The following is a 57,671-nucleotide window of genomic DNA, read 5'->3' as shown; positions in this document are numbered from 1 at the left end:
CCGACGCTCGTCGTGTGCCCGGCCTCCCTCCTGGGCAACTGGCAGCGGGAGATCGAGAAGTTCGCCCCCGGTACCCGCGTGCGCCGCTTCCACGGCGGCGGACGCAGTGCCGACGACCTGACGTCCTGCGAGGGCGGGTTCGTGCTCACCACCTACGGGACGATGCGCGCCAGCGCCGCCCAGCTGGCCGAGCAGCGCTGGGGCATGGTCGTCGCCGACGAGGCGCAGCACGTCAAGAACCCCCACTCGGCGACCGCGAAGGCCCTGCGCACGATCCCGGCGCCGGCCCGGGTGGCGCTGACCGGCACTCCGGTGGAGAACAACCTCTCCGAGCTGTGGGCGCTGCTCGACTGGACCACGCCGGGCCTGCTGGGGCCACTGACCGCCTTCCGGGCCCGCCACGCCCGCCCGGTGGAGCACCAGCAGGAGGAGGACGGCGGCAACGAGGCCGCGGTGGCCCGCCTGTCCGCGCTGGTACGGCCGTTCCTGCTGCGGCGCAAGAAGTCCGACCCCGGTATCGCGCCCGAGCTGCCGCCGAAGACGGAGACCGACCATCCGGTGTCCCTCACCCGCGAGCAGGTGTCCCTCTACCAGGCCGCGGTGGACGAGGCGATGGCCGTGATCGGGTCCAGCGAGGGCATCGAGAGACGCGGCATGATCATGAAGCTGCTGGCCTCGCTCAAGCAGATCTGCAACCACCCCGCGCAGTACCTGAAGGAGGAGCACCCGCGGCTGCCGCACCGCTCGGGCAAGCTCGCCCTGCTGGACGAGCTGCTGGACACGATCGTCGCCGAGGGCGGTTCGGTGCTGGTCTTCACCCAGTACGTGACGATGGCCCGGCTCATCGAGCGGCACCTGTCGGCCCGCGGGATCGCCTCCCAGCTCCTGCACGGCGGCACCCCGGTCGCCCGCCGCGAGGAACTCGTGGACCGCTTCCAGGCCGGCGAGGTCCCCGTCTTCCTGCTGTCCCTCAAGGCCGCCGGCACCGGCCTGAACCTCACCCGCGCCGGACACGTCGTCCACTTCGACCGCTGGTGGAACCCGGCCGTCGAGGAACAGGCCACCGACCGCGCCTACCGCATCGGCCAGACCCAGCCCGTACAAGTCCACCGCATCATCGCCGAGGGCACCGTCGAAGACCGCATCGCCGAGATGCTGGAGGCGAAGCGGGCCCTGGCCGAGGCCGTCCTCGGGTCGGGCGAGGCGGCGCTGACCGAGCTGACCGACCGCGAGCTCGCCGACCTGGTCTCCCTGCGGAGGCCCGCATGATCACCGCGCGGGACGACCGCCGCCGCACCTTCGAGACCGTGCCCGCCGGGGCGGAGGCGGTGAGCTGGTGGGGCCGGGCCTGGGTGGCCGCGCTGGAGGGGGCCTCCGGCGACCCGGCCCGCCTGGCCCGGGGCCGTACCTATGCCGAGTCCGGGCACGTCGACGCGGTGACCGTCACCCCCGGCCGGATCGTCGCGTACGTCCGGGGCAGCAGGCCCCGCCCGTACCGCACCGAGCTGACCCTGCCCGCCTTCGCGGACCCGGAGTGGAGCGAGCTGCTGGAGGAGGTCGCGGCCGACCCGGCGGCGCTGGGCGCCCTCCTGGAGCGCGAGGTCCCGCAGTCGCTGGCGGGGACCGTCCTGCCCGGGGCGGGCGAGCTCGTCCCGCACTGCTCCTGCCCGGACTTCGGGCGTCCGCCGTGCAAGCACGCCGCCGCCCTCTGCTACCGCGCGGCCCGCCTCCTCGACGAGGACCCCTTCGTCCTGCTGCTCCTGCGCGGCCGCGGCGAGCGGGAGCTCCTGGAGGACCTCACCCGCCGCAATGCCGCCCACGCCGCACGCGAAAAGCCCCCTACGGCGCCGGACTTCCCCGCAGTCGCGGCCCGGGAGGCCCTCGTCCGCACCGTGCTGCCGCCGCTGCCCGCGCCGCTCGCCCCGCCCGCCGCGGCCGGCCTCCCGCCCGCCTACCCGGCCGACCCGGCGGCACCGGACCCGCTGGCCCTCGACCAGCTCGCCTCCGACGCGGCCGCCCGCGCCCTCGCCCTGCTCACCACCGGCGAGGACCCGATCGCCGGGCTCTCCCTCTGGCAGGACGCCGTACGGCTGGCCTCCGCGGAACCCACGGCCGGCCTGACGGGTGCGGCCCGCACCCTCTACCGGGACCTGGCCCGCGCCACCGGGCGCACCACCACCGACCTCGCACGCGCCGCGGCGGCCTGGCGCCAGGGCGGCCGCCCCGCCCTCGCCGCCCTCGAAGAGCCCTGGGATCCGCCGGCCGGCCCCTTCGACCGGGCCCGCCCCGCGCTCCTCGCCGCGTCGCAGGGCGCCTTCCGCCCGGAGCGCAACCGCCTGACGGCCCGCACCCGCCAGCTCCGGCTCGGCCGCGACGCCCTCTGGTACGCCTACGAGTCCCGCCCGGACGACGACGACTGGTGGCCCACGGGCCGCCCCTCCCCGGACCCGGTCGCCGCTCTCACCCGGCGCGCAGACTCATCAGGGTGACCTGGTCCCCTGTCTGCCGTTCGAGGTGGTCGAGCAGTTGGGTGAACAGCTCGGCGAGCTGCCGGACCGCAGCGGGCTCCGGGCGGCCGCCGTTCTGCCCTCCTGCGGGCGTGCGGGTCGGTCGTCCTGATCCGTGAGATCTGGGCGTCCCGCCTGGCGGTGTGTGATTGGGTGATCCGGAACGTGATGCGGACCGGCCCGTTCTGCCTGGTCGTGTCGATTTCTGCCCCGGAGGTACCCCCATATGCACGGCCGAACGGCGCATGCCGATCCTTCTGACGCAAGTGCCGACCCGGGTCTGATGCGTTTGAGGGCCGTGCTGGGCGGTTGGCGCGAGTCGCTCATCGACATGGGCGGCCGCAACAGGCTGCTGAACTTCCGCCACACCAGGTCCTCCACCCTGGAGATCACCTCACCCGGTGCCGGCAGCCTGCTGGAACAGCTGGCCCGAGGCTGGGACTTCGCGCCCGTCGAAGAGGCCGAGGAAGAGCAGTCCGGCGTCAGCCTGGACAAGGCGCCGCGTGGGGTGGACCCCGCTCGGGCGGCCAACGGGATCCTCACGCAGAAGCAGACCCAGCAGGCCCTCGACAGTGCCCTGCGGCAGCTGCGGCAGAAGTCGAACCAGACCTTCAACGACTTCGGCCTGTGGGTGCTCTGGGTTGGCGTCGGCATGCTCGACTGGTGCGAGGAGGGAGCCCATGAGAGCAGCTCGGCGCCCCTCGTACTGGTCCCGGTCCAGCTCGTTCGCGACCGGACGGGCAGGATCCGACTGCAGGAGGCCGAGGAGCAGGACGCACTGCACAATCCGGCGCTCGCGGTGAAGCTCGCCCAGCTCGGCGTCGACTGGACGCCCGTCGCCGACACCGACTGCCTCGACGCGGCCGCCGTACTGGCGCGGGCCCGGGCGGCTGCCGCGGGCCAGGTGGGCTGGGTGGTCCGAGACAGCGTCGTCCTGGCCATGTTCGCCGCCCACAAGGAGGCCATGTACCAGGACCTCAAGGAGAACGAGGCGGCGATCCTCGCCAGCCCCCTCATCCGGGCGATCGGGCTGGGACCGGACGCGGGTCTCCCGGACGACGTGATCGGATTCGAGCCGCCCGCGATCGAGCGTATCGACGAGGTCCAGGTGCCCGAGCGGACCCCGCTGGTCCTGGACGCCGACGCCTCGCAGCGCCAGTGCATCGCAGCCGCCTTGGCGAACCGGTCGTTCGTGATGAGCGGCCCGCCCGGTACCGGAAAGAGCCAGACGATCACGAACATGATCGCGGCCCTGATGCACTCCGGCCGCAGCGTCCTGTTCGTCAGTGAGAAGGCCGCGGCGCTGGACGTCGTGCGCAACCGACTGACGGACGTCGGTCTCGGGGACTTCGTCCTGGCCCTGCACAGCAGCGACACCAGCAAGAAGGCCGTCGCCCAGGAGCTGGACCGTGCGCTGACGACGGAAGTACGGGCCTCCGGGGCCGCCCAGCACGAGCTCGATGAGGCCCGGAAGCTGCGCGAGGAACTGTCCGCCTACGCAGCGGCGATGAACGAGGAACGGCAGCCACTCGGCCGCACGCTGCACGACGTACTCGGCCGGCTCGCCCTGCTCGGCCGGAGAGAGGTTCCGCAGCTGACGCTCACCTCCGGGGCCGCAGCCGTCACCGACACGCTCAGCGCCGCCGCACTGCACGAGGTGCTCACGGCCGCCCGCTCGGTCGCCCGGTCCTGGCGGCCCGTCGCGGAAGGCGACTCCTTCGCCTGGTGGGGGCTGCGTGACCCCGAAGCCATGGGCGGAGGATCGGCGACCACGGCGCTCGCCGACGCAGTCGACGCCTTGCAGTCGCTCCGGGCTGCCGCGGAACGCAGGCCCCTGGCGGCCGACACGCCCCTTCCGAGAAACGTCCGCGACCTGCGTCGGATCGCGGACGACCTCCGTGCGGGATTGCCCGTACGCACCGCAGCTCCGACGAGCGCGCCGTTCGAGGACCACTCACCCGCCATCGCGCAGCTCGCCGAGGGCTTCGGCCTGGGCAAACCACTGGACATCGTGTCCGTGCTCGCGCTGTTCGAGCTCGTCGATCTGGAGGATGCCGGGAATCGGCCCCCGGCGCACTGGTTCGACATCGGGCACTTGCGTCAGGCGCAGGCCGCGGCTGAGCAGCTCAAGGAGGCTTTCGGCGAGGAGAACGCGGCGCGCGGCGCGGCGCAGGACGTGTTCGGGCCGCAGGTTCTGAACCACGGGTCCCTCACCGATCTCGTGCGCCGGTTCGCCGAGGACCACCATGGGATCACTGCCCGCTTCAAGGGTCAGTACCGTGCTGACCGGGAGGCGGTGACCGCCCTCACCGTGACCGGGGCCTGGGACAAGCACCTGCCGGGCAGACTGGCGCAAGCACTCACCTGGCAGCAGGCCCATACCCGGGTGCTGCGGCTGACCGAGGAGCACCGGGCGCTACTGGGCCCCTACGTGCCCGGCGGCGTCGACGGATTCGCGGCGCTCGACGAGGCCCTGGCCAACGCTGCCCGGATCGCGGAGCTCACCGCGGAAAGCAATGAGCCCGGCGCCGTGGCCGACCGGCTCGCCCATGGTGCGGACCGGGACCACGGTTACGCCGGGCTGCAGGTCCAGGCCGTCCGCGGTTCTCTCGCCGACTGGTGCGATGCCGTGGACCTGCGGGTCGCGCGATGGACCGAGACCTCGTCGCGGCTCGCCTCGATGTTCGAGGACGCGCGTCGGCTGAAGCTGTTGCCGGCCATCGGCGGCACGCTGGAGGAGGCCGAGCGTGCTCTGACGGTCCTGGCAGCGGATCCGTCGGGCCCCGGGGAATGGCAGACCTACCGCAGCGCACTCTCGGTGCTGACGGGCCGCGGGCTCGACGACCTCGTCTCCCGGGCCGCGGAGCGGGGCATCGGCGCAGAGTCCTTCCCGGAGGTCGTGGAGCGCGCCTTGTTGCAGCTCTGGGCCGACACGCTGCTCGCCGCCGACGGAAGATTGCGTACGGGGCGTTCCGCGGAGCTCGACGCCCGGGTACGGAGCTTCCGCGAGGCCGACCGGATGCTGGTGGATGCGGCGAGCGGCGCCGTCATCGAGTCGTGCAACAGTCGTAAGCCCAAGGCCTTTGGCGCGGGTGGAGCCTCGCTGATTCGCCGCGAGGCGGAGAAGAAGACCCGGCACATGGCCGTACGGGAGCTCCTCGGCAAGGCGCGAGAGGTGGTCCAGGCGGTCAAGCCCTGCTTCATGATGAACCCGCTCTCGGTGAGCCAGTACCTTCCGGCGGACTACCGCTTCGACGTAGTGATCTTCGATGAGGCTTCGCAGGTCAGACCTGGTGACGCGGTCAACTGTGTCTACCGGGGCCGTTCCTTGGTCGTCGCAGGCGACGAGAAGCAGCTCCCGCCCACGTCGTTCTTCGACTCGGCCGTCGGGGACGAGAGCGATGAGTACGACGAAGAAGTGCCCGACGCCTTCGAGTCGCTGCTGCATGCGTGCAAAGCGGGAGCGATGCGTGAGCTGCCGCTGCGCTGGCACTACCGGAGCCGCCACGAGGACCTCATCACCTTCAGCAACCGCTCCTTCTACGGCAACGGCATGGTGACCTTCCCGGGGGCGGTGGAGCGCGGCCCCGACATCGGGGTGGGGTTCTTCAAGGCGGACGGTTGCTACGACAAGGGGCGCCGCCGGGACAATCGGGGTGAGGCGGAGGCCGTGGCGCAGCGCGTGCTGCACCACTTCGACACCAGGCCGGGCCGCAGCCTCGGCGTGGTGGCGCTGTCGCAGGCCCAGGCGACCGCGATCGACGAATGCGTACAGCAGGCCCGACTGGCCCGCCCGGACCTGGACCACTGCTTCACCGAAGACCGTCTCGACGGGTTCTTCGTGAAGAACCTGGAGTCGGTCCAGGGCGACGAGCGGGACGTCATGATCATGTCGCTCGGTTACGGACCGGACGAGCGGGGCGTCCTGGGGCTCAACTTCGGTCCCATCAACAGGGAAGGCGGATGGCGACGCCTCAACGTCGCCGTCACCCGAGCTCGGTTCCGCGTGGAGGTGGTCGCCTCGTTCCACGGATCCCAGCTCAAGGACGGCACCAACGAGAGCGTGCAGCACCTCAAGCGCTACCTCGAATACGCGGAGAACGGACCTGCGGTCCTTGCCAGGGACACCATGGTGGCGGACGCCGAGCCGGACAGCCCGTTCGAGGAGTCGGTGCTCGCCGTACTGCGCGACTGGGGCTACGAGGTGCAGCCGCAGGTGGGCGTCGCGGGCTACCGGGTCGACCTCGGCATTCGGCACCCCGCGGCACAGGGCTCGTTCGCGCTCGGCATCGAATGCGACGGGGCGATGTACCACTCGTCGCGCGCGGCCCGCGACCGTGACCGGCTGCGTCAGCAGGTCCTGGAAGGTCTCGGCTGGACCTTGCACCGAATTTGGGGCACGGACTGGTACCGCAACCGTCCGGAGGCGGAGCGCCGGCTGAAGGAGGCCGTGGAGGCGGCGGTGGCCACCGACCCCTTCGCGAGGCCGGAGGCGGTACGGCTGTCCGATGGCGGCGCGGTGACCAGGCATGTGGCGCCCGCCGAGACTCGGATCCCGACACCCCGTCCCGAACCGGAGCGGGTTCTCCTGGTGGACCGTGCGCCGGTGCGCGACTGGAGCACGCGGTACGTCCTCGCGGAGGTCGCCGTCGACACCTGGGCGGTACCGGAATTCCATACCCCGGAGGCGCGTCCCGTACTGCGAAGGCTGCTGGCGCAGATCATCGAGGCCGAGGGGCCGGTCCATCAGGACCTCTTGGTCCAGCGCGCGCGGGAGGCCTGGGGGCTCGGCAAGTCGGGCAGGCGGATGGTGGAGAACGCCCAGTACGTGGTGGACGCCCTGGTGCGTGCCGGTGTCGCGGAATGCGAGAGCGGCTTCGTCGACGTCGCCGGTCGGCGCCTGCGGGGTGTCCGCACACCACTGGACGACCAGCCCCGCAGGATCGCCCACGTTTCGCCGGCCGAGCGGCAGCTGGCCATGCGGGAGCTGACCTTGGAGTGCCCTGGGATGAGCACAGAGGAACTGCTGCAGCAGACCCGGGAGCTCTTCGGGTGGAAGCGCATGGGGTCCGACATCCGGAGCGCGCTCGAAGCGGACGTCAGGGACCTCCTCGCCCGGGGCGGGCTCACAGGGACGCCGGACCGGCTGGTCGCCACTCGCTGAGACCCTCCGCCCAGCGGGTCAGGGCGGTGAAGTCGCGGTCCCGCAGGCCGTGGCGGGGGTGGATGCGCAGCAGGAGGGCCGGGGCCGGGTGGTGGGCGGCGACCCAGGCCCGGTCCTGCGGGGTGATCATGTCGTCGACCCAGGCGAAGGGCCGGCCGGCCGCCCAGTCCCTCAGGTGGCGGGTCTTCCAGGAGAGGCCGTCGGGGTCCTCGGCGAACAGTTCGGGCCATTCGACGACGGACAGGTCGCCGGGGAGCCCGATGTGCGGGGAGATCAGGGTGTTGGCCTGGTGCGTCCAGGCGGTGGCCCAGGTGATCTCGAAGGGCAGGGCCAGCAGCCGGGCGCCGTGGGACGGGTGGAGGCGGACCCGCGCGCCGCGCCGGGCCCTGCGGGTCTCCGGGTCGCGGTAGGAGAGCCAGACGTCCGGCCACATGCGGTGGCTCCGGTACCCGCGCAGTCCGGCGGAGAGGGAACGGAAGGGGTTGAGCGGGCCGTCCACGTCGAGGAGCAGCAGTGGGCGATCAGTCATGAAGTACCCAGTACCCAGTACACGATTGAGTGAAATCCCTACCACCTCTATAACCCGTACGGGTTTGGGGGCGTTGTTTCCGGTGCGGGGCTGGGCCCCGAAATCCACCGGAAGGCAGGAAAGTGATGCGTCACAGTCGTCGAAGTGGCTTGATCGCGGCGGTCGTTGCAGGCGGCGGCCTGGCCGTCGCGGGTGTGAGCGGGCTCGCCCACGCCGACGCGGACGCCGGCGGCAAGGCCGAGCGATCGCCGGGTCTGCTGTCCGGGAACCTGGTGCAGCTGCCGGTGAACGTGCCGGTGAACCTCTGCGGGAACACGGTGAACGTCGTCGGCGTGCTGAACCCCGCGGCCGGGAACCGCTGTGCGAACGACTCGCGGGGAGGCGGCGGGTCGCCCACGTCGCAGCAGGGCGGCGGGAACGGCGGGGGAGCCGTGGCAGAGGGGCGCGGAAAGGATTCTCCAGGCGTATTGTCAGGCAATGGGATCCAGCTCCCCGTCGACCTCCCGCTGAACGTCAGCGGCAATTCCGTCAACGTGGTCGGCATCGGCAACCCCGCGCACGGCAACACGTCCGTCAACGTGGAGAAGCCGACCCCCGGCAAGCCCGTCCAGCCTCCCGTCGTCGAGAAGCCGGTCACCCCCGTCAAGCCGGTCACTCCCGCCACGCCGGTCGTCCCGGTCACCGAGGCCACGCCGCCGCGGCACACCGAGGCCCTCGCCCACACCGGGGCCGACGGCGCCGGGTACCTGCTGCCCGCGGGCGGAGGCCTGCTGCTCGGCGGTGTCCTCCTCTACCGCCGCTTCCGGCTCAACTAGCCGCGCTCCGCGGGGCGGCGCGCCATCCGTCCAGGATGGCGTCGATCCGCGGAGCCAGCCGGGCGCGGGCCGCGAAGCGGGGGACACCCGCCATCAGCAGGGCGTCGTATTCGGTGTCGGTGTGCCGCACCGCCGCCCGCACCGCCACCGAGACCGCCGCTTCGTCCAGGGCCCGCCCCGCTGCGGTGCGGCCCACCCGGCCGCTGCCGCGCACCGAGGCATGGGTGGCGATCGCCACGGCCCGGTCGGCCGGGCAGCCGGGGAACAGCCGGACGATCTCGGCGGCGAAGGCCGCCGTGAAGCGGACGTCCTCCGCCGCACGGCGCAGCCGGTCGCGCTCCCGGCGGCGCGCCCGCGCCTCGGAGTCCGCGAGACAGGCGCGTTCCGCGCCGGCCAGGGCGGCGTCCTCGACGAGGAGCCCGAGGCGCTCGTACCGGCGGCGGCGCCTGTGGAAGCGGACCACGACGGCGGAGAGCGAACTGGCCTCGCGTGAGCGGCGGGTGAGCGCGGCATCGCCACGCGGAAGGTAGACGAGGTGCCCCAGATCCGCACAGTCCAGGCACCGGGGCACACCGGCCTCGCGGACCAGGTGCCGGAGGGGACCCTGCCGGCACTCCGCGCAGTGGATCTGCTTCGCAGACTCGAACACGACCAGGCTCATACAGGTGTGATACCGCCCTGTGCCCCTCATATCACCTGGTGAAGAAGGGAGGTTGAGGTTTCGCCGACTCTTCCGGGATCGGCCTGATCCCTCCTACGGTGGGCCCTGGACCGCTGACCACGGGGGTCGGTCCACGGAGGAGGAACACATGGGCGCACGGCGGACGACGACGGCACGGCCGCCGGTGATCGGCTTCGGCATGAGCACCGGAAAGGCATGCGTCACCACGATCCCGGCGGGCCATGAGATCGTCATCCCGCCGGGCGGCTGCACCGGCTGGCACTACCACCGGATGCGGCTCGAAGCCGTCGTCCTGGCGGGCACCCTGACGCGGGTCCTGCACGACCTCACCGTCGAGGTGCACCGGCCCGGAACCGCCTTCGTGGAACCCGCGGGCACAGGCCACATACACCTGGGCCACAACCTCGGCACCGAGCCGGTCGTGCTCCACGTGACCCCCCGGCTGCCCGAGGGAACCGCCTTCTCCATACCCACGCCGGCCCCCTCCGGTGCCACACCGGAGGTCTGCCGGCAGCACCCCCACTGAGCCGCCGCCCGAGCGGGCCGGCCGCGCTCACACCAGTCGGCGGATCTCCCCGCGGACGCGGTAGAAGCCCCCGGACGCAGCGTGCAGGTCGTCGACCACGTACCGGGCGCCGACCTCCCTGATCCCGCGCGGGAACTGCACGTTCCAGGAGGACTCGAAGCCGCTCGACACCACCTGCACCCGCATCCGGCCGCCCTGCTGGACGCACTCGACCACCACGCCGACCGCCGGGTCCGAGGCCACCGCGGCCATCGAGACCGTCGCCACCGCCGAGGCCGACGCGGCCGGGGTGAACACCGGCAGCGCGGCCGCGGACTTCACGTCCATCGGCGCGGGCACCGACCCCTGCTGGGCCGCCGCGATCGCCTGCTCGCTCGCGTCCACGCAGACCAGGGAGCCGTCCGTGGTGACGAGGTAGAGCCGCCCGTCCAGGTACTGCATCGACAGCGCCGATCCGCCGCCGGTCCCCAGCTTCCACAGCCGGTTCCCGTCCGCGTCGAAGCAGTAGACCGAGGAGGAGGAGTCGCCCGCGAAGACGTGGCGGCCGTCCGGCGAGGTCGCGCACGAATACACCGCCGCGTCGCACCGGTAGGTGGCCTCCGTCGCCCCCGAGGCCTTCGACAGCCGCTGCACGGTGTTGCGGACCGTGCCCGCGTACACCGAGTGCTCCTCCTGCCAGCCGAACAGGACGCCGCCCGGGGTGGCGCTGTGCCACAACTGGCCCGTGCCGTCGGCCGCGTAGGCCGTCACGCCGGCGCTGTGCCCGTGGTAGACCGCCCGCTCGTCGGCCCGGACCATCCACGCGCCGGTACCCGAGGACTTCCGCGACCACTGGTGCTCGTCCTCGTGGTCGATGACGGTCAGGCCGCCGTTCGCGTCGGAGACGTTCAGCACGCCCTCGTGGATGTCCAGCCAGTAGATGTCCACGTCCGCCGCGATGGCGTAGGCGCCGAAGGGGACCTTCGACGACAGGTCGTACACCGTGCCGTCGTCGCAGCCCGCGTAGATCCAGAACTCGTCCGCCACCAGGCACTTCACCCCGTCCGGCAGCGAATAGCGGGCCAGCACCTCACCGCCGTGGCTCAGCGTGTACACGTCGCCTGCCTGGTTGCCGACCCAGCAGCGGTCCTCGTCGACGTGGATCCCGAAGGCCGCGGAGCCGGTACGGAAACGCCACAGCACCGGGGCGACGGCACGCGCCGTCGAGGGCGCCGACGTCACCTGGCGGCGCGTCACCGCCCGGGCGGCGCGCTGTCCCTGCACGGCCGGGGCGTACCCCTTGCGGACCTTCTCGCCGATCTTCTTGGCGGCGGCCGCGCGGGCCTTCTCGGTCGTCGGGAACGAGGAGCTCTGCAACTGGCCGGGCGCGCCGATGCGTCCGTAGCGCACGGAGACCGCCGTGCCGTCCACGGTCACCTCGTAGAACTTGTGCGCCCCGCCGCCGTCCTGCGACAGCTCCAGATACGTCGTCTCCCGAGCCATGACAGACCCCTCCCCGAAAGCCGGGCCACCGGCGCCCTTTCCGCGGTGATCCCTCGTGGGAAAAGCTAGGGCCGACCACTGACAATGGGCCGGTGCAGTGGGAAGCGATCACATGGCAGCGGATGGCCGAGCGGCTCGCCGGCCACCTCGACGACCCCGGCAACGCCCCCGGGCCGGACAGCCGGCAGCGCGTGGGCATCGACGGAGCGCCCGCGGCGGACACCGGCACCCTCGCCGGGCGGCTCGCGGAGGAGCTGCGGCTGCGCGGACGCCCCGTCCTGGTGGTGCCGACCGACGGGTTCCTGCGGCCCGCCTCCCTCCGCTTCGAGTTCGGCCGGCAGGACGTGGACGCGTACCTGGACGGCTGGTACGACACGGCCGCGCTGTGGCGGGAGGTGTTCGGGCCGACGGATCCCGGCGGGACGGGCCGGGTGCTGCCGGACCTGTGGGACCCGGTGACCGACCGGGCGACCCGCAGCCCCTACGTCGAACTCCCGGCCGGCGGTGTGCTGCTGGTGCACGGGCCGCTGCTGCTGGGGCGGTGGTTCCCCTTCGACCTGAGCGTCCACGTGCGGCTGTCGCCGGGGGCGCTGGCGCGGCGGACCGAGGAGTCGCAGCGGTGGACGGGGGCGGCGTTCGCGCGGTACGAGGCCGAGGCGGATCCGGCGTCCGCCGCCGACGTGGTGGTGCGGGCCGATGACCCCAGGCACCCCGCCTGGACGGGGATCCGGGGGCGGTGACCCTGCCGGTCCCGCCGCGCGGAGCCTCTCTCCTCCCAGCCCCGCCCCTTGCGCCGTCTCCCGGGCGCCGCCCCGGCCCGCGCCCCCAACGCGGGCGGGGGCTGGTTCGGGCGCTGCCCGGGCCCAGGTCCGAAGCGGCGAGTGAGGGGGGCTCGGCGGCGCGGGCCTACGGGCGGCCGCCCGGGCGGGTTATGGCTCGTGCGGCCGCGCGGCAGCCCGCGCGGGCCGATTCCGGCGGGTCCGCGCCTTCCAGGCGGGCCGCCAGGAAGGCGCCCGTGAAGGCGTCGCCGGCTCCCGTGGAGTCCACCACCGCCTCGGCCGGGTCCGCGGCCGCCACCTCGGCCGTGATCCGGCCCCGCTCGGCGACCAGCGCCCCCGCCGGGCCCAGGGTCACCACCACCAGCGGCACCCGCCGGCTCAGCGCCGTCGCCGCCCGGGCCACGCCGGCCCCCTCCGGCAGCCCGGCCAGCAGCCGGGCCTCGTCCTCGTTCGGCAGCAGCACCCCCGCGCCCGCCACGGCGTCCAGGAAGCGCTGCGGGCCCAGTGCCGCCAGGAACCCCGCCGACGCGGGGTCCACGCTCACCGGCACCCCCCGGGTCCGTGCCGCCCGCAGCGCGACCGCGGCCAGTTCCCGGCTGCTGTCGGCGAAGAACAGATAACCCGACAGGTGGAGGTGCGCCGCCCCGTCCAGCAGGGACGGGGCCCAGTCGGCCGGGCACAGCCGCAGCGAGGCCCCGCTGTCGGTCAGGAAGGTCCGCTCCGCGTCCTTGCCGACCAGGGCCACCACCGTCCCGGTCGGCTCCTCCTGGTCGACCACCAGCCGAGGCCGCACCCCCGCGTCCACCAGGGCCCGCTCGTGCCACCGCGCCGATTCCGTGCCCACCCGCGCGAGGAGGCGTACCTCCGCGCTCCCCGTACGGGCGGCCCAGCACGCCGCGTTGGCCCCCGCACCGCCCGGCAGGGTGCGGATGCGGGCCGCGGTGTCGGTGGCCGGAGTCAGCGGCTCCGGATGTATGGCCACCACATCCGTCACCACGTCGCCGACGACGAGCAGCGCCCCCGCGGCGGTCATGCCCGCGCCACCCAGGCCCCGGCGATGCGGGCACCGAGCCGCACGTTCCCGCGTACCGCCGCGAGGTTCGCCTCCAGCGAGGCCCCGTCCGTCGCCCGTACGAGGAACCCCAGCAGGAACGGGGTGACCGCCTGGCCCGTGATCCCCTGCTCGCGGCAGGCGGCGAGGGCCTCGGCCAGGACCCGGTCGTGCAGCTCAGGGTCCAGCTGTTCGCCGGCCGCCACCGGATTGGCCACCAGCAGCGCCGACTCCGTCCCGCCCAGCGCGTCCTGAGCGGCCATCACCGCCGCCACCTCCTCGGGCCGGTGCACGGTCCAGTCCACCGGCTCACCCGAATCGGCCAGGTAGAACCCGGGGAACCGGTCCGTGCCGTACCCGAGCACGCCCACCCCCAGCGTCTCCAGCCGCTGCAGCGTCGCCGGCACGTCCAGGATCGACTTCACGCCCGCGCACACCACCGTGATCCGGGTCCGCGCCAGCAGGGAGAGGTCCGCCGACTCGTCCTGCGTCTGCGCCCATTCGCGGTGCACGCCCCCCAGCCCGCCCGTAGCGAAGACCCGCAGTCCCGCCCTGGCCGCGAGGAAGGCCGTCGCGGACACCGTCGTCGCCCCGGTCGCTCCCGTCGCCAGCGCGGGCGCCAGGTCCCGGTGGCCGAGCTTGCGCACGCCGTCACCGGCCGCGATCCGCTCCAGCTGGATCTTGTCGAGGCCCGCGCGGGCCACGCCGTCGACGACCGCGACCGTCGCCGGAACCGCACCCTCCGCGCGGACCAGTTCCTCCAGTTCGAGGCCCACCTCCAGGTTGCGGGGGCGGGGCAGGCCGTGCGCGATGATCGTCGACTCCAGGGCCACCACGGGCCTGCCCTGCGCGAGCGCCTCGCGTACCTCTTCCGACAGGACCGGTCCACCGGGCAGGGATGCAGTTGCTCTGTGCTGTGACATGTCCCCATCCATGGCACGGGACCGGCGCCTCCAAACGCACTCCTGCCACACCCGTCACAAAGCTGTCCGAGTAGCGTTCCTCCATGGACACGCGTCGCTTCTACGACGGGCTCGCCGACCGCTACGACCTCATCTACGCGGACTGGGAGGCGTCCGTCACCCGGCAGGGCCGGGCCCTCGACGCCCTGCTCACCTCGGCGCTGGGCCCGGGACCGCACACGGTGCTCGACAACGCCTGCGGCATCGGCACACAGTCCCTCGGCCTGTCCGCACGGGGCCACCGGGTCACCGGGACCGACCTGAGCCCCCTCTCCGCGGCCCGCGCGGCGGGCGAGGCCGCCCGCCGCGGACTCGACCTGCCCGTCGCCGCGGCCGACATGCGGGCCCTGCCCTTCGCGGACGCCTCCTTCGACGCCGTGGTCTGCGCCGACAACGCGCTGCCCCACCTGCTGACCGCACCGGACGTGCGCGCCGCCCTGGCCGAAACCCTGCGGGTCCTGCGGCCGGGCGGACTGCTCCTGCTGTCCACCCGCCCCTACGCCGACCTGCTCCGGGCCCGGCCGCAGAGCGAGGCCCCGCACGTCCACACCGGCCCGGACGGGCAGCGGACGATCACCTTCCAGCTGTGGCACTGGCACGCCGACGCGGAGCGCTACGACCTGGAGCTGTTCCAGCTGCTTCCGGCCGGCGACACCTGGACGCCCCGGACCTCGCGCGCCACGTACTGGGCGCTCACGCAGGAGCGGACCGCGGAGTTCGCCCGGGAGGCGGGCCTGCGCGAGACCGCCTGGCACGCACCGGCCGACACCGGGTTCCACCAGCCGGTCCTCACCGCCCGGCGGCCCGGTCCCACTGGACAGGGTGACGCGTAGGCCGGTCCGCCGCTGGACGCTGTGGTCACCGCGCCGTGCGGACGGGCCGCACTAGGCTGGCGCGCCATGAGCACCAGTGATCACTCCGCCGCACCCGCGCCCTCACCCTCACCCGCCTCCTTCGCCGTCGATGTGGCGGACGTGGAGTTGGAGCCCGACGACCTCGACCCCGCACAGATCGTCTCCGGCGATCCGGTCGTCACCGGCAAGGTCCTGTGGGAGTCGGCCGACGGCCGTCAGGTGCGCGGGATCTGGCAGATCACGCCGGGCGTGGTCACCGACACCGAGGCGAACGAGCTGTTCGTGGTGGTCAGCGGACGCGCCACCGTCGAGGTCGAGGGCGGCGGGACCCTGGAGGTGGGACCCGGCTCCGCCTGCGTCCTGCGGGAGGGCGACAAGACCGTCTGGACCGTCCACGAGACGCTCCGCAAGGCCTACCACATCAGCTACTGACCTCCTTGGAGCCCGCGGGGTGGCGGCGCGCGGTGAACAGCGCGAGCGCCGCCATCGGCAGCAGCAGCGAGGCCCCGACGGCGTTGAGCCAGCCGTAGCTCGCCTGGGACATGATCACGCCGGCGGCGGCCCCGCCCACGCCCGCGGCCGTGTTCATCGTGAGGTCGCTCAGGCCCTGTACGGCGGCCCGCGCGGGCTGCGGCACCGAGTCGGTCAGCAGCGCCGAGCCGGAGACCATCCCGGCGGACCAGCCGAGGCCGAGCAGGAAGAGGCCGAGGGCGCTCTGGCCGTGGCTGGGCCCGGCCGTCCCGGCGAGCAGCGCGGCGACGGAGAGCAGTCCCGCGGCGAGGCCGATCACGGAGAGCCGTCCGAGCCGATCCGCGAGCCAGCCCATGAGCGGGGAGAAGGCGAACATCCCGGCGATGTGACCGCTGATCACCAGCCCGACGAGTTCCAGACCTGCGCCGTGGTGGCCCAGGTCCATCGGAGTCATGACCATGATCGAGACCATGGTGGTGTGGGAGACGGCGACGGTGAGCAGGGCGAGGCGGGCCCGCGGCGAGGCCTTCACGGCGGCGATCCCGGCGCGGATCGAGCGGCCCTCGCGGGTCTGCTCCTCGGGTGCGGCCAGCGCCCGGGCCGTCAGCAGCGGGTCCGGGCGCAGGAGTACGGCGATCAGCGCGCCGGTCAGCACGAAGACGACGGCGGCCCACACGAAGGGGCCGGCCGTCTCGGGTATGGAGGTCCCCGCGAAGCTGCGGCTCGCCGGGGCGGACAGGTTGGGGCCGAGCACCGCGCCGAGGGTGGACGCCCACACGACGACCGAGATGGCCCGGGCCCGGTGGTCCGGGGCGGCGAGGTCCGCGGCGGCGAACCGGGCCTGGAGGTTGGCGGAGGAGGCGGCGCCGAAGGCGGCCATGCCGAGCAGCAGCAGCGGGAAGCTCTTGATCGTGGCGGCGAGCACCACGAGGCCCGCCCCGACGGCGCCGATCCCGTACGCCAGGACCAGCCCGGGGCGCCGGCCGCGCGCGGTCATCAGCGCGGCCAGCGGCAGCGAGACCAGGGCGGTGCCGATCACCGAGGCGGTCGAGGCGAAGCCGGACAGCGCCTCGGTGCCGCTGACCTCGGTGGCGAGGACGGGGGCCAGGGCGATGCTGATGGGCACGCCGAGGCCGCCGAGTATCTGGCCGGCGATGAGTACCCGGGAGGTGCGCTTCTGGAGCCGCGCCGGGTCCGGGAGTCCGAGTGGCGGGGCGGGCCGGTCCGTGCCGGGCGAGGCGGTCACGCCGTACACCGCCCTCGCGGGTGCGCGGCACGGGGTGCGGGGGTCGCGGCGGGGCCGGGTGCGGCGGCAGCAGTAGTCACCGCCGCAGTGTGCCACCCCTTACCGTCCGGCGGAACCGGGCCGTCACCGCGGGCCGGGCCCGCAGGGCACAGGCGTCGCACCGGGCTCAGAACAGGGGCTGCGGGAGCACCCCCTCCAGGGCGAGGAGCTGCCGCTTGGTCTCCACACCGCCGCCGAACCCCCCGATGCCGCCGTCGTTCTCCACGACCCGGTGGCAGGGCACCACCAGCGGCAGCGGGTTCGACCCCATGGCATTGCCCACGGCCTGGGCGGCGCCGGGCTGTCCGACGCGGGCCGCCAGCTCCCCGTAGCCGACGACCGATCCGTAGGACACGGAACGGTCCAGCTCCTGGAGCACCTGGCGGTTGAAGCCGGAGCTGAGGCGCCAGTCCAGCGGCAGGTCGAAGCGCCGCAGCGAACCGGCGAAGTACGCGGCGAGCTGGCGCACCGGCTCGGCCAGCAGCTCCTCCTCGCCCGGCGCGGTCCGCCGGGCGTCGGCGCCGAGCCGGGAGACCAGCGGGCCGACCATCCGGTCGAGCCGGTCCGGCCCGGCGTGGAACTCGACCCGGACCAGCCCCTCGGGGGTGGCGGCCAGGAGCAGGGGGCCGATGTCGCTGGCGACGACGGTCCATTCGAGGTGCGGCCCGCGGGGCCGCTCGGTGCTGTCCACGCCTCCACGGTACGGCTCGCCGCCGACAGGCCCCGGCCGCGCGGGCCCGTCACCGCGCGGGCGCTCAGAAGCCGCCGACCGCCTCCCGGACCACGTCCGGGGCGTTCGTGATGATCCCGTCCACGCCCATGTCCTGCACCTTCCGGGCGGTCGCGGCGTCGTCCACGATCCAGGTGTCCACCTCCATCGCCCTGCCGTGGGCCCCGAGCAGACCGTGCACGGCCGAGACCCAGTCGGCCGTGATGGTGGTGTGCCACGGGTTGATCCGGTCGGTGAACTCCGCGTACCGCGGCAGGTCCGCCACGGGCGGGGTGCCCAGGAAGGCCGTCACCAGGTCGGGGCGCAGCCCGTGCACGATGCGCACGGAGTCGGCGCTGAAGCTCTGCACCACCAGCCGCTGCGCGACGTGGCGCGCGTCGAGCCAGCCCGCCTCGCCCAGCACCTGCAGGGTCTGCTCCTCGATCCCCGGGTAGAGCTCCGGCTTCTTGATCTCCAGCAGCAGCCGCTGCCGGTTGCGCTGCACCCGGTCGAGGTACTGCCGCAGGGTCGGCACGGAGGCGCCCGCGTACTCCTCGCCGAACCAGCTGCCCGCGTCGAGCCGGGCGATCTCGGCCGCCGTGAAGTCCTTGACCTTCCAGGGCTTGCGGTCGGGGAAGAGCTGTTCGACGTCCGTGGTCCGGGCCAGGGTGTCGTCGTGGATCACCACCAGCTCGCCGTCCTTGGTGCGCTGCACGTCGTTCTCGACCCAGTCGAAGCCCAGCCGCATCGCCAGGTCGACCGCGGCGAGGGTGTTCTCCGGGGCGTACGCCGAGGCGCCCCGGTGGGCGTACACGACGGGACCTCCCAGGCCCAGCGGTCCGGGGGCGGATCCGGGACCGGTGGCGGCGTACGATGCCGTCCCGCCCAGCAGGGTGAGGGTGAAGCCAAGGAATGCGGCGGCGGCCGCGGCGGCGGGTCGGACGTACATGTGCGTTCTCCTCGGGTCGTGAGCCCTGTTCCTGCGTCAGACGGGTGCGGAGCGGCAGACGTTGTGGCGATGCACTTCACCGCGATCATGGGGTTGAAGATCACAGACCCGCCACCGAACTAGGACAAACGGACCAGAACGGATGACGGTGGTCCGCCCGGGCGCGGCCGCCCGGAGCGCGCCGGGGCCGGGCGGGGGGACGTGAGTGTCAGTGGGGGGTCGTACGGTGGAGTCATGCGGCCCGTATCGAAGATCGAACGCACGGTGGCGCCTTTCGAGGTCGTCAGCCCCTACCAGCCCAGCGGCGACCAGCCGGCGGCCATCGCCGAGCTGGAGAAGCGCGTCCGTGCAGGTGAGAAGGATGTCGTCCTGCTGGGTGCGACCGGCACCGGCAAGTCGGCCACCACCGCCTGGATGATCGAGAAGCTCCAGCGCCCCACCCTGGTCATGGCGCCGAACAAGACGCTGGCCGCCCAGCTGGCGAACGAGTTCCGCGAGCTCCTGCCGAACAACGCCGTCGAGTACTTCGTGTCGTATTACGACTACTACCAGCCCGAGGCCTACGTACCGCAGTCGGACACGTACATCGAGAAGGACTCCTCGATCAACGAGGAGGTGGAGCGGCTGCGCCACTCCGCCACCAACTCGCTGCTGACCCGGCGGGACGTGATCGTCGTCGCCTCCGTGTCCTGCATCTACGGCCTCGGCACCCCCCAGGAGTACGTCGACCGGATGGTCTCGCTCAAGGTGGGCGAGGAGATCGACCGGGACCAGCTGCTGCGCCGCTTCGTCGACATCCAGTACACGCGCAACGACGTCGCCTTCACCCGCGGCACCTTCCGGGTGCGCGGTGACACCATCGAGATCTTCCCGGTCTACGAGGAACTGGCCGTCCGCATCGAGATGTTCGGCGACGAGATCGAGGCCCTCTCCACCCTGCACCCGCTGACCGGCGAGGTCATCAGCGAGGACCGCGAGCTCTACGTCTTCCCCGCCAGCCACTACGTCGCCGGCCCCGAGCGCATGGAGAAGGCGATCGCCGGCATCGAGACCGAGCTGGCCGAGCGCCTCGCCGAGCTGGAGAAGCAGGGCAAGATGCTGGAGGCGCAGCGCCTGCGCATGCGCACCACCTACGACCTGGAGATGATGCGCCAGATCGGGTCCTGCTCCGGCATCGAGAACTACTCGCTGCACATGGACGACCGCGAGCGGGGATCGGCGCCCAACACCCTCATCGACTACTTCCCGGAGGACTTCCTCCTGGTCATCGACGAGTCGCACGTCACGGTCCCGCAGATCGGCGCCATGTACGAGGGCGACGCCTCCCGCAAGCGGACCCTGGTCGACCACGGCTTCCGGCTGCCCTCCGCACTGGACAACCGGCCGCTGAAGTGGGAGGAGTTCCAGGAGCGCATCGGCCAGACCGTCTACCTCTCGGCGACCCCCGGCAAGTACGAGCTCTCGCGCGGCGACGGCTTCGTCGAGCAGATCATCCGCCCCACCGGCCTCATCGACCCCGAGGTCGTGGTCAAACCCACCGAGGGCCAGATCGACGACCTGGTGCACGAGATCCGCAAGCGCGTGGAGAAGGACGAGCGGGTCCTGGTCACCACCCTCACCAAGAAGATGGCCGAGGACCTCACGGACTACTTCCTGGAGCTCGGCATCCAGGTCCGCTACCTGCACAGCGACGTCGACACCCTGCGCCGCATCGAGCTGCTGCGCGAGCTGCGGGCCGGCGAGTACGACGTCCTGGTCGGCATCAACCTGCTGCGCGAGGGCCTCGACCTGCCCGAGGTGTCCCTGGTGGCGATCCTCGACGCCGACAAGGAGGGCTTCCTGCGGTCGGGCACCTCCCTGATCCAGACCATCGGCCGCGCCGCGCGCAACGTGTCCGGCCAGGTCCACATGTACGCGGACAAGGTCACGCCGGGCATGGAGAAGGCGATCGAGGAGACCAACCGGCGCCGCGAGAAGCAGATCGCCTACAACACGGCGAACGGGATCGACCCGCAGCCGCTCCGCAAGAAGATCAACGACATCGTCGCCACCATCGCCCGCGAGGAGCTGGACACCGAGCAGCTCCTCGGCACCGGATACCGGCAGGGCAAGGAGGGCAAGGGCGCCAAGGCGCCGGTGCCGGCGCTCGGCGGTCTCGCGGCCCACGCCCCGGCGGGCGCCAAGGGTGGCAAGGGCGGCAAGGGGACGAAACCGGCCAAGGGCGCCAAGGGTGCCGAGGTGCTCACCGACCGCCCGGCCGCCGAACTGGCCTCGCTCATCGAGCAGATGACCGAACGCATGCGCGCCGCCGCGGCGGAGCTCCAGTTCGAGGTCGCGGCCCGGATCCGGGACGAGGTCGGCGAGCTGAAGAAGGAGCTTCGGCAGATGAAGGAAGCGGGCCTCGCCTGAGCCGGGGGCTGTCAGTAGGGTTGGGTCACAGCCGCAGGAACACGCTGCGCACCAGTCAACTGGGGCGGGCTATGGAGAGGGGACGCGCGTGACGGTCAACATGACCAAGGGTCAGGCCATCAGTCTGCAGAAGGCGGACGGAGGGACGCTGACCGCGGTCCGGATGGGCCTGGGCTGGCAGGCGGCGAAGCGCCGCGGACTGTTCGGCTCGCGGACGCGGGAGATCGACCTCGACGCCTCGGCGGTGCTCTTCGCCGACAAGCAGCCGGTCGACGTGGTCTTCTTCCGCCACCTGCAGAGCGACGACGGCTCGGTGCGCCACACCGGCGACAACCTCGTCGGCGGCGTCGGCCAGGGCGGGGACGACGAGGCGATCCTCGTCGACCTCCAGCGCGTGCCGGTCCACATCGACCAGATCGTCTTCACGGTGAACTCCTTCACCGGCCAGACGTTCCAGGAGGTGCAGAACGCCTTCTGCCGCATCGTCGACGAGACCAACGGCCAGGAACTGGCCCGTTACACCCTCGACGGCGGCGGCGCCTACACCGCGCAGATCATGGCCAAGGTGTCCCGCGCGGGCTCCGGCTGGCAGATGACGGCCCTGGGCAACCCGGCCAACGGCCGCACCTTCCAGGACCTGATGCCGGCGATCCTGCCGCACCTGTAGCAGTACCGGAAGAAGAGCAGAGAAGGCACGGGGGAGGGGCTGCACGATGACGGCCGAACTGGTCCGGGGGCAGAACCACCCCGTGTCCCAGAGCCGGGTGGAGATCAGGGTCTCGGCGGGCACGCCCGTGCTCGCCCTGGCCTCGCTCGCCGACGAACAGGGCCGGCTCACCGGCACCGAGGTCCTGGCCCACCCGGGCGCCAGGTCCCTCCCCGGCGTGCACGCGCCGGCGGACCTCGCCGACCGGCACGAATTCGCCGTGGACCTCGACGCCGTCGCGGCGGACGTCCACCGCGTCGGCGTGCTGCTCGTCCTGCCGCCCGGCGGCCCGGTCCGCTTCGGCGCGGTCCCGGCCTCCTACGTGGCCGTGGCCGCGGCCGACGGCGGCGCCGAGATCGCCGGCTACACCCTCACCGGGCTGGACGCCGAGACCGCCGTGATCGCCCTGGAGCTCTACCGGCGCCAGGGCGCCTGGAAGGTCCGCGCCGTCGGCCAGGGCTACGCCGACGGCCTCGGCGCCCTCCTCACCGACGGCGGGATGCCCGCACCGGCCGCCCGGGAGCTCGCCGCCACCGCGCTGCGCACCGTCGCCCCGGCGAAGGAGGCCGACGTGACCCTCGCGGCCATGCCCACCCTCGTCGGCGACCTGCGCGCCCCGCAGACCCCGGCCCAGGCCCCCGCGCCCGCCCCGGAGCCCCCGGACCCGATCCCGGTCTCCGGCGGCCCGTACACCGGTACGCCCGGTACCGCGCCCGCCGGCGACGGCTCCCCGCCCACGATCAGCTACACCCACCCGCGCCGCCGCCGCACCAGCACCGAGCCGCCCGAGCCGGCCCCCCGCGCCGCCGCGGCGGCCGCGCCCGGGCAGCCCCCGCGGCCGGTCGCCGGCGACGCCAGCGGCTGGTCCATGGACGAACGGCTCTACAACCAGGTCTGGGGCATGTTCGAGGACCTGGCGCGCACGGTCGCCGCCTACCGCAGCGCCGTGGAGTTCGCCGACAACCGCATGGACCGCGAGCTCGACGACGCCCTTTCGGACCCGCGCCACCGCATCGGCGGCTCCGGGAACGCCGCCCGCGACACCGCGCGGGCCCGCCGCGAGGAACTGGTCGCCCAGGCCCAGGCCGTCCTCGACCGCGACCTCGTCCAGCTCATCGCCGAGGCCGAGGTCGTCGAGCCCGCGCTGCCCGCCTCGTACGCCCGCTGGGACAACCCCGTCTGGCACGGCCACCGCACACCGGAGGAGGGCCCCCTCGCGCTGCGCCTGGGCGACCTGCACCTGCCCGAGCGGCCCGACCTGCGCATCCCCATGCTGGTCCGGGTCCCGCTGGAGCGCGGACTGTGGATCGACAACGGCCGCACCGGTTCCGAGGCCGCCATGGCCATGGACACCGACCGGCTGCGCCGCGCCGCCATGGACATGGCCGTCGCCCACGCGGTACGGCTGCTCGCGGTCCACCCCGCCGACCGGTTCTCCGTCCACGTCATCGACGCGGCCGGGGCGGGTGCCGCCTCCCTGGCGCCACTGGTACGGGCCGGGGTGCTGGCCGCGCCGCCCGCCGCCGGGGCCGCGGGGGTGACCCGGACGCTGGCCGAGCTGACCCGCCGGGTGGACCTCGTACAGATGGCGCTGAAGGCCGGCGCCCCCGAGGACCTGCCGCCGGACGTGGACACGGCCGACCAGCTGCTCATCGTGCACGACTTCCCGCACGGCTTCGACGACCGGGCCGTCACCCAGCTGCGCTACCTCGCGGACGAGGGCGCGGCGGTCGGCGTGCACCTGCTGATGGTCGCCGACCGCGACGAGGCGTCCGCCTACGGGCCGCTGCTGGACCCGCTGTGGCGCTCCCTGATGCGGCTCTCGCCGGTACCGGACAACCACCTCGCGGACCCCTGGGTGCACCACGCCTGGACCTTCGAGCCGGACCTTCCGCCGCAGGGCAGCCGGGTCCTCGACCAGGCCCTCGACCGGGTGGCGGAGGCCCGGCGCACTACCCGTCCGTGACCATCCTTTGGCATTCCCTTTACCTTTTCCGCCTTCGGCGGGTAAGCTCGTCTCCGCGGAGGGGAGTATTCCTGCTTTCCTGCTACGGCGTACCCGTCAATACGGATCATTGCGTTTGAATGAGCGCAAGTCGGTCCCGGGGCGTCGGCCCACGGCCTCCAGGCCGCCCGGGTGGAAGAGACCTCCGGCAGCGATGACGCTGACGAAGTGCTGAGCCATCCGCCGGAGGCGTATTCACCATGGAAGTTTCCTGGGCCCTGTGGGTCGCGACCATCCTCGGTCTGTCCCTGCTCATCGGCGCCGATTTCTTCATCGGCCGCAAGCCCCACGACGTATCGATCAAGGAAGCCGGCACCTGGACGGTCGTCTGGATCGTCCTCGCCGCACTCTTCGGCCTCGGCCTCTGGTTCTTCGGGACCCCGCAGGCCTCGCAGGAGTTCTTCGCGGGCTTCATCACCGAGAAGTCCCTGAGCGTCGACAACCTGTTCGTCTTCGTCCTGATCATGGCGAAGTTCGCGGTGCCGTCCCACCTCCAGCAGCGCGTGCTGCTCGTCGGCGTGCTGATCGCACTGGTCCTGCGCGCGATCTTCATCGCCGCCGGCGCCGCGATCATCGCCAGCTTCAGCTGGGTCTTCTACATCTTCGGCGCGTTCCTGATCTACACCGCCTGGAAGCTGATCCAGGAGGCCCGCAAGGACGAGGACGAGGAGGAGTTCGAGGAGAACCGCCTCCTGAAGTCCGTCGAGAAGAAGTTCGGCGTCGCCGACCAGTACCACGGCACCAAGCTCTTCATCGTCAACAACGGCAAGCGCATCATGACGCCGCTGATGATCGTCATGCTGGCCATCGGCACCACCGACGTGCTGTTCGCGCTGGACTCGATCCCCGCCATCTTCGGCCTCACCCAGGACCCGTACATCGTCTTCACGGCCAACGCCTTCGCGCTGATGGGTCTGCGCCAGCTCTACTTCCTCATCGGCGGCCTGCTCAAGAAGCTGGTCCACCTCAGCTACGGCCTGTCGATCATCCTCGGATTCATCGGCATCAAGCTGGTGCTGCACGCCCTGCACGAGTCCGGGGTGCACGTCCCGGTCATCTCGATCCCGGTCTCCCTGGGCGTCATCTGCGGTGTCCTGGTCATCACCACGATCACCAGCCTGATCGCATCGAAGAAGCAGGCGGCGGCCGAGGCCGCCGCCCGCACCGAGAGCATCGACGCCTGACCCGGTTCCCGGACCTACACGGGGGCGGCCGCTTCGGCCGCCCCCGTTTCCGTTTCCCTCTCCTTGCCGGGCGCGCCCGACCGCTTCCCCACCACCAGGGGGCTGGTCTCCGGCAGGAGCGCGAAGCACGCCAGGCTGACCAGGGCGATCGCGGTGAGGTACGCCGCGACGCCCCACGGCGGACCGGAGCCGTCCGCCAGCGCCGTCGCCACGATCGGGGTCAGCGCCCCGCCCAGTACACCGCCCAGGTTGTAGCCGACGGCCGCCCCCGTGCAGCGGATCCGCGGGGCGTACAGCTCGGGCAGGTACGCGCCCACCACCGAGAACATCGTCACCATGCCCAGCAGCGCCACCGCGAAGCCCAGCGTCATCAGCAGCGGGTCGGCCGTCCGCAACAGCGCCACCAGCGGGAACATCCACACGGCGCTGGCCGCGCACCCGGCCAGGCACAGCGGCCGGCGCCCGTAGCGGTCGCCGAGCATCGCGAGCAGCGGGGTCATCAGGCCCTTGAACGCGACGGCCGCCATGATGCAGGCGAGCATCGTCGTGCGGCCCACCGCGAGGTGCTCGGTGGCGTAGGCCAGGGACCAGGTGGTGACCGCGTAGAAGACGGCGTAGCCCACGGCGAGGGCCCCGCCGGTCAGCAGGAGCAGCCGCCAGTGGCCCCGGAACACCTCGGCGAGCGGGGCGTCGGCCCGCCGCCCGGTCGCCGCGAGCGCGCGGAACTGCGGGGTCTCCTCCACCGAGCGGCGCAGCCACAGCCCGGCCAGGGCCAGCAGTCCGGCCGCCCAGAACGGCACGCGCCACCCCCAGGAGGTGAACTGGGCGTCGCTCAGCGATGCGGACAGCCCCAGCATCAGGCCGTTGGCCAGCAGGAACCCCACCGCCGGGCCGATCTGCGGGAAGCTCGCCCACAGCCCGCGCCGGTGTTCCGGCGCGTGCTCGGCGGTCAGCAGCACCGCACCGCCCCACTCCCCGCCGAGCCCCAGGCCCTGGAGGAAGCGCAGCAGGAGCAGCAGCACGGGCGCGGCCATGCCGATCGTCCCGTACGTCGGCACGCAGCCCACGGCGACCGTGGCGAGCCCGGTGAGCAGCAGGGAGGCCAGCAGGACGGGGCGCCGGCCGTAGCGGTCGCCGATGTGGCCGAAGACGGCGGAGCCGAGGGGGCGGGCGAGGAAGCCCACGCCGAAGGTGCCGAAGGCGGCGAGGGTCCCGGCGAGCGGGGAGAAGGAGGGGAAGAAGAGCGGGCCGAGCACGAGTGCGGCGGCCGTCCCGTACACGAAGAAGTCGTAGAACTCGATGGCGGTCCCGGCGAGCGCCGCGGAGGCGAGCCGCAGCATGCCGGGCCGGGCGGGGCCGTCGTCCTCAGCGGCCCGCGGGGCCGGAGCGGGGCAGGCGGCAGGGGCGGGGGGCGGGGAGGCGTCCTGTTGCATGCCGCACCAAATACCGCCTCCCCGTCCTCCGGGACATGCGTTCGGCCGTCAACGACCGGAAGGAGTGCTCCGCGTGGCCAAGTTGACGCGTTGCCGTCCCTACCAGCCGCGCTCGCGCCACTCCGCCAGGTGCGGGCGCTCCGCGCCGAGCGTGGTGTCGTTGCCGTGGCCCGGGTAGACCCAGGTCTCGTCGGGCAGCTGCTCGAAGAGCTTGTGCTGCACGTCGTCGAGGAGGCTCTTGAAGGCCTCCGGGTCGTCGTGGGTGTTGCCGACGCCGCCCGGGAAGAGGCAGTCGCCGGTGAACACGTGCGCGTGGCCGTGCGGGTCGTCGTAGACCAGGGCGATCGAGCCGGGGGTGTGCCCGACCAGGTGCCGTGCGGTCAGCTCGACCCGCCCGACGCGCACAGTGTCGCCGTCCGCGACCGCGACGTCGGTCGCGACCGGGATGCCCTCGGCGTCGAGGGTGCCCGCGTAGGTCCGCGCCCCCGTGGCCGCGACGACCTCGGCGAGCGCGCCCCAGTGGTCGCCGTGCCGGTGGGTGGTGACGACGGAGGCGATGCCATCGTCCCCGATCAGGTTCAGCAGGGTCTGCGGCTCGGCCGCCGCGTCGATGAGCAGCTGCTCGTCGGTGGCCCGACAGCGCAGCAGGTACGCGTTGTTGTTCATCGAACCCACGGCGACCTTGGAAATCATCAGGTCCGCGAGCTCGTGCACGTCGGCCGGACCGCCGACCTTGACCTCTCCGGTGTACGTCATGTGTTGATCCTAGAGGTGTCTTCCTACAGCGGCGGGAGCTCGGGCAGGGAGCCGCCCGTGGTGGTCAGGGAGGCGCCCTTGTCGCCGCGGCCGGCGAGCCAGGCGAGCAGGCCGGCGGGGGAGCCGGACACGGTCACGGCCGGGTCCCCGGCGGAGCCGGTGCGCCAGGTGCGCCCGTCGGCGGTGGCCAGGGCCGTCGCGGGCACCTCCGGGCGGCCGGACCAGCGGTCGGCGAGGAAGGTGATCTCGCGGTCGGTGAACTCCTCCGGGAGGTCGGAGAGCTCGTAGCCGATGTTCAGGTCGACGTGGTGCAGATCCACCTCGACCCAGCGGCGGAAGGGCACGTTCGAGGCGAGGTCCGTGACGCCGTTGCGCAGCTCGACGGTGCGGGACCAGTCCTGGTCGTGCTCGGTGGTGCCGAGGAAGCGGGCCCCGGAATCACGGAGGTCCGTCAGGTGTTCTTCCAGAGGCCGGCCGGCGTCGCGTGCGATGTCCGCGTCGCGCGCCTCGCCGCTCTCGTACATCGGGCGGCCCTCGAGGACGTTCAGGAGGGCGTCGGCGTTGCGTGCCAGGTGGGCCAGGATGTGGCCCCGGGTCCAGCCCGGGAGGTGTGACTCCTCGGACAGGGCGGCGTTGTCCAGTTTCGCGACCGCGGTCAGCAGTCGCTCCGTGGCTTCACGTACAGATCGCAGGTCGTGCACATGATCAGTCATGGCTTCGAGCCTAGTGCTCGGAGCCGGCGGCCACACGATCGGGTGAAGAGGTCTGCGGAGTGCCGTAAATCGAATGTGCGTGCTATACGCTCGAAGTCCAGACTCCATCTCCACCGCAGAGGCGCCCCCCATACCCTGGGACGGGGGCCGTGCCCCCCGCTCTCTCAAGAAAGGTGCGGACCGGCGTGACCGACCGTCTCATCGTTCGTGGCGCTCGCGAGCACAACCTCAAGAACGTCTCGCTCGACCTGCCCCGCGACTCGCTCATCGTCTTCACCGGACTCTCCGGGTCGGGCAAGTCCTCCCTGGCCTTCGACACGATCTTCGCCGAGGGCCAGCGCCGCTACGTCGAGTCGCTCTCGTCGTACGCCCGTCAGTTCCTCGGCCAGATGGACAAGCCCGACGTCGACTTCATCGAGGGCCTCTCCCCGGCCGTCTCGATCGACCAGAAGTCCACCTCGCGCAACCCGCGCTCCACCGTCGGCACCATCACCGAGGTCTACGACTACCTCCGCCTGCTCTTCGCCCGCATCGGCAAGCCGCACTGCCCCGAGTGCCGCCGGCCCATCTCGCGACAGTCGCCGCAGGCGATCGTCGACAAGGTGCTCGCGCTCCCCGAGGGCAGCCGCTTCCAGGTGCTCTCGCCGCTCGTGCGCGAGCGCAAGGGCGAGTTCGTCGACCTCTTCGCCGACCTCCAGACCAAGGGCTACAGCCGGGCTCGGGTGGACGGGGAGACCATCCAGCTCTCCGAGCCGCCGACGCTGAAGAAGCAGGAGAAGCACACGATCGAGGTGGTCATCGACCGCCTCACCGTGAAGGACAGCGCCAAGCGCCGGCTGACCGACTCCGTGGAGACGGCCCTCGGCCTCTCCGGCGGCATGGTGATCCTCGACTTCGTCGACCTCGCCGAGGACGACCCCGACCGTGAGCGGATGTATTCCGAGCACCTCTACTGCCCGTACGACGACCTGTCCTTCGAGGAGCTGGAGCCGCGCTCCTTCTCCTTCAACTCGCCCTTCGGCGCCTGCCCCGAGTGCACCGGCATCGGTACGCGCATGGAGGTGGACCCGGAGCTGATCGTTCCGGACGAGGACAAGTCCCTCGACGAGGGCGCCGTCTCCCCGTGGTCGCTCGGCCACACCAAGGACTACTTCCAGCGGCTGATCGGCGCGCTCGCCGGGGAGCTCGGATTCCGCACGGACATCCCGTGGGCGGGGCTGCCGGTGCGCGCGAAGAAGGCGCTGCTCCACGGCCACCGGACGCAGATCGAGGTCCGCTACCGCAACCGCTACGGGCGCGAGCGGGCCTACACGACGGCCTTCGAGGGCGCCGTGCCGTTCGTGAAGCGGCGGCACGCGGAGTCGGAGAGCGACGCCAGCCGCGAGCGCTTCGAGGGCTACATGCGCGAGGTGCCCTGCCCCACCTGTGAGGGCACCCGCCTCAAGCCGATCGTGCTCGCGGTGACGGTGATGGAGAAGTCCATCGCCGAGGTCGCCGCCATGTCGATCAGCGAGTGTGCGGACTTCCTGGGGCGGATGCGCCTCGACGCACGCGACAAGAAGATCGCCGAGAGGGTCCTGAAGGAGGTCAACGAGCGGCTCCGCTTCCTCGTGGACGTCGGTCTGGACTACCTCTCCCTCAACCGCGCCGCCGGCACCCTGTCGGGCGGCGAGGCCCAGCGCATCCGGCTCGCCACGCAGATCGGCTCCGGCCTCGTCGGCGTCCTCTACGTGCTGGACGAGCCGTCCATCGGCCTGCACCAGCGCGACAACCACCGGCTGATCGAGACGCTGGTGCGGCTGCGGGACATGGGCAACACCCTCATCGTCGTCGAGCACGACGAGGACACCATCAAGGTGGCCGACTGGGTCGTGGACATCGGTCCGGGCGCGGGCGAGCACGGAGGCAAGGTGGTCCACAGCGGCTCGCTGAAGGAGCTGCTGAAGAACACCGAGTCGATGACCGGTCAGTACCTCTCGGGCAAGAAGTCCATCGAGATCCCGGACATCCGCCGGCCCGTGAACGGCGAGCGCAGGCTGACCGTCCACGGCGCCAAGGAGAACAACCTCCGGGACATCGACGTGTCCTTCCCGCTGGGCGTGCTCACGGCCGTGACCGGTGTCTCCGGCTCCGGAAAGTCGACCCTGGTCAACGACATCCTTTACACGCACCTGGCGCGGGAGCTGAACGGCGCCCGTTCGGTGCCGGGGCGCCACACCCGCGTGGAGGGCGACGACCTCGTCGACAAGGTGGTCCACGTCGACCAGTCGCCCATCGGCCGGACGCCCCGGTCCAACCCGGCGACGTACACCGGCGTCTTCGACCACGTGCGCAAGCTCTTCGCCGAGACGATGGAGGCGAAGGTGCGCGGCTACCTGCCGGGCCGCTTCTCCTTCAACGTCAAGGGCGGCCGGTGCGAGAACTGCTCCGGCGACGGCACGATCAAGATCGAGATGAACTTCCTGCCGGACGTCTACGTCCCGTGCGAGGTCTGCCACGGCGACCGGTACAACCGGGAGACGCTGGAGGTCCACTACAAGGGCAAGTCCATCGCGGAAGTCCTGAACATGCCGATCGAGGAGGCGCTGGGCTTCTTCGAGGCGGTGCCCACGATCGCGCGCCACCTCAAGACGCTGAACGAGGTCGGACTGGGCTACGTCCGACTCGGCCAGTCCGCGCCGACCCTGTCGGGCGGCGAGGCGCAGCGTGTGAAGCTGGCCTCCGAGCTGCAGAAGCGCTCCACGGGCCGGACGGTGTACGTGCTGGACGAGCCGACGACGGGCCTGCACTTCGAGGACATCTCGAAGCTGATCAAGGTGCTTTCGGGGCTGGTCGACAAGGGCAACTCGGTGATCGTGATCGAGCACAACCTGGACGTCATCAAGACCGCGGACTGGGTCATCGACATGGGACCCGAAGGCGGTTACGGCGGCGGCCTCGTGGTGGCCGAGGGCACGCCCGAGCAGGTGGCCTCGGTGGGCGCGAGCCACACGGGCAAGTTCCTGCGGGACATCCTGGGCGCAGACCGCGTCTCCGACGCCGGGGCGTCCCCGGTACGGGCCCCTGCGAAGAAGGCCCCGGCCAAGAAGGCGGCCGCCGCGAAGAAGGCGGCCCCCGCCAAGAAGACGGCGGCCAAGAAGACGGCGGCCAAGAAGACGACCGCGCGGGCCCGCAAGGCCTAGTCGCTGCGCTCAGCTCGGCAGAGGGGAGGGGTCCGGCCGTGCGGCCGGGCCCCTCCTGCACGTCTGGGGCCCTGCTCCGGTCCCCGCTCCGCGGAGGCCCTGTCGCGCCGTGGCCGGGCGCGCCCCGGACTCACGGACCCTGCGGGAGAAGGGCCCCGAGGGCCGGTGCGGTGCGGGGCTGGAGGCGCCGACCGGCAGGCCGCCGCAGCGCCCGCGGGGGCGGCCGCTAGGCGCCGAGTTCCGCCGCGTACGGGGGTTCGGCTCCCGGTCGGGTGCAGGTCAGGGCTGCCGCGTGGGCGGCGTAGGCCAGGACGTCCGGCCAGTCCACCGGTGCGCCCGGATCCGCCGCCAGGCGGTGCAGCAGGGCGGCGTTGACGGTGTCGCCCGCCCCGATCGTGTCCGCCACCGCGACCGGACGGGCCGCCGCCGAGTGCTCGGCGCCCTCCCGCGTCCAGACCGTCAGGCCCGCCGCGCCACGGGTCAGCACCACCGCCGAGGGTCCGGCCGCCAGCCAGTCCCCGACCCGCCCGCCCAGCCAGGCGGCGTCCTCCTCGGACAGCTTGAGGACGCCCGTGTGCGGCAGCAGCCGGTCCGTGAACCGGGCGCGGTAGCCTGCCGGGTCCGCGATCAGCGCCGGCCGGATGTTGGGGTCGAGCAGGGTCAGCAGCCCGCGCTGCGACTCCCGGCGCAGCAGGGCCTCGTACGCGCTCGCGCCCGGCTCCAGGACGAGCGAGCAGGTGCCGAGCGCGAGGGCCCGTACCCCCTCGGGGAGGGCGGGCGGCAGGGTGAACAGCCGGTCCGCGGTGCCCTCGACGTAGAAGCCGTACGAGGCCGAGCCGTCCGGGGCCAGAGAGGGCACGGCGAGGGTGGTCGGCTCCGGTCCGCGCTGGACCAGCGACACGTCCACCCCGGCCGCCCGCAGTCCGGCCAGCAGGCTCTCGCCGAAACCGTCCGTCGAGACCCGGGAGCAGAAGGCGGTCTGCGCGCCGAGCCGGCCGAGGGCGCGCGCGGTGTTGTACGGCCCGCCGCCCGGCCGGGGCAGCAGCGCGCCCGCCGGTCCGACCGCGGGCACCAGGTCGATGAGGGCTTCTCCGCCGACGACGATCACGCGGAGGAAGGTACTCCATGGGGCGGCGGTATCGTCGGGTGGGCCGGTGCACGGGCCGGGCTCCGGCCCGTGACCCCCGTCCGTGCCCGCCCCACCCCGCCCGCACCCCTGGAGAACCGCATGTCCGCGCCGCAGTCCGCCGCCCGCCGTACCGTCCTCAAGGGCGCCGCCGCGCTCGCGGGGGCCGCCGGCGCCGGGGCGGCGCTCACGGCCTGCTCCACGGAGACCAACAGCGGCGGCAACACCCCCGCGACCCCCACCGCCCCCGTGGACCTGGGCGCGGCGGCCGACGTCCCGGTGGGCGGAGCGAAGCTCTACCGGGAGCGGAAGCTGATCGTCAGCTGCCCGGCGGAGGGCCGGTACAAGGCGTTCAGCGCCCAGTGCACGCACGCCGGCTGCGTCCTCGACAAGATCGACGAGGGGGAGGGGAACTGCCCCTGCCACGGCAGCCGCTTCGACGTCTCCACGGGCAAGGTCCTGCGGGGCCCGGCCGACCGGCCGCTGCCGGAGGTGCCGGTCCGCGCGGAGAACGGCAGGCTCGTCGCGGGCTGACCCGCACCGGGCGCCGGTCGGGCGAGGGTCAGTCCCAGTCCCAGGCGATCCCGAGGATCCCGCGCCGCACCGACTGCTCCACCAGGTGCACCGCCCGGTGCCGGCCGCTCGGTGTCAGGTCCGCCAGACCGGTGCGCGGGGCGTCCGGCCCGGTGCGGGCGAACCGCCGGCAGCGCACCGGGAGGGCCGACGCGTCGAAGCGGACCTGCAGCATGTACTGGCCGCCCGCGTAGCTGAAGCCGCGCACGTACTCGCCGCTGCGCGCGCCCGTGCCGTCCTCGACGCCGTAGCCGAAGACGTAGGTGTCACCGCGCCGCAGCCGGGCGTCGAAGAGCAGCTCGGCGACCACCACCCCGGCCTCCGGATGGAACCGCACCCGGCCCGCGCGGCAGTTCTCGTGCGCCGTCACGCGCACCCGGGACACATCGCAGCCCGGGTCGCCGTGGTGCACGGCGAGGTAGCGGTCGACCCCGTCCCGGTGCGCCCGGACGATCTGCTGGGACTCGCGGACCCGCAGCTCGCCCGCCGCTCCGATGCGGACGCGCTCGTGGTGGCCGAGGGAGTGCAGCCCGCCGTCCGGCGGGAGCTCCATCCCGTCCAGCAGCCGCTCCACCGTCCCGCCCCCGCTGAACAGGGCCCGGTACGAGCGGCCGGCCGGCCGGGCGGCGGGCCCGGCGACGGCCGTCGGGTCCGGGACCGCCAGCAGCCTGACCAGGGCGCCGTCGGGCAGCTCCAGGATCCGCTCCAGGGCGGTGACGGCCCGCAGGGATTCCGGCTGGCGCGGTCTGCGGGCGCCCTGCTGCCAGTAACTGAGGCTGGTCACGCCGACCTTGATGCCCTGCGCGGCGAGCCGGTGCTGCACCCGCTGGAGGGGCAGCCCGCGGGCGGCGAGGGCGGCGCGCAGGGCGAGGTGGAAGGGGCCGCCGTGCAGCAGCCGGTTCAGTTCCGCCGTGTTCGCCGGATCCGTGGAAGGCCGCATGGCGACTCCTCTGTGAACGTTCACACGCGCCGAGGTGGGGGATCACGGCGGCAGCGCCGGGGGACCAGGTGAATCGACAGCAACCGTTCACACCGCAGTCCCACCGTTCACACTGCAACGTCATCGCGTATTGAAGCGTGTTGACCTGATCGCGACAACTCCCTGATGCTCCTCCACAGCGTCCGGACGCGCTCCTCCACCCCCCACTCCCCACCTCGGGAGGAACGCGATGCGCAACCGAAACCGGCGGCTTTCCCCGGCCGCCCTCCTCACCGCCGTTCTCACAGCACTGCTCCTCGCCCTGCCCGTCGGCACCGCCACCGCCGCCGATGCCGACGCGGCGCCCGCCGCCGCCCTGGCGCAGAAGCGACTGAACATCACCATGCAGGCGCAAGCGAAGACCAACTGGTGCTGGGCCGCCGGCGGCAACACCATCGCCACCTGGTTCGGCCGCAATTACAGCCAGAACCAGTTCTGCAACGCCGCCTTCAACCGCCAGCAGGGCACCGAGTGCCCGAACAACCAGGCCACCCTCGGCAACGTCCAGACCGGGCTGCGCTGGGCGGGCATCAACCCCGGCTCGTACGTCAACGGCTGGCTGCAGTACTCCACCGTCCAGACCGAGATCAATGCGAACCGCCCGATCGAGACCCGCATCCAGTGGTCGAACGGCGGCGGCCACATGCACGTCATCTACGGCTACGACACCGCCAACAGCTGGGTCTACTGGGGCGACCCCTGGCCCTCCAGCGACCGCTACAACTGGGCCTCCCACGCCTGGTACGTCAACAACAACACCTTCTCCTGGACCCACTCCCTCTACCGGATCGGGGCGTGACCGCCATGACCCTGCGCGCTTCGGCCGCCGCGGCCGCCCTCGCCGCCGGCACCCTCCTCGCACTCGCCCCGCAGGCCGTCGCGGCCCCCGTGCCGCAGCCCCCGTCGGCCACCGCCGAGATCAAGGCGGCCGCCGCGCGGGCGGCGACCGCCCCCGACACCCTGGCCACGCTCTCCCGGTTCTTCGCCCGGGAGGGCAGGGTCTCCCCCGCCGCCGCGCAGCCCCGCGTCGAGGGCGAGGCGATACCGGTGCACCACCTCTCCCCGGACTTCGTCGCCGGCCGGGCGGGTGCGCCCGTCGCCCGCCTGGAGTTCCTGGCCAGCAAGGCGGTCTCCTCCGACGGGCAGCAGGCCGCCCTGTGGACCGCCCGCACGGAGACCGGCTGGCAGGTCGTGAACATCGCCACCGGTGACGACGAATTCCGCTACGCGCAACTGGGCGCCGCGAAACTGCCCGGCGGAACCGTTTTCCGGGAACCGCAGATCGACGCCTGGTACGTGGCCGCCGGCAGCCGGGTGCTGCCGCTGGACGAGGACGCCGTGCGCGCCGTGGGCGCCGGGGGCACGACGCTCGGCGCCTACCGGGCCCGGGTCGCCACGGCGTACGGGGACAAGCTCCCCGGCTCCCCGTACGCCGAGCGCGGCGCGGCCGGCGGCTACGCCGAGGCCCGGTCCACCGGGCCGTCCGCCGGGGCGCCGCTGGTGGCCGGGGCCGGGGCCGGGGCGCTCGCGGTGGTTGCGCTGGGTGTGGCCGCCGTCCGGCGCTCCCGCCGGGCGGGCGCGCCGGCCTGAGCGGCTGTCCCCGCAGGGCCCGGCCCAACCCCCACCTCGGGGCCGGGCCCTGCGGGCGGCCCTCGCCGCCCCGGCCTTCCGCCGTTCCCCGGGGCTCCGCTCCGGACCCGGTCCTTCAAAGGCCGGACGGGCTGAAGTCCAGCCCCGCCGGCGATTGAGGCGCGGGTCCGGGCGAAGCCCCGGGAGGGCTGCTCGGCACGGGCGGCCGCCGGCTGCGCGTACCGCGCCGGAGGCGGGAGGGCTACGGTTCGTTGTCGGTGCGCGCCAGTAGGGTGGTTGGCATGGCCGACCCTTCCAGCTACCGCCCCCAGCCGGGACAGATCCCCGACTCCCCGGGGGTCTACCGGTTCCGCGACGAGCACCGCCGGGTGATCTACGTCGGGAAGGCCAAGAGCCTGCGCCAGCGCCTGGCCAACTACTTCCAGGACGTCGCCGGCCTCCACCCCCGTACCGCCACCATGGTGACCACGGCCGCCTCCGTCGAGTGGACCGTGGTCTCCACCGAGGTCGAGGCGCTCCAGCTGGAGTACTCCTGGATCAAGGAGTACGACCCCCGGTTCAACGTCAAGTACCGGGACGACAAGAGCTACCCCTCCCTCGCCGTCACCCTGAACGAGGAATACCCCCGGGTCCAGGTCATGCGGGGGCCCAAGAAGAAGGGCGTGCGCTACTTCGGTCCGTACGCCCACGCCTGGGCCATCCGCGAGACCGTCGACCTGATGCTGCGGGTCTTCCCGGTCCGGACGTGCTCCGCCGGAGTGTTCAAGCGCTCCGCCCAGATCGGCCGCCCCTGCCTCCTCGGCTACATCGGCAAGTGCTCCGCGCCCTGCGTCGGCCGCGTCAGCCCCGGCGAGCACCGCGAACTGGCGGAGGACTTCTGCGACTTCATGGCCGGCCGCACCGGCGCCTACCTCTCCCGGCTGGAGAAGGAGATGCACATCGCGGCCGAGGACATGGAGTACGAGAAGGCCGCCCGGCTGCGCGACGACATCGGGGCGCTGCGCCGGGCCATGGAGAAGAACGCCGTGGTGCTCGCCGACGCCACCGACGCCGATCTGATCGCCGTCGCCGAGGACGAGCTCGAAGCCGCCGTGCAGATCTTCCACGTCCGCGGCGGCCGCGTCCGCGGCCAGCGCGGCTGGGTCACCGACAAGGTCGAGGCCGTCGACACGGCCGGGCTGGTCGAGCACGCCCTCCAGCAGCTGTACGGCGAGGAGAAGGGCGAGTCCGTCCCCAAGGAGGTGCTGGTCCCCGCGCTCCCCGAGGACACGCCCGCGCTGGCCCAGTGGCTCGCCGAGCGCCGGGGGTCCCAGGTCAGCCTGCGGATACCGCAGCGCGGCGACAAGAAGGCCCTCATGGAGACCGTCCACCGCAACGCGCTGCAGTCCCTCGCCCTGCACAAGACCAAGCGCGCCAGCGACCTCACCACCCGCTCCCGCGCCCTGGAGGAGATCGCCGAGGCCCTGGAGCTCGACGGCGCACCGCTGCGCATCGAGTGCTTCGACATCTCCCACCTGCAGGGGGACGACGTCGTCGCGTCCATGGTCGTGTTCGAGGACGGCCTGGCCCGCAAGAGCGAGTACCGGCGCTTCCAGGTGAAGTCCTTCGAGGGCCAGGACGACGTCCGGTCCATGCACGAGGTGGTCTCCCGGCGCTTCCGCCGCTACCTCGTGGAGAAGTCCAAGACGGGGGAGTGGGACCCCCAGGACGGCGAGGACGGGCCGCCGGAGGACGACGGGAAGCCCAAGCGCTTCGCCTACCCGCCCCAGCTCGTCGTCGTCGACGGCGGGCAGCCGCAGGTGGCCGCCGCCAAGCGGGCCCTGGACGAGCTCGGCATCGACGACGTCGCCGTGTGCGGCCTCGCCAAGCGGCTGGAGGAGGTCTGGCTGCCCGGCGAGGACGACCCCGTCGTCCTGCCCCGCACCAGCGAGGGCCTCTACCTGCTCCAGCGGGTACGTGACGAAGCCCACCGCTTCGCCATCCAGTACCAGCGCAGCAAACGCGGCAAGCGCCTGAAGTCGGGGCCGCTGGACGAGGTGCCCGGCCTGGGCGAGAGCCGCAAGCAGGCCCTGGTGAAGCACTTCGGTTCGGTGAAGAAGCTGAGACAGGCGACAATCGAGCAGATCTGCGAGGTCCCGGGCATAGGACGGAAGACGGCCGAAACCGTGGCCGCGGCCCTCGCCGGGGCGGTCCCCGCCGGCCCTGCCGTCAACACGGCCACAGGAGAGATCATTGAGGATGAGAACCCCGCGCCAGCGGGAGCATCGTCCGAACGGGGGACCGAGCAATGACCGAGCACGAGACCACGCACGACCGAGACGGAGCACAGGTGAGTACGGGCACGACAGTGGAGCCCGGCGAGACCGCCGAGGCGGCCATCCCCGAGCTGGTCATCATCTCCGGCATGTCCGGGGCCGGCCGCAGCACGGCGGCCAAGTGTCTGGAGGACCTCGGCTGGTTCGTCGTCGACAACCTCCCGCCGGCGCTGATCCCCACCATGGTGGAGCTGGGCGCCCGCTCCCAGGGCAACGTGGCCCGGATCGCGGTCGTCGTCGACGTCCGCGGCCGCCAGTTCTTCGACGCCCTGCGCGAGTCCCTCGCCGACCTCGACAGCAAGGGCGTCACCCGCCGCATCGTCTTCCTGGAGTCCTCCGACGACGCGCTGGTCCGCCGCTTCGAGTCGGTCCGCCGCCCGCACCCGCTCCAGGGCGACGGCCGCATCACCGACGGCATCGCCGCCGAGCGCGACCTCCTGCGCGAGCTGCGCGGCGACGCCGACCTGGTGATCGACACCTCCAGCCTGAACGTGCACGAGCTGCGCGCCAAGATGGACGCCCAGTTCGCCGGGGACGAGGAGCCCGAGCTGCGGGCCACCGTCATGTCCTTCGGCTACAAGTACGGCCTCCCCGTCGACGCCGACCTCGTCGTCGACTGCCGCTTCATCCCGAACCCGCACTGGGTCCCGGAGCTGCGCCCCTTCACCGGGCTCAACGAGGAGGTGTCGGGGTACGTCTTCAGCCAGCCCGGCTCCAAGGAGTTCCTCGACCGCTACACCGAGCTGCTCCAGCTCATCGCCACCGGCTACCGTCGCGAGGGCAAGCGGTACGTGACCATCGCGGTCGGGTGCACGGGCGGCAAGCACCGCAGCGTGGCCATGTCCGAGAAGCTCGCCGCCCGTCTCGCCTCCGAAGGAGTCGAGACCGTCGTCGTCCACAGGGACATGGGGCGCGAGTGACCGCACGGACCCCGCGGCTGAGCCGCCTGCGCCGCCTCACCCCGGGACGGGGAGAGGAAGGCACGGGCCGCTCAGGCCGCCGGAGGGGCGCCACGCCCAAGGTGGTCGCGCTCGGCGGCGGACAGGGCCTGTCGGCCTCCCTCGCCGCCCTGCGCCGGATCACCGGTGACCTCACCGCCGTGGTCACCGTCGCCGACGACGGCGGCTCCAGCGGACGGCTCCGGGAGGAGCTCGGCGTGCTGCCGCCCGGCGACCTGCGCAAGGCCCTCGCAGCGCTGTGCGGGGACGACGACTGGGGCCAGACCTGGGCCCGGGTCATCCAGCACCGCTTCCAGTCCGAGGGCGACCTGCACGGGCACGCCGTCGGCAACCTGCTGATCGTCGCCCTGTGGGAACAGCTCGGCGACCCCGTCCAGGCCCTCGACCTGGTGGGCCGGCTGCTGGGCGCACAGGGCCGGGTGCTGCCGATGTCTGCGGTTCCGCTGGAACTCCAGGCCCTGGTCAGAGGGCACGATCCGGCCCGCCCCGAGGACGTCGACACCGTCCGCGGGCAGGCCACCGTGGCCCTGACCCCGGGCGAGGTGCTCTCCGTACAGGTCGTTCCGAGCGCCCCGCCGGCCGTGCCCGAGGCCGTCGCGGCGGTACTGGACGCCGACTGGGTGGTGCTGGGTCCGGGCTCGTGGTTCTCCTCCGTCATCCCGCACCTGCTGGTGCCGGAACTGCTGGACGCGCTCGTCGAGACCAAGGCCCGGCGGGTCCTGTCGCTGAACCTCGCGCCGCAGCCCGGTGAAACAGAGGGCTTCTCTCCGCAGCGTCATTTGGAGGTTTTGGCCCGACACGCCCCTAAACTCGCCCTGGACGTGGTGCTGGCCGACGAGGCCGCCGTGCCCGACCGCGAGTCCCTTGCCGATGCCGCGAAACGGTTCGGTGCCGCGGTCGAGCTGGCCCCCGTGGCCAGGCAGGACGGCTCGCCGAAGCACGACCCGGAGCTGCTGGCCGCCGCGTACGACCGTATTTTTCGGATGCATGGAAGGATCGGCCCATGGCGATGACGCCTGCGGTGAAGGACGAGATCTCTCGCCTGCCCGTCACCCGGACCTGCTGCAGGAAGGCGGAGGTCTCGGCGATCCTTCGGTTCGCGGGCGGGCTGCACCTGGTGAGCGGCCGCATCGTCATCGAGGCGGAGCTGGACACCGGGATCGCCGCCAGACGGCTCCGCAAGGACATCCTGGAGATCTTCGGCCATTCCTCGGACCTCGTGGTGATGGCGCCCGGCGGACTGCGCCGCGGCAGCCGCTATGTGGTCCGCGTCGTGGCCGGCGGTGACCAGCTGGCGCGCCAGACGGGCCTCGTGGACGGCCGCGGACGCCCCATCCGGGGTCTTCCCCCGCAGGTCGTCTCCGGGGCCACCTGCGACGCCGAGGCGGCGTGGCGCGGCGCCTTCCTGGCCCACGGCTCGCTCACCGAACCGGGCCGGTCCTCCTCCCTGGAGGTCACCTGCCCCGGCCCGGAGGCCGCCCTGGCCCTGGTGGGCGCCGCCCGCAGGCTCTCCATCGCCGCCAAGGCGCGCGAGGTGCGCGGAGTGGACCGGGTCGTGGTCCGCGACGGCGACGCGATCGGTGCCCTGCTGACCCGGCTCGGCGCGCACGAGTCGGTGCTGGCCTGGGAGGAGCGGCGGATGCGGCGCGAGGTGCGCGCCACCGCCAACCGCCTCGCCAACTTCGACGACGCGAACCTGCGCCGCTCGGCGCGGGCCGCCGTGGCCGCCGGAGCCCGCGTGCAGCGCGCGCTGGAGATCCTCGGCGAGGAGGTCCCCGAGCACCTCGCCGCGGCCGGCCGGCTGCGCATGGAGCACAAGCAGGCTTCCCTGGAGGAGCTGGGAGCGCTCGCCGACCCGCCGCTGACCAAGGACGCGGTCGCCGGCCGGATCCGGCGCCTGCTGGCGATGGCCGACAAGCGGGCCCAGGACCTCGGCATCCCGGGCACCGAGTCGAACCTCGACCTGAGCGAGGAGATGGCCGACAACATGGCCGGTTAGCAGGAGGCCGAAGGCGACGGCCTGCGGCAGAAGGGGCTCGCGCGATCACTCGTGCGGGCCCCTTTGCGGCATGCCCCATTGACATGAGCATGGGCCGGTCTTGAGTCTGGCGTCCGAACCTTTCGTGGCAGCCGACGCCCAGGGGGGCACATGAGTCACCGCGCGAGAGTCGTCCTCGCCGCAAGCGCACTCGTTCTCGGAACCACACTCGCCGCGCTGCCCGCGGCGGCCCAGGCCCGGCCCGGCACCGCCGGCGCGTCCGGCGCCGAGGAGGTGAAGGTCTACGACGCCGACATCACCAGGGAGCAGGTGCCGCTCGTCCTCGCCGCCGGCCAGGACGCCCACGAGCTCACCGAGCGCGCCCCGGAGACGGGGACCGCCCAGGTCGAGCTCTTCCTCACCGGATCCCAGGCCGGGGAACTCGCCGCCCAGGGCGTCAGGCTCACCGAGCGCAGGGTCCCGGCGCAGGGCCTGGCCCGGGCCAGGGCCGCCGGCGACGGCGTGTTCCGCCCGTACAGCGGCAAGGGCGGCCTGCAGGAGGAGATCCTGCGCACGGCCCAGGAGAACCCGGCGCTGACCAAGGTCGTCTCCATCGGCAAGACCGTCCAGGGCAAGGACATCCTCGCCCTCAAGGTGAGCAAGAACGCGAAGAGGACGAGGGACGGCTCCAAGCCCTCCGTGCTGTACATGTCCAACCAGCACGCCCGCGAGTGGATCACCCCCGAGATGACCCGGCGGCTGATGCACCACACCCTCGACAACTACGGCAAGGACCAGCGGATCACGAAGCTCGTGGACTCCGGCGAGCTGTGGTTCCTGCTCAGTGCCAACCCCGACGGCTACGACTACACCCACGCCGCCGAAAGCCAGCGGCTGTGGCGCAAGAACCTGCGCGACAACAACGGCGACGGGAAGGTCACCACCGGCGACGGGGTCGACCTCAACCGCAACTTCGCCTACAAGTGGGGCTACGACAACGAAGGCTCCTCGCCCAACCAGGCCAGCGAGACCTACCGCGGCCCCAAGGCCTCCTCCGAGCCCGAGACCGTCGCCCTCGACGCCTTCGAGAAGCGCATCGGCTTCGACTACGCCATCAACTACCACTCCGCCGCCGAGCTGATCCTCTACGGCGTGGGCTGGCAGGTGGCCACCCCCACCCCCGACGACGTGGCCTACAAGGCCCTCGCCGGCACCCCCGAGAACCCGGCGGTCCCGGGCTACTACCCGCAGGTGTCCTCGGAGCTCTACACCACCAACGGCGAGGCCGACGGCCACGGCGCCAACGTCAACGGCATCATGATGTTCACGCCGGAGATGACCACCTGCCAGACCGCCTCCGCGAGCGACCCGAACGACCAGTGGAGGCCCGAGGACTGCGCCTCCGGCTTCAACTTCCCGGACGACGAGAAGCTCATCCAGGCGGAGTTCGCCAAGAACGTCCCCTTCGCCCTCGCGGTCGGCGAGAGCGCCGCGCACCCGGACCGCCCCGCGTCCTCCGTCGGCCTGCGCGCGGCCGACTTCACCCTGGACCCCTTCACCACCTCCTACGCGGCCCGCGGCCAGGACCAGGAGGTCGCCGTCACGGCCCGCAAGGCGCTGAAGGACAAGGAGCTCAACTACCGGATCAACGGCGGTCGCACGCACGACGAGGACCTCAAGGCCTGGAAGGGCGGTGACGTCTACGGCGGCGAGGACAACAACTGGTTCGACGAGTACCGCGCCGAGGTCGAGGGCGCCCGGCCCGGCGACAGGGTCGAGGTCTGGTTCACCGGCCGCGACCGCTCCGGCAAGCAGGTCTCCAGCGAGCACTTCACGTACACGGTGGCGGAGCGTCCGCGCGCGGACGTCCTGGTGGTCGCCGAGGAAGGGGCCGCCGCCCAGCATGCGCAGAAGTACGTCGACGCGCTGCGCGCCAACGGACGCTCCGCCGCGGTCTGGGATGTCGCCGTCCAGGGCGTCCCGCACCACCTCGGGGTCCTCTCCCACTTCGGCACGGCCGTCCATTACAGCGGAGCCAAGACGCCCGGCGGGGAAACGCAGTTGGCGGTCCGCGACTTCCTCAACGAGGGCGGCAGGCTGATCGAGGCCGGTGAGCTGGCCGGCGGCAACGCCCAGGTCGGCCGCGCCGTGACCAACGACTTCAGCCAGTACTGGCTCGGCGCCTACGGCCGCAGCAGCACCCCCGGCGCCACCGGATTCGCCGGCACCGGAGCCCTGCAGGACGCGGGCGGCGGCCTCGGCGACGCCGCGGGCAACCCGCTGAACGCCCCCGGCGCCTACACGGTCACCTCCGACACCCTGGCGCCCGCGCAGTTCCCGCAGTTCAAGAGCGCGCAGGCGGGCCGGTACACCGGGGTCACGAACCCGTACGCCCCCTACGCCGGCACCGGGATGGCCTCGGCGCTGCACACCGACAGCGACTGGAAGCGGCTCGTCCGCACCGTCGACCTCACCGGGGTCACCGCGGCCGACAAGCCGCAGTTGAAGCTCGCCCTCAACTGGAACACCGAGGAGGGCTACGACCACGCCGCGTTGGAGGCCCGCAGCGCCGGCGGCGACGACTGGACCATGCTGCCGGAGGCAAGCGGCCTGAGCAGTGCGGCCGTCCCGGAGGAGTGCGCGGCCGGGTTCTTCATCAACGGCCACCCGTTCCTGCGCCGCTACCTCACCCTGGACGGCGGCGGTTGCACCCCGCAGGGCACCAGCGGCCAGTGGAACACCTTCACCGGGTCCTCCGGCGGCTGGAAGCAGGTCACCTTCGACCTGAGCGCCTATGCGGGCCGGTCCGTCGAGCTCTCGCTCTCCTACATCACCGACCCCGGCTCGGCCGGGCGCGGCGTCTTCGCGGACGAGGCACGCCTGTCGACCAGCAGCGGCGAGCAGGCGGTCGAGGGGTTCGAGACCTCCCTCGGCGCCTGGGCCGCCCAGGGCGCACCCGCCGGAAGTCCCGACGTCGCGGGCGACTGGTCCCGCACGGAAGAGCTCTTCCGGTCCTACGCGTCGGTGACCACGCGTGACACTGTACTTCTGGGCTTCGGCCTGGAACACCTGCCCGCGGCGGCGGACCGCGCCCTACTCGTCGGTAAGGCGCTCCGCTCGCTCAACCGCTGATCAGCGCCATCCTCGATGCTCACCCACAGTGACCGGGGCCAAGGTCCCCGAGGCCCGCACCGGAGCGTCCGGAGCGGGCCTCGCAGGGGATACCCGGCGAAGCGGGGGGAGTGTCAGCCCTCGACCGATGTCACCCAAAAGCTCACGGAGAGGTAGGGTCGTAAGCGGTCGGGGACATCCCATTTCAGCTCGCCGGCGCTCTCACCGGCGCACCAACGAGGAGATCGGTTCGTGACGATCCGCGTAGGCATCAACGGTTTTGGCCGCATTGGCCGCAACTACTTCCGGGCCCTCCTGGAGCAGGGAGCGGACATCGAGATCGTCGGTGTCAACGACCTGACTGACAACGCCACCCTGGTGCACCTTCTCAAGTACGACACCATTCTGGGCCGCCTCAAGGCCGAGGTGTCCCACACCGACGACACCATCACCGTCGGCGGCAACACCTTCAAGACCTTCGCCGAGCGCGACCCCGCGAACCTCCCCTGGGGCGAACTGGGCGCCGACATCGTCATCGAGTCGACCGGCATCTTCACGAAGAAGGCCGACGCCGCCAAGCACCTTGCGGCCGGCGCGAAGAAGGTCCTCATCTCGGCTCCGGCCAAGGACGAGGACATCACCATCGTGATGGGCGTCAACCAGGACAAGTACGACGCCGCCAAGCACCACGTCATCTCCAACGCGTCCTGCACCACGAACTGCGTGGCGCCGATGGCGAAGGTCCTGGACGAGAACTTCGGCATCGTCAAGGGCATGATGACGACGGTCCACGCCTACACGAACGACCAGCGCATCCTGGACTTCCCGCACTCGGACCTGCGCCGCGCCCGCGCCGCCGCCGAGAACATCATCCCGACCTCCACCGGTGCCGCCAAGGCCACCGCACTGGTCCTCCCGCAGCTCAAGGGCAAGCTGGACGGCATCGCCATGCGCGTCCCGGTCCCGACCGGCTCGGTCACCGACCTCGTGCTGGAGCTCGACCGCGAGGTCACCAAGGACGAGATCAACGCCGCCTTCCAGAAGGCCTCCGAGGGCCAGCTGAAGGGCATCCTCGACTACACCGAGGACGCGATCGTCTCCTCCGACATCGTGAACTGGCCGGCGTCCTGCACCTTCGACTCCTCCCTGACCATGGTCCAGGGCAAGCAGGTCAAGGTCGTCGGCTGGTACGACAACGAGTGGGGATACTCCAACCGCCTCGTGGACCTGACGGTCTTCGTCGGCGGCCAGCTCTGAGTTTCCAGGGCTGACACCACGATGTGAAGCACAGGGTCCGGGCCGCGCGACGATGCGCAGTCCGGACCCTGTAGCTTGCCAGTCGTTCTTCGCCCCCGACACGGGCGCCCAAAGGAGTCAGAAACACATGAAGACGATCGACGAACTGCTCGCCGAAGGCGTCAAGGGCAAGCGGGTCTTCGTCCGCGCGGACCTCAACGTCCCGCTCGCCGAGGGCACCATCACCGACGACGGCCGCATCCGCGCCGTCCAGCCCACGATCGCGAAGCTCGCCGAGGCCGGCGCCCGCGTCATCGTGGCCTCGCACCTGGGCCGCCCCAAGGGCGCCCCGGAGCCGGCCTTCTCGCTCGCGCCGGCCGCAGCGCGCCTCGGTGAACTGCTCGGCACGGACGTCGCGTTCGCCACCGACACCGTGGGTTCCTCCGCCAAGGAGACCGTCGCCGCCCTCACCGACGGCAAGGTCGCCGTCATCGAGAACCTGCGTTTCAACGCCGGCGAGACCTCGAAGGACGACGCCGAGCGCGGCGCGTTCGCGGACCAGCTGGCGGAGCTCGCCGACGTCTACGTCGGCGACGGCTTCGGCGCCGTCCACCGCAAGCACGCCTCGGTCTTCGACCTGCCCAAGCGGCTCCCGCACGCGGTCGGCCAGCTCATCGCCACCGAGGTCGGCGTCCTGAAGAAGCTGACGGACGAGGTCAAGCGCCCCTACGTCGTCGTCCTCGGCGGCGCCAAGGTCTCCGACAAGCTCGCCGTCATCGACGAGCTGCTCGGCAAGGCCGACCGCCTCCTGATCGGCGGCGGCATGGCCTACACCTTCCTCTACGCCAAGGGCTACGAGGTCGGCATCTCCCTGCTCCAGAAGGACCAGGTCGAAAAGGTCAAGGAGTACATGGCCCGGGCCGAGTCCACCGGCGTCGAGCTCGTCCTGCCGGTCGACATCCTGGCCTCGACGGACTTCCCCGACCTCAAGGGCAAGACCCCGGCCGAGTACACCACCGTCGACGCGGACAAGATCCCCGCCGACAAGGAGGGTCTGGACATCGGTCCGAAGACCCGCGAGCTGTACGCCTCGAAGATCGCCGACGCGGCGACCGTCTTCTGGAACGGCCCCCTGGGCGTCTTCGAGCACCCCGACTACGCCGGAGGCACCCGCGCGATCGCGCAGGCCCTCGTCGACAGCGACGCCTTCACCGTCGTCGGCGGCGGCGACAGCGCCGCCGCGGTCCGTACGCTGGGCTTCGACGAGAACGCTTTCGGCCACATTTCCACCGGTGGCGGCGCCTCCCTCGAGTACCTCGAGGGCAAGACGCTCCCCGGCCTCGCCGCCCTGGAGGGCTGAACCCGCATGACCACCCGCACCCCGCTCATGGCGGGCAACTGGAAGATGAACCTCAACCACCTCGAGGCCATCGCCCACGTCCAGAAGCTCGCCTTCGCGCTCGCCGACAAGGACTACGACGCCGTCGAGGTCGCGGTCCTGCCGCCCTTCGTCGACCTGCGCTCCGTCCAGACCCTGGTCGACGGCGACAAGCTGAAGATCAAGTACGGCGCCCAGGACATCTCGGCGCACGACTCAGGCGCCTACACCGGCGAGATCTCCGGCCCGATGCTGTCCAAGCTGAAGTGCACGTACGTGGCCGTCGGCCACAGCGAGCGCCGCCAGTACCACGGCGAGACGGACGAGATCTGCAACGCCAAGGTCAAGGCCGCCTTCAAGCACGGGATCACCCCGATCCTCTGCGTCGGCGAGGGCCTGGACGTCCGCAAGGCCGGCCAGCAGGTCCCGTACGCGCTCGCCCAGCTCGACGGCGGCCTGAAGGACGTCCCGGCCGAGCAGGTCGAGTCCATCGTGATCGCCTACGAGCCCGTCTGGGCCATCGGCACCGGCGAGGTCGCCACCCCCGAGGACGCCCAGGAGGTCTGCGGGGCCATCCGCGGCCGTCTCGCGGAGCTGTACTCGCAGGAGCTGGCCGACAAGGTCCGCATCCAGTACGGCGGCTCCGTGAAGTCCGGGAACATCGCGGCGATCATGGCCCAGCCCGACGTCGACGGCGCCCTGATCGGCGGCGCGGCGCTCGACGCGGACGAGTTCGTCAAGATCGTCCGCTTCCGCGACCAGTGAGTATGCGGTAGGGCCGATCCGTCGTACCCTTGCGGGGGCCAGGGGCTGGAGCACCAGCCGCTGGCCCCCGCGCACATCTCGCAAAGCCGGAAAGCCTGAAAAAGCCAGAAAGTAGGAATCAGCCGTGATTATGGGGTTCTCGATCGCCCTGATCGTCTTCAGCGCCCTGCTGATGCTGCTCGTGCTGATGCACAAGGGCAAGGGCGGCGGCCTCTCCGACATGTTCGGCGGCGGTATGCAGTCGTCGGTCGGCGGTTCCTCCGTCGCGGAGCGGAACCTGGACCGCATCACCGTCGTGGTGGGGCTGCTCTGGTTCGCGTGCATCGTCGCGCTCGGCCTGCTGATGAAGTCGAGCAGCTGACCGTTCTCGCCATTCCGGCAGTCCGGTCGGCATCGCCCGACCTATGATGAGGCGGACGTCCACGGCGCGGAATCAGTAACTCCGTTCACTGGACGTGCGTTGGGCCTTACGTAGACTTGGGCGCTCCGCGGCGGAATTTCCACTCACACTCCGCGGCACCATCACGCAGGGAGTTACGACCGTGGCAAGTGGCAACGCGATCCGTGGTAGCCGGGTCGGAGCGGGGCCGATGGGTGAGGCGGAGCGCGGCGAGTCCGCGCCCCGCCTGCGCATCTCCTTCTGGTGCTCGAACGGGCACGAGACGCAGCCGAGCTTCGCCAGCGACGCGCAGGTGCCGGACACCTGGGACTGCCCGCGCTGCGGGTTCCCGGCCGGCCAGGACCGGGACAACCCGCCCGCGCCGCCGCGCACCGAGCCGTACAAGACGCACCTGGCGTACGTGCGCGAACGCCGTTCGGACGCCGACGGCGAGGCGATCCTCGCCGAGGCGCTCGCCAAGCTCCGGGGCGAGATCTGATACCGCCCGAAGAATGTGACGTGAGGCCCGGCCCCGCAGGAATCTCTCCTGCGGGGCCGGGCCTCTTTGTGTGCGTTGCTCCGCTTCTGATCCCTTAGGTTGGTGATCGGCGGGGCACGACAGGACGGAAGAAACGGGTTGATGTCCGAGATGAACGCAGAGAGCAGGGCGAAGCTCAACCGGACGCCGCAGTGGCTGGCACTCGGCAAGCACCGCGAGGAGTTCGGGAGCACGCATCTGCGGCAGCTGTTCGAGGAGAACCCCGGCCGTGGCGCCGGTTACACCCTGCAGGTCGGCGACCTGCACATCGACTACTCCAAGCACCTCGTCACCGACGAGACGCTGGAGCTGCTGCGCGAGCTGGCGGCGGCGACGGGCGTGGCCGAGCTGCGCGAGGCCATGTTCCGCGGCGAGAAGATCAACACGACCGAGGACCGGGCGGTCCTGCACACCGCGCTGCGCGCACCGGCCGGCACCGTCGTCGAGGTGGACGGAGAGGACGTCGTCCCCGGCGTGCACGCGGTCCTCGACAAGATGGCGGCCTTCTCCGAGCAGATCAGGTCGGGGAAGTGGACGGGCTTCACAGGCAAGCGCATCAAGAACGTCGTCAACATCGGCATCGGCGGCTCCGACCTGGGTCCCGCCATGGCCTACGAGGCCCTGCGCGCCTTCGCCGACCGCGGCCTGACCGTGCGCTTCGTGTCCAACGTCGACGGCGCGGACCTGCACGAGGCCGTGCGCGACCTGGACCCGGCGGAGACGCTGTTCATCATCGCCTCCAAGACGTTCACCACCATCGAGACCATCACCAACGCCACGTCGGCGCGCGGCTGGCTGCTCGCGGGGCTGGGCGGCGACCAGGCCGCCGTGGCACGGCACTTCGTGGCGCTGTCGACCAACGAGGAGAAGGTCACCGAGTTCGGCATCGACCCGGCCAACATGTTCGGGTTCTGGGACTGGGTGGGCGGGCGCTACTCCTTCGACTCGGCCATCGGGCTCTCCCTGATGATCGCGATCGGCCCGGGCGCCTTCCGTGACCTGCTCGCCGGCTTCCACCTGATGGACCAGCACTTCCGTACGGCGCCCCCCGAGGAGAACGCACCTCTGCTGATGGGCCTGTTGGGGATCTGGTACGGGGCCTTCTTCGACGCGCAGTCGCACGCGGTGCTGCCGTACAGCCACTACCTCTCGCGCTTCACCGCGTACCTGCAGCAGCTGGACATGGAGTCCAACGGCAAGTCCGTGGACCGCGACGGCAATCCGGTGGAGTGGCAGACCGGCCCGGTGGTCTGGGGCACGCCCGGCACCAACGGCCAGCACGCCTACTACCAGCTCATCCACCAGGGGACGAAGGTGATCCCCGCCGACTTCATCGGCTTCGCGAACCCGGTGGCCGAGCTGGAGGCGGCCCCGGCGGCCCAGCACGACCTGCTGATGGCCAATTTCTTCGCGCAGACCCAGGCGCTGGCCTTCGGCAAGACGGCCGACGAGGTCCGCGCGGAAGGGGCGCCGGAGTCGCTGGTCCCGCACAAGACCTTCCACGGAAACCACCCGACGACCACCATCCTGGCGATGGAGCTCACCCCCGGCGTGCTGGGTCAGCTGATCGCGCTGTACGAGCACAAGGTGTTCGTACAGGGCGCCGTGTGGAACATCGACTCCTTCGACCAGTGGGGCGTCGAGCTCGGCAAGGTGCTCGCCAAGCGCATCGAGCCCGCCCTGACCGAGGGCGCGGACGTGCCCGGTCTGGACGCCTCGACGCAGTCGCTGGTGACCACCTACCGGAAGCTGCGCGGACGCGGCTGACGCACACGCGCGAAGGGCCCGCCCTCCCGGAGGAGGGCGGGCCCTTCGCGTCGGTCCCCGTCAGGAGGAGGCCGGGGGGTACATCCCGGAAGGCAGCTTGGCCGCCGCCGCGCGGTCCAGGAGCCACAGGGTGCGCGAGCGCCCGTACGCCTCCGCGGCGGGCGCCTGCACGCCGCCGGCGCCGCCGAGGGCGATGGAGACCGCTCCGGCCTTGTCCTCGCCGGCTGCCAGCAGCCAGACCTCGCGGGCCGCCCGGATGGCCGGGAGGGTCAGCGAGATCCGGGTGGGCGGGGGCTTGGGCGCTCCGTGCACGCCGACCACCGTGCGGTCGGTCTCCCGGGCCGCCGGGTGCTCGGGGAACAGCGAGGCCACGTGCGTGTCCGGCCCGACGCCCAGCATCAGCACGTCGAAGGTGGGTACCGGCCCGTGGTCCTCCGGACCGGCCGCCCGCGCCAGCTCCGCCGCATACGCGGCGGCCGCCGCGTCCACGTCGGCGCCGTACGGGCCGTCCGAAGCCGGCATGGCGTGCACGCGGGCGGGGTCGACCGGGACGGAGTCCAGGAGGGCCTCACGGGCCTGGGTGTGGTTGCGCTCGGGGTCGTCGGCGGGCACGTACCGCTCGTCGCCCCACCACAGGTCGAGCCGGTGCCAGTCGATCGCGTCGCGGGCGGGGGCGGTGGCCAGAGCGGCGAGGAGGCCGTTGCCGTTGCGTCCGCCGGTCAGGACCACGGACGCGGTGCCCCGGGCCGCCTGGGCGTCCACGATCTTCGTGATGAGCCGGGCCGCGGTGGCCTGGGCCATCAGTTCCTTGTCCCGGTGGACGACGACCTGAGGAGTCGTCATACCCATGTGCTGCCGCCTTCGTGGGTTCTGGGGTGATGTGCGGTCGCCGCTGCGCGGAGCTGTGCCCCACCCCGCCCCTTCCCGAAACCGGGGCGGAGCTCCGGGAAACGGCGAAAGGGCGGGGCGGGGAGGGGCCACAGCGGCCCGGGCTACTTGGTCGGGGCCTTCTTCGCCGGCTTGGCGGCCGGCTTGGCCGCGGGCTTCGCGGCCGGAGCCGACTCGGCCGGAGCCTCGGCCTCGGCCCCGGCCTCGGGCTTCGGCGAAGCCGCCGCCAGCTGGGACACGCCGTACTTCAGCGAAGCCTCGTACGTGTTGTCCGGGTCCAGCCGGCGCAGCTCCTCCGCCAGGAGCTCGGCCGTGTCGCGGCGCTTGAGCGCCACGTTCCGGTCGGGCTGCCCCGGCATGCACAGCGTGGCCAGTCCGCCGTCCGCCCGGTTCAGGACGATGTCGCCGTCCTTGGTCGACAGGCGTACGGCCGTCAGGCCCGGACCCGCCGACAGGGTACGGCGGACGGGGACCTGGAGCCGGTCCGCCAGCCACATGGCCAGCAGCTCGCAGCTCGGGTTGTCGGCCTCGCCCTCGACGGTCGCCGAGACGACCGACAGGGCCTGCTGGTCCAGAGCGGCCGCCAGCATGGAACGCCACGGGGTGATCCGGGTCCACGACAGGTCCGTGTCCCCGGGCGCGTACGCACCCGCCCGGGAGCCGAGCGTGCCGACCGGGTCCTCGCAGGAGTACGTGTCCGTGATGCGGCGCTGCCCGAGCGTGCCCAGCGGATCGCCCGCCAGGTCCGTGGGAGCACCGTCCGGCCACCAGACGACCACAGGCGCATCCGGAAGAAGCAGCGGGAGAACCACGGACTGGGCGTGGTCGACCAGTTCGCCGTGAAGGCGCAGCACGACCGTCTCACCGCTGCCGGAGTCCGCCCCGACGCGGATCTCCGCGTCGAGCCGGGCGTCCCGGCGGCTGCGCGGCGAGCGGCTGGCCCGCTTGATGACGACGACGATCCGCGAGGGGTGTTCGTGGGACGCGTCGTTCGCCGACTTGAGAGCGTCGTACGCGTTCTCCTCGTCGGTCACGATCACCAGCGTGAGGACCATGCCGATGGCCGGCGTGCCGATGTCCCGGCGTGCCTGCACCATCGCGGCATTGATCTTGCTGGAGTTGGTCTCCGTGAGGTCGATCTTCATGGCCGGCGCCAGCTCCGTCCGTCTCGTGCGAGCATCTCGTCCGCCTCGACCGGCCCCCAGGTGCCCGCCGGATACTGCGCGGGCCTGCCGTGCTTGTCCCAGTACTCCTCGATCGGGTCGAGGATGTTCCAGGACAGCTCGACCTCCTGGTGGCGGGGGAAGAGGTTCGCGTCGCCGAGGAGCACGTCGAGGATGAGCCGCTCGTACGCCTCGGGGCTCGACTCCGTGAAGGACTCGCCGTAGGCGAAGTCCATCGTGACGTCCCGGACCTCCATGGAGGTGCCCGGAACCTTGGACCCGAAGCGGACCGTCACGCCCTCGTCCGGCTGGACCCGGATGACCAGGGCGTTCTGCCCCAGCTCCTCGGTCGCGCCCGACTCGAACGGCAGGTACGGGGCCCGCTTGAAGACCACCGCGATCTCGGTCACCCGGCGGCCCAGGCGCTTGCCCGTCCGCAGGTAGAAGGGCACGCCCGCCCAGCGGCGGTTGTTGATCTCCAGGCGGATGGCCGCGTAGGTGTCGGTCTTCGACTTGGGGTCGATGCCGTCCTCTTCGAGGTACCCGACGACCTTCTCGCCACCCTGCCAGGCCGCCGCGTACTGGCCGCGCACGGTGTGCTTGCCCAGGTCCTCCGGCAGCTGCACCGCCGTGAGGACCTTCAGCTTCTCCGCCACCAGCGCCTTGGGGTGGAAGGAGCCGGGCTCCTCCATCGCGGTCAGCGCGAGCAGCTGGAGCAGGTGGTTCTGGATGACGTCGCGGGCCGCGCCGATACCGTCGTAGTAGCCCGCCCGGCCGCCGATGCCGATGTCCTCGGCCATGGTGATCTGCACGTGGTCGACGTACGACCGGTTCCAGATCGGCTCGAACATCGTGTTGGCGAAGCGGAGCGCCAGGATGTTCTGGACGGTCTCCTTGCCGAGGTAGTGGTCGATCCGGAAGACCTCGTCACGCGGGAAGACCTCGTGGACGACCTTGTTGAGCTCCTCGGCGCTCTTCAGGTCGTGGCCGAAGGGCTTCTCGATGACGGCACGCCGCCAGGAGCCCTCCTTCTGCGCCAGACCGTGGTCCTTGAGCTGCTGGACCACCTTGGGGAAGAACTTCGGCGGGACGGACAGGTAGAAGGCGAAGTTGCCTCCCGTGCCCTGCGCCTTGTCGAGCTCGTCGATCGTCGCCTTCAGCGTCTCGAAGGCGGCGTCGTCGTCGAAATCGCCCTGGACGAACCGGCAGCCCTGCACCAGCTGCTGCCAGACCTCCTCACGGAAGGGGGTGCGCGAGTGCTCCTTGACCGCCTCGTACACCTCCTGGGCGAAGTCCTCGTGCTCCCACTCCCTGCGGGCGAACCCGATGAGGGAGAAGCCCGGCGGGAGCAGGCCGCGGTTGGCCAGGTCGTAGACGGCAGGCATCAGCTTCTTGCGCGACAGGTCACCCGTAACGCCGAAAATGACCAGGCCGGACGGCCCCGCGATGCGCGGGAGCCGCCGGTCCTGTGCGTCACGAAGCGGGTTCGCTCCGTTTACAGACAAAGTGGTCAGGCCTCCGTGGGGGCGAGGCGCTGCAGCTCCGCCTCGGTCGACTTCAGCAGGTCGTTCCAGGACGCCTCGAACTTCTCGACGCCCTCGTCTTCCAGCAGCTGGACGACATCGTCGTACGAGATGCCCAGCTTCGCGACCGCATCGAGCTCGGCGCGGGCCTGCTCGTAGGTGCCGCGCACGGTGTCACCCGTGATCTGCCCGTGGTCCGCGGTGGCCTCCAGGGTGGCCTCCGGCATGGTGTTCACCGTGTTCGGGGCGACCAGGTCGTCCACGTACAGGGTGTCCTTGTACGACGGGTCCTTGACGCCCGTCGAGGCCCACAGCGCACGCTGCTTGTTGGCTCCGGCGCGCTCCAGGGCGGTCCAGCGGTCCGAGGAGAAGACCTCCTCGTAGGCCTCGTAGGCCAGACGGGCGTTGGCGAGCGCCGCCTTGCCCTTCAGGGCCTTGGCCTCGTCGGTGCCGACGGCGTCCAGGCGCTTGTCGATCTCGGTGTCCACGCGGGACACGAAGAAGGAGGCGACCGAGTGGATCAGGGAGAGGTCCAGGCCGGCGGCCTTGGCCTTCTCCAGACCCGCCAGGTACGCGTCCATGACCTCGCGGTAGCGCTCCAGCGAGAAGATCAGCGTGACGTTGACGCTGATGCCCTTGCCGATGACCTCGGTGATCGCCGGCAGGCCGGCCTTCGTCGCCGGGATCTTGATGAGCGTGTTCGGCCGGTCCACCAGCCAGGCGAGCTGCTTGGCCTCGGCGATCGTCGCCGCGGTGTTGTGGGCCAGTCGGGGGTCGACCTCGATCGAGACGCGGCCGTCCTGGCCGTCGGTGCGGTCGTAGACGGGGCGCAGGATGTCGGCGGCGTCCCTGACGTCCGCCGTCGTGATCATGCGCAGCGCCTCTTCCACGGTGACCTTGCGGGTCGCGAGGTCGGTGAGCTGCTGCTCGTAGCCCTCGCCGCCGCTGATCGCCTTCTGGAAGATCGCCGGGTTGGTGGTGACACCGACCACGTGCGACTGGTCGATGAGCTCGGCCAGGTTGCCGGACGTGATGCGCTTGCGGGACAGGTCGTCCAGCCAGATCGCCACGCCTTCGTCGGAGAGGCGCTTGAGTGCGTCTGTCATGGGAATTGCATCTCCTACTGGTGTAGTACGGGCGTCAGCGCGCGGCGGCGGCGAGGGAGTCGCGGGCGGCGGCGGCGACGGCCTCCGGCGTGAACCCGAACTCGCGGAACAGCACCTTCGCGTCGGCCGAGGCACCGAAGTGCTCCAGCGACACGATCCGGCCCGCGTCACCGACGTAGCGGTGCCAGGTCAGGCCGATGCCCGCCTCGACCGCGACCCTGGCCTTGACCGAGGGCGGCAGGACGCTGTCCTTGTACGCCTGGTCCTGCTCCTCGAACCACTCGACGGACGGCATCGAGACCACGCGGGTCGGGATGCCGGCGGCCTGGAGCTGCTCGCGCGCCTCGACGGCCACGTGCACCTCGGAACCGGTGCCGATGAGGACGACCTGGGCGTCGCCGCCGTCGGCCTCGAACAGCACGTAGCCGCCCTTGACGGTGTTCTCGTTGGCCTCGTACGTCGGCACGCCCTGGCGGGTGAGGGCCAGACCGTGCGGGGTGCCCTTGCCGAACACCTTGGTGTGGCGCTTGAGGATCTCGCGCCAGGCGATCGCGGTCTCGTTCGCGTCGGCCGGGCGGACGATGGTCAGGCCCGGGATGGCGCGCAGCGAGGCGAGGTGCTCGACCGGCTGGTGGGTCGGACCGTCCTCGCCGAGGCCGATGGAGTCGTGCGTCCACACGAAGGTGACCGGCAGGTGCATCAGGGCGGACAGGCGCACGGCGTTGCGCATGTAGTCGGAGAACACCAGGAAGGTGCCGCCGTAGATACGGGTGTGGCCGTGCAGGGCGATGCCGTTCATGGCCGCGGCCATGGCGTGCTCGCGGATGCCGAAGTGGATGGTGCGGCCGTACGGGTCGGCCTCCGGCAGCGGGTTGCCCACCGGCAGGAACGAGGATTCCTTGTCGATGGTGGTGTTGTTGGAGCCGGCCAGGTCGGCCGAGCCGCCCCACAGCTCCGGGATGACCGCGCCGAGCGCCTGCAGGACCTTCCCGGAGGCGGCGCGGGTGGCGACGCCCTTGCCGGCCTCGAAGACGGGGAGCTTGTCCTCCCAGCCCGCGGGCAGCTCGTTGGCGTTGATGCGGTCGAACTCGGCGGCGCGCTCCGGGTTGGCGGTGCGCCAGGCGGAGAAGTCCTTCTCCCACGCGGCCTTGGCCTCGCGGCCCCGGTCCAGTGCCTTGCGGGTGTGGGCGATGACCTCGTCGGCGACCTCGAAGGTCTGCTCCGGGTCGAAGCCGAGCACGCGCTTGGTGGCCGCGACCTCGTCGTCGCCGAGCGCCGAGCCGTGGGCGGCCTCGGTGTTCTGGGCGTGCGGGGCGGGCCAGGCGATGATCGAGCGGGCCGCGATGAAGGACGGGCGGTCCGTGACGGCCTTGGCGGCCTGCAGCGCCGCGAACAGCGCCTTCGGGTCGAGGTCGCCGTTCTCCTGCTGCTCGACGCGCTGGACGTGCCAGCCGTACGCCTCGTAGCGCTTCATGGTGTCCTCGGAGACGGCGGTCTCCGTGTCACCCTCGATGGAGATGTGGTTGTCGTCCCACAGCAGGACGAGGTTGCCCAGCTTCTGGTGGCCGGCGAGGGCGGACGCCTCGTGGGAGATGCCCTCCTGGAGGCAGCCGTCGCCCGCGACCGCGTAGACCATGTGGTCGAACGGGGACGTGCCCGGGGCGGCCTGCGGGTCGAAGAGGCCGCGCTCGTAGCGGGCGGCCATGGCCATGCCCACCGCGTTGGCGACACCCTGGCCGAGGGGGCCGGTGGTGGTCTCGACGCCGGCCGTGTGGCCGTACTCCGGGTGGCCGGGGGTCTTGGAGCCCCAGGTGCGGAACGACTTCAGGTCGTCCAGTTCGAGTCCGAACCCGCCCAGGTACAACTGGGTGTACAGGGTCAGGGACGAGTGGCCCGCGGAGAGCACGAAACGGTCGCGGCCCACCCACTCGGGGTCCGCCGGGTCGTGCCGCATCACCTTCTGGAAGAGGGTGTACGCGGCGGGGGCCAGGCTCATCGCCGTACCGGGGTGGCCGTTTCCGACCTTCTGGACCGCGTCAGCGGCCAGGATGCGGGCGGTGTCGACGGCCCGCTGGTCCAGTTCGGTCCACTCGAGCTCTGTGGTGGTCGGCTTGGTGCTCACCGTGGGTCAGGGCTCCTCTCCACATGTTTGTATCCCGGTGACGAACGGTGCACCGGCGATTCCGAGCCTACCCCCGCAACGGCGTGCAGCTATTCGAGTGCAGGCGGTCCGTCATCGCGCCGCCGACCCGCGTTCACCCGGCCACGGGTGTCCGGCGCCGCCCGCGCCCGTATATATGCACGGTCCGATCGGCTCAACACGAAGCGACCCCGGCGCGGGGCGACGTAAGCGCAACGTCTACAGTGGCGTGGTACGCGCAAGCCTTAACCGGGCCTTCATGTTGTGAACGGCCCGAGTCGGAGCTTGCTGGATTCTCTCTCAGGGGTGTGCGTGACGGCCGTCGAATCCCGTCCAGCGGGGGTGCTCGGGACGAGCCCCGGTCAGCGGCCGCTCGGGACCCGCGTCATGGCTTTCGTGGCATTGACCAAGCCGCGGATCATCGAACTTCTGCTGATCACCACAGTGCCGGTGATGTTCCTCGCCGAGCAGGGTGTGCCGTCGATGTGGCTGGTCCTGGTGACCTGCTTCGGCGGCTACTTGTCGGCCGGCGGCGCCAACGCGCTGAACATGTACATCGACCGCGACATCGACGCGCTGATGGACCGGACCTCGCAGCGCCCGCTGGTGACCGGCATGGTCAGCCCGCGGGAGTGCCTGGCCTTCGGTCTCACGCTCGCGGTCGTCTCCACCCTCTTCTTCGGCCTGCTCGTCAACTGGCTGTCGGCGGCGCTGTCCCTCGGGGCGCTCCTCTTCTACGTCGTGGTCTACACGATGCTGCTGAAGCGGCGCACCGCGCAGAACATCGTCTGGGGCGGCATCGCAGGCTGCATGCCGGTGCTGATCGGCTGGTCGGCCGTCACGAACTCGGTCTCGTGGGCCGCCGTCATCCTCTTCCTCGTCATCTTCTTCTGGACGCCGCCGCACTACTGGCCGCTGTCGATGAAGGTGAAGGACGACTACGCGCGCGCCGGCGTGCCGATGCTTCCGGTCGTCGCGGGCAACAAGGCCGTGTCGCGCCAGAT

General features: G+C 71.8%; 46 protein-coding genes (2 of these 46 running past the window's edge). 28 read left to right on the top strand and 18 right to left on the bottom strand.

Features of this window, described 5'->3' with window-relative positions; translation table 11 throughout:
* From E6U81_RS27525 to E6U81_RS27515, 3 genes are all read left to right on the top strand, one after another.
* Positions 1-1,269, top strand: partial view of a DEAD/DEAH box helicase gene (locus E6U81_RS27525; RefSeq protein WP_136232763.1) — the final stretch only. 1,578 nt of this gene lie to the left of the window's left edge; 1,269 of the gene's 2,847 nt are visible here — the last part of the coding sequence; its start codon lies off the left edge, out of view; it ends in the stop codon at positions 1,267-1,269.
* On the top strand, positions 1,266-2,489 hold the full coding sequence (locus tag E6U81_RS27520; protein ID WP_136232762.1) for an SWIM zinc finger family protein: 1,224 nt from the start codon (positions 1,266-1,268) through the stop codon (positions 2,487-2,489). The genes E6U81_RS27525 and E6U81_RS27520 overlap by 4 nt, the downstream gene beginning before the upstream one ends.
* Positions 2,490-2,790: 301 nt before the next feature.
* Positions 2,791-7,671, top strand: coding sequence for a DUF3320 domain-containing protein (locus E6U81_RS27515; RefSeq protein ID WP_240804045.1), 4,881 nt, complete (start codon positions 2,791-2,793; stop codon positions 7,669-7,671).
* Here the strand turns inward: E6U81_RS27515 and E6U81_RS27510 are convergent.
* On the bottom strand, positions 7,634-8,200 hold the full coding sequence (locus E6U81_RS27510) for a hypothetical protein (protein ID WP_136232760.1): 567 nt from the start codon (positions 8,198-8,200) through the stop codon (positions 7,634-7,636). The two genes, E6U81_RS27515 and E6U81_RS27510, sit on opposite strands and share 38 nt — an antisense overlap.
* Before the next feature lie 149 nt (positions 8,201-8,349).
* Here E6U81_RS27510 and E6U81_RS27505 point away from each other — a divergent pair, with 149 nt between their 5' ends.
* A complete protein-coding gene (locus E6U81_RS27505; RefSeq protein ID WP_346766174.1) occupies positions 8,350-9,015 on the top strand; it encodes a chaplin in 666 nt (221 codons plus the stop codon).
* Here the strand turns inward: E6U81_RS27505 and E6U81_RS27500 are convergent.
* Positions 9,008-9,676 (bottom strand): DUF2293 domain-containing protein, encoded by a 669-nt coding sequence (locus tag E6U81_RS27500; RefSeq protein WP_136232758.1) that lies wholly within the window; start codon positions 9,674-9,676, stop codon positions 9,008-9,010. The two genes, E6U81_RS27505 and E6U81_RS27500, sit on opposite strands and share 8 nt — an antisense overlap.
* A gap of 148 nt (positions 9,677-9,824) precedes the next feature.
* Between E6U81_RS27500 and E6U81_RS27495 the strand changes: the two genes are divergently transcribed.
* Positions 9,825-10,223, top strand: coding sequence for a cupin domain-containing protein (locus E6U81_RS27495; RefSeq protein WP_136232757.1), 399 nt, complete (start codon positions 9,825-9,827; stop codon positions 10,221-10,223).
* A gap of 27 nt (positions 10,224-10,250) precedes the next feature.
* On the opposite strand, the gene E6U81_RS27490 is transcribed toward E6U81_RS27495, so the two are convergent.
* On the bottom strand, positions 10,251-11,705 hold the full coding sequence (locus E6U81_RS27490) for a WGR domain-containing protein (RefSeq protein WP_136232756.1): 1,455 nt from the start codon (positions 11,703-11,705) through the stop codon (positions 10,251-10,253).
* Positions 11,706-11,797: 92 nt separating this feature from the next.
* Between E6U81_RS27490 and E6U81_RS27485 the strand changes: the two genes are divergently transcribed.
* Positions 11,798-12,445, top strand: coding sequence for a uridine kinase (locus E6U81_RS27485; RefSeq protein ID WP_136232755.1), 648 nt, complete (start codon positions 11,798-11,800; stop codon positions 12,443-12,445).
* 166 nt (positions 12,446-12,611) lie between these two features.
* Here E6U81_RS27485 and E6U81_RS27480 read toward each other — a convergent pair whose 3' ends face one another.
* Together E6U81_RS27480 and E6U81_RS27475 are read right to left on the bottom strand one after the other, a co-directional pair.
* Positions 12,612-13,517 carry a PfkB family carbohydrate kinase gene (locus E6U81_RS27480; RefSeq protein ID WP_136232754.1) on the bottom strand — a complete coding sequence of 302 codons (906 nt, stop codon included), beginning with the start codon at positions 13,515-13,517 and terminating at the stop codon, positions 12,612-12,614.
* Positions 13,514-14,458 carry a pseudouridine-5'-phosphate glycosidase gene (locus E6U81_RS27475; protein WP_136232753.1) on the bottom strand — a complete coding sequence of 315 codons (945 nt, stop codon included), beginning with the start codon at positions 14,456-14,458 and terminating at the stop codon, positions 13,514-13,516. Before E6U81_RS27475 ends, E6U81_RS27480 begins: the two co-directional genes overlap by 4 nt.
* Before the next feature lie 83 nt (positions 14,459-14,541).
* Here E6U81_RS27475 and E6U81_RS27470 point away from each other — a divergent pair, with 83 nt between their 5' ends.
* Positions 14,542-15,330: a class I SAM-dependent methyltransferase gene (locus tag E6U81_RS27470; protein ID WP_136232752.1), complete on the top strand. Its 789-nt coding sequence runs from the start codon at positions 14,542-14,544 to the stop codon at positions 15,328-15,330.
* A gap of 66 nt (positions 15,331-15,396) precedes the next feature.
* Positions 15,397-15,783, top strand: a complete 387-nt coding sequence (locus tag E6U81_RS27465; protein WP_136232751.1) for a cupin domain-containing protein — start codon at positions 15,397-15,399, stop codon at positions 15,781-15,783.
* Here E6U81_RS27465 and E6U81_RS27460 read toward each other — a convergent pair.
* From E6U81_RS27460 to E6U81_RS27450, 3 genes are all read right to left on the bottom strand, one after another.
* On the bottom strand, positions 15,773-17,068 hold the full coding sequence (locus E6U81_RS27460) for an MFS transporter (protein WP_206310028.1): 1,296 nt from the start codon (positions 17,066-17,068) through the stop codon (positions 15,773-15,775). The genes E6U81_RS27465 and E6U81_RS27460 overlap by 11 nt on opposite strands.
* A 166-nt stretch (positions 17,069-17,234) precedes the next feature.
* Positions 17,235-17,798 (bottom strand): methylated-DNA--[protein]-cysteine S-methyltransferase, encoded by a 564-nt coding sequence (locus E6U81_RS27455; RefSeq protein WP_136232749.1) that lies wholly within the window; start codon positions 17,796-17,798, stop codon positions 17,235-17,237.
* Positions 17,799-17,862: 64 nt separating this feature from the next.
* On the bottom strand, positions 17,863-18,765 hold the full coding sequence (locus tag E6U81_RS27450; RefSeq protein WP_136232748.1) for a glycerophosphodiester phosphodiesterase family protein: 903 nt from the start codon (positions 18,763-18,765) through the stop codon (positions 17,863-17,865).
* A 234-nt stretch (positions 18,766-18,999) separates the two neighbouring features.
* On the opposite strand from E6U81_RS27450, the gene uvrB reads away from it, so the two are divergent.
* From uvrB to E6U81_RS27430, 4 genes are all read left to right on the top strand, one after another.
* Complete coding sequence (uvrB, locus tag E6U81_RS27445; RefSeq protein ID WP_136232747.1) at positions 19,000-21,174, top strand: excinuclease ABC subunit UvrB; 2,175 nt, start codon at positions 19,000-19,002, stop codon at positions 21,172-21,174.
* A gap of 88 nt (positions 21,175-21,262) precedes the next feature.
* Positions 21,263-21,841, top strand: coding sequence for a TerD family protein (locus E6U81_RS27440; protein WP_031149156.1), 579 nt, complete (start codon positions 21,263-21,265; stop codon positions 21,839-21,841).
* A 46-nt stretch (positions 21,842-21,887) separates the two neighbouring features.
* Positions 21,888-23,846, top strand: coding sequence for a TerD family protein (locus E6U81_RS27435; protein WP_136232746.1), 1,959 nt, complete (start codon positions 21,888-21,890; stop codon positions 23,844-23,846).
* 239 nt (positions 23,847-24,085) lie between these two features.
* Positions 24,086-25,069, top strand: a complete 984-nt coding sequence (locus E6U81_RS27430) for a TerC family protein (protein WP_136232745.1) — start codon at positions 24,086-24,088, stop codon at positions 25,067-25,069.
* 14 nt (positions 25,070-25,083) lie between these two features.
* On the opposite strand, the gene E6U81_RS27425 is transcribed toward E6U81_RS27430, so the two are convergent.
* The 3 genes from E6U81_RS27425 to E6U81_RS27415 form a co-directional block, all read right to left on the bottom strand.
* Positions 25,084-26,409, bottom strand: coding sequence for an MFS transporter (locus E6U81_RS27425; RefSeq protein ID WP_136232779.1), 1,326 nt, complete (start codon positions 26,407-26,409; stop codon positions 25,084-25,086).
* Between the two features lie 192 nt (positions 26,410-26,601).
* Positions 26,602-27,258, bottom strand: a complete 657-nt coding sequence (locus E6U81_RS27420) for an MBL fold metallo-hydrolase (RefSeq protein ID WP_136232744.1) — start codon at positions 27,256-27,258, stop codon at positions 26,602-26,604.
* 23 nt (positions 27,259-27,281) lie between these two features.
* A complete protein-coding gene (locus tag E6U81_RS27415) occupies positions 27,282-27,971 on the bottom strand; it encodes a maleylpyruvate isomerase family mycothiol-dependent enzyme (RefSeq protein ID WP_136232743.1) in 690 nt (229 codons plus the stop codon).
* A 185-nt stretch (positions 27,972-28,156) separates the two neighbouring features.
* On the opposite strand from E6U81_RS27415, the gene uvrA reads away from it, so the two are divergent.
* Positions 28,157-31,153: an excinuclease ABC subunit UvrA gene (gene uvrA / locus E6U81_RS27410; protein ID WP_136232742.1), complete on the top strand. Its 2,997-nt coding sequence runs from the start codon at positions 28,157-28,159 to the stop codon at positions 31,151-31,153.
* Positions 31,154-31,379: 226 nt separating this feature from the next.
* Here uvrA and E6U81_RS27405 read toward each other — a convergent pair whose 3' ends face one another.
* The gene (locus E6U81_RS27405) at positions 31,380-32,261 is read right to left on the bottom strand and encodes a carbohydrate kinase (RefSeq protein WP_136232741.1); all 882 of its coding nucleotides are present in this window, start codon (positions 32,259-32,261) and stop codon (positions 31,380-31,382) included.
* Between the two features lie 120 nt (positions 32,262-32,381).
* On the opposite strand from E6U81_RS27405, the gene E6U81_RS27400 reads away from it, so the two are divergent.
* On the top strand, positions 32,382-32,813 hold the full coding sequence (locus E6U81_RS27400) for a Rieske (2Fe-2S) protein (RefSeq protein ID WP_136232778.1): 432 nt from the start codon (positions 32,382-32,384) through the stop codon (positions 32,811-32,813).
* A gap of 28 nt (positions 32,814-32,841) precedes the next feature.
* On the opposite strand, the gene E6U81_RS27395 is transcribed toward E6U81_RS27400, so the two are convergent.
* Positions 32,842-33,792 carry a hypothetical protein gene (locus E6U81_RS27395; protein WP_136232740.1) on the bottom strand — a complete coding sequence of 317 codons (951 nt, stop codon included), beginning with the start codon at positions 33,790-33,792 and terminating at the stop codon, positions 32,842-32,844.
* Positions 33,793-34,021: 229 nt separating this feature from the next.
* Here E6U81_RS27395 and E6U81_RS27390 point away from each other — a divergent pair, with 229 nt between their 5' ends.
* The 13 genes from E6U81_RS27390 (at position 34,022) to pgi (ending at position 49,847) form a co-directional block, all read left to right on the top strand.
* On the top strand, positions 34,022-34,630 hold the full coding sequence (locus E6U81_RS27390) for a papain-like cysteine protease family protein (protein WP_136232739.1): 609 nt from the start codon (positions 34,022-34,024) through the stop codon (positions 34,628-34,630).
* 5 nt (positions 34,631-34,635) lie between these two features.
* Entirely contained in the window at positions 34,636-35,421 is a 786-nt protein-coding gene (locus E6U81_RS27385) for a hypothetical protein (protein WP_136232777.1), read from the top strand.
* A 281-nt stretch (positions 35,422-35,702) separates the two neighbouring features.
* Positions 35,703-37,712, top strand: coding sequence for an excinuclease ABC subunit UvrC (uvrC, locus tag E6U81_RS27380; RefSeq protein ID WP_136232738.1), 2,010 nt, complete (start codon positions 35,703-35,705; stop codon positions 37,710-37,712).
* The gene (gene rapZ / locus E6U81_RS27375; protein ID WP_136232737.1) at positions 37,709-38,656 is read left to right on the top strand and encodes an RNase adapter RapZ; all 948 of its coding nucleotides are present in this window, start codon (positions 37,709-37,711) and stop codon (positions 38,654-38,656) included. The genes uvrC and rapZ overlap by 4 nt, the downstream gene beginning before the upstream one ends.
* A complete protein-coding gene (yvcK, locus tag E6U81_RS27370; RefSeq protein WP_136232736.1) occupies positions 38,653-39,708 on the top strand; it encodes a uridine diphosphate-N-acetylglucosamine-binding protein YvcK in 1,056 nt (351 codons plus the stop codon). Before rapZ ends, yvcK begins: the two co-directional genes overlap by 4 nt.
* Positions 39,699-40,694: a DNA-binding protein WhiA gene (gene whiA, locus E6U81_RS27365; protein WP_030009075.1), complete on the top strand. Its 996-nt coding sequence runs from the start codon at positions 39,699-39,701 to the stop codon at positions 40,692-40,694. The genes yvcK and whiA overlap by 10 nt, the downstream gene beginning before the upstream one ends.
* Before the next feature lie 150 nt (positions 40,695-40,844).
* Entirely contained in the window at positions 40,845-43,805 is a 2,961-nt protein-coding gene (locus E6U81_RS27360) for a M14 family metallopeptidase (protein ID WP_136232735.1), read from the top strand.
* 231 nt (positions 43,806-44,036) lie between these two features.
* On the top strand, positions 44,037-45,041 hold the full coding sequence (gap, locus tag E6U81_RS27355; RefSeq protein WP_136232734.1) for a type I glyceraldehyde-3-phosphate dehydrogenase: 1,005 nt from the start codon (positions 44,037-44,039) through the stop codon (positions 45,039-45,041).
* A gap of 127 nt (positions 45,042-45,168) precedes the next feature.
* Entirely contained in the window at positions 45,169-46,380 is a 1,212-nt protein-coding gene (locus tag E6U81_RS27350; RefSeq protein WP_136232733.1) for a phosphoglycerate kinase, read from the top strand.
* A gap of 6 nt (positions 46,381-46,386) precedes the next feature.
* Positions 46,387-47,163, top strand: a complete 777-nt coding sequence (gene tpiA / locus E6U81_RS27345) for a triose-phosphate isomerase (RefSeq protein ID WP_136232732.1) — start codon at positions 46,387-46,389, stop codon at positions 47,161-47,163.
* Positions 47,164-47,293: 130 nt separating this feature from the next.
* On the top strand, positions 47,294-47,524 hold the full coding sequence (gene secG, locus E6U81_RS27340) for a preprotein translocase subunit SecG (RefSeq protein WP_030388924.1): 231 nt from the start codon (positions 47,294-47,296) through the stop codon (positions 47,522-47,524).
* Between the two features lie 181 nt (positions 47,525-47,705).
* Positions 47,706-48,041 carry an RNA polymerase-binding protein RbpA gene (locus E6U81_RS27335; RefSeq protein ID WP_010352468.1) on the top strand — a complete coding sequence of 112 codons (336 nt, stop codon included), beginning with the start codon at positions 47,706-47,708 and terminating at the stop codon, positions 48,039-48,041.
* 150 nt (positions 48,042-48,191) lie between these two features.
* Positions 48,192-49,847 carry a glucose-6-phosphate isomerase gene (pgi, locus tag E6U81_RS27330; protein WP_136232776.1) on the top strand — a complete coding sequence of 552 codons (1,656 nt, stop codon included), beginning with the start codon at positions 48,192-48,194 and terminating at the stop codon, positions 49,845-49,847.
* Between the two features lie 60 nt (positions 49,848-49,907).
* Here pgi and pgl read toward each other — a convergent pair whose 3' ends face one another.
* The 5 genes from pgl to tkt all read right to left on the bottom strand — a co-directional run bounded on the left by pgl (position 49,908) and on the right by tkt (position 56,649).
* A complete protein-coding gene (gene pgl / locus E6U81_RS27325; RefSeq protein ID WP_136232731.1) occupies positions 49,908-50,690 on the bottom strand; it encodes a 6-phosphogluconolactonase in 783 nt (260 codons plus the stop codon).
* 149 nt (positions 50,691-50,839) lie between these two features.
* A complete protein-coding gene (opcA, locus tag E6U81_RS27320) occupies positions 50,840-51,880 on the bottom strand; it encodes a glucose-6-phosphate dehydrogenase assembly protein OpcA (RefSeq protein WP_136232730.1) in 1,041 nt (346 codons plus the stop codon).
* Entirely contained in the window at positions 51,877-53,403 is a 1,527-nt protein-coding gene (gene zwf, locus E6U81_RS27315; RefSeq protein WP_136232729.1) for a glucose-6-phosphate dehydrogenase, read from the bottom strand. The genes opcA and zwf overlap by 4 nt, the downstream gene beginning before the upstream one ends.
* 5 nt (positions 53,404-53,408) lie before the next feature.
* On the bottom strand, positions 53,409-54,527 hold the full coding sequence (tal, locus tag E6U81_RS27310) for a transaldolase (protein WP_136232728.1): 1,119 nt from the start codon (positions 54,525-54,527) through the stop codon (positions 53,409-53,411).
* 34 nt (positions 54,528-54,561) lie between these two features.
* A complete protein-coding gene (gene tkt, locus E6U81_RS27305) occupies positions 54,562-56,649 on the bottom strand; it encodes a transketolase (protein ID WP_136232727.1) in 2,088 nt (695 codons plus the stop codon).
* A gap of 330 nt (positions 56,650-56,979) precedes the next feature.
* On the opposite strand from tkt, the gene E6U81_RS27300 reads away from it, so the two are divergent.
* On the top strand, positions 56,980-57,671 hold the 5' portion of the coding sequence (locus E6U81_RS27300; RefSeq protein WP_136232726.1) for a heme o synthase. 250 nt of this gene lie beyond the right edge of the window; only the first 692 of its 942 coding nucleotides appear in the window; the start codon lies at positions 56,980-56,982; the stop codon falls past the right edge of the window.

Origin of the sequence: Streptomyces sp. A0592, from assembly GCF_004795115.1 — a bacterium.
Classification (GTDB): Bacteria; Actinomycetota; Actinomycetes; order Streptomycetales; family Streptomycetaceae; genus Streptomyces; species Streptomyces erythrochromogenes.
Note: the sequence above shows the minus strand (reverse complement) of the source record. Positions and strands in the feature narration are given on the sequence as shown.

Bases quoted from the DNA above. Each gene is read 5' to 3' on its own strand.
- whiA (WP_030009075.1), top strand. From the start codon at position 39,699: ATGGCGATGACGCCTGCGGTGAAGGACGAGATCTCTCGCCTGCCCGTC.
- pgi (WP_136232776.1), top strand. From the start codon at position 48,192: ATGAACGCAGAGAGCAGGGCGAAGCTCAACCGGACGCCGCAGTGGCTG.
- E6U81_RS27435 (WP_136232746.1), top strand. From the start codon at position 21,888: ATGACGGCCGAACTGGTCCGGGGGCAGAACCACCCCGTGTCCCAGAGC.
- E6U81_RS27465 (WP_136232751.1), top strand. From the start codon at position 15,397: ATGAGCACCAGTGATCACTCCGCCGCACCCGCGCCCTCACCCTCACCC.
- tpiA (WP_136232732.1), top strand. From the start codon at position 46,387: ATGACCACCCGCACCCCGCTCATGGCGGGCAACTGGAAGATGAACCTC.
- E6U81_RS27515 (WP_240804045.1), top strand. From the start codon at position 2,791: ATGCGTTTGAGGGCCGTGCTGGGCGGTTGGCGCGAGTCGCTCATCGAC.
- E6U81_RS27430 (WP_136232745.1), top strand. From the start codon at position 24,086: ATGGAAGTTTCCTGGGCCCTGTGGGTCGCGACCATCCTCGGTCTGTCC.
- E6U81_RS27425 (WP_136232779.1), bottom strand. From the start codon at position 26,409: ATGCTGCGGCTCGCCTCCGCGGCGCTCGCCGGGACCGCCATCGAGTTC.
- E6U81_RS27450 (WP_136232748.1), bottom strand. From the start codon at position 18,765: ATGTACGTCCGACCCGCCGCCGCGGCCGCCGCCGCATTCCTTGGCTTC.
- E6U81_RS27510 (WP_136232760.1), bottom strand. From the start codon at position 8,200: ATGACTGATCGCCCACTGCTGCTCCTCGACGTGGACGGCCCGCTCAAC.
- E6U81_RS27480 (WP_136232754.1), bottom strand. From the start codon at position 13,517: ATGACCGCCGCGGGGGCGCTGCTCGTCGTCGGCGACGTGGTGACGGAT.
- E6U81_RS27490 (WP_136232756.1), bottom strand. From the start codon at position 11,705: ATGGCTCGGGAGACGACGTATCTGGAGCTGTCGCAGGACGGCGGCGGG.
- pgl (WP_136232731.1), bottom strand. From the start codon at position 50,690: ATGACGACTCCTCAGGTCGTCGTCCACCGGGACAAGGAACTGATGGCC.
- tal (WP_136232728.1), bottom strand. From the start codon at position 54,527: ATGACAGACGCACTCAAGCGCCTCTCCGACGAAGGCGTGGCGATCTGG.
- E6U81_RS27360 (WP_136232735.1), top strand. From the start codon at position 40,845: ATGAGTCACCGCGCGAGAGTCGTCCTCGCCGCAAGCGCACTCGTTCTC.
- uvrC (WP_136232738.1), top strand. From the start codon at position 35,703: ATGGCCGACCCTTCCAGCTACCGCCCCCAGCCGGGACAGATCCCCGAC.
- E6U81_RS27520 (WP_136232762.1), top strand. From the start codon at position 1,266: ATGATCACCGCGCGGGACGACCGCCGCCGCACCTTCGAGACCGTGCCC.
- E6U81_RS27415 (WP_136232743.1), bottom strand. From the start codon at position 27,971: ATGACTGATCATGTGCACGACCTGCGATCTGTACGTGAAGCCACGGAG.
- E6U81_RS27475 (WP_136232753.1), bottom strand. From the start codon at position 14,458: ATGTCACAGCACAGAGCAACTGCATCCCTGCCCGGTGGACCGGTCCTG.
- rapZ (WP_136232737.1), top strand. From the start codon at position 37,709: ATGACCGAGCACGAGACCACGCACGACCGAGACGGAGCACAGGTGAGT.
- E6U81_RS27470 (WP_136232752.1), top strand. From the start codon at position 14,542: ATGGACACGCGTCGCTTCTACGACGGGCTCGCCGACCGCTACGACCTC.
- E6U81_RS27385 (WP_136232777.1), top strand. From the start codon at position 34,636: ATGACCCTGCGCGCTTCGGCCGCCGCGGCCGCCCTCGCCGCCGGCACC.
- E6U81_RS27495 (WP_136232757.1), top strand. From the start codon at position 9,825: ATGGGCGCACGGCGGACGACGACGGCACGGCCGCCGGTGATCGGCTTC.
- E6U81_RS27395 (WP_136232740.1), bottom strand. From the start codon at position 33,792: ATGCGGCCTTCCACGGATCCGGCGAACACGGCGGAACTGAACCGGCTG.
- opcA (WP_136232730.1), bottom strand. From the start codon at position 51,880: ATGAAGATCGACCTCACGGAGACCAACTCCAGCAAGATCAATGCCGCG.
- E6U81_RS27390 (WP_136232739.1), top strand. From the start codon at position 34,022: ATGCGCAACCGAAACCGGCGGCTTTCCCCGGCCGCCCTCCTCACCGCC.
- secG (WP_030388924.1), top strand. From the start codon at position 47,294: ATGGGGTTCTCGATCGCCCTGATCGTCTTCAGCGCCCTGCTGATGCTG.
- E6U81_RS27420 (WP_136232744.1), bottom strand. From the start codon at position 27,258: ATGACGTACACCGGAGAGGTCAAGGTCGGCGGTCCGGCCGACGTGCAC.
- uvrB (WP_136232747.1), top strand. From the start codon at position 19,000: ATGCGGCCCGTATCGAAGATCGAACGCACGGTGGCGCCTTTCGAGGTC.
- E6U81_RS27400 (WP_136232778.1), top strand. From the start codon at position 32,382: ATGTCCGCGCCGCAGTCCGCCGCCCGCCGTACCGTCCTCAAGGGCGCC.
- E6U81_RS27500 (WP_136232758.1), bottom strand. From the start codon at position 9,676: ATGAGCCTGGTCGTGTTCGAGTCTGCGAAGCAGATCCACTGCGCGGAG.
- E6U81_RS27350 (WP_136232733.1), top strand. From the start codon at position 45,169: ATGAAGACGATCGACGAACTGCTCGCCGAAGGCGTCAAGGGCAAGCGG.